Here is a 57,671-nt window from a genome sequence, read left to right as displayed (position 1 = left end):
GTCAAGGGATGACCGAAGTCGCTCCCCAAGGCCTCGCGCTTGGTGGACGATGGTCCGGAGCACCTGGGGAAGGGGGACCGCGATGGCCGAGACCGTGCCGGTGCGCTGTCCGGTCTGCAGCCGCGACCACCTGTACGCACCGACGCCCTACCCCTGCGCCTGCGGTGCCCCGCTCGCCCCGCCGATGCTGCGCGGCGCTGCCCCGGAACGGATCACTCACCGCACCTGGACGGACGACTGGGTGACGGTCAGATGCCAGGAGTGCGGTCGCCAGGACCAGTGGCCGCAGCCGGAACTCGGCTGCCCCTGCGGCACCGTGCTGCGCATCCCGGTCCGCCCGGTGAGCGCCCCGCTCCCCGCGTCGCCGGCCGCCACATCGGCCCGCGCGCTCATGCGCCCGGCGCCCGTCCCGCTCTCCCGTACGGTCACCGCGCCGCGCCCCACCTTCCGCCCGGTCACCATCCGCACGGCACGCGACGCGGTGACCGCGGCGGCGCGCTATCTGAAGTGGCTGGGATTCCGCGATGTCGTCCAGCCCGAGGTCAGGCCCTCGTCCGGGATAGATCTGCGGGGTCCCGGCCTGGTCGCGCAGGTCGACCCGTCCACCCGCCCCGCCACTCTGCGCGATGTCGAATGCCTCTGGCTGAACGGGCTGAACATTTCGGCCGCGAGCGTCTTCTTCTCACTCGCGGGATACGCCGAGGACGCCAGGTCCCGCGCCGACCGCCTCGGCATCCCGCTCTTCGTCATGGACCTCACGGGCAGCCCTCAGCCGGTCAACGGCCCGGCGGACGCACTGATCTCCACCGGCGCATGACGGCATGGAGGCGGCATGGAGTACGCCGCACCTCACTGAAGTACGCCGCACCTCACTGAAGTACGCCCAGCTCGAGCGACCCGGGCCTCGGCGTGCACCACAACCCGACGGGCGGCGGAGCGGGCTGCGGGGCCCGAAACCGCTTGGGCCATACTCCCCGTATGCGTATCCGACCGGCCGCACTCGCCGAACTCCCCCTGCTCCAGGACATCGAGAGGGCTGCCGGAGAGCCCTTCCGCAGCCTCGGCATGGCGGCGATCGCCGACGACGAGCCCCCGGCGCTCGACCTCCTGGACCGCTACCGGCGGCGGGGCCGCGCCTGGGTGTCGGCCGACGGAGAGGGCCGCCCGCTGGCGTATCTGATCTCCGACGAGGTCGACGGCGCGGCCCATATCGAGCAGGTCTCGGTCCACCCGGACGCCGCCCGTCGCGGGCTGGGCAGCGCCCTGATCGACCACCTCGCGACGTGCGCCGTCGCCGACGGGCTGACGGCGCTGACCCTGACGACGTTCACCGAGGTGCCGTGGAACGCGCCGTACTACGCCCGCCTGGGCTTCCGCACACTCGGCGAGGACGAACTGACCGAAGGGCTGCGGGAGATCAGACGCGCGGAGGCCCGGCACGGCCTGGACCTCTGGCCCCGGGTGTGCATGCGCCGGGATCTGGGCTAACTGCCCTGGGGGCCGTACCGCCGGCGCAGCTCCACCTTTCTGACCTTGCCACTCACCGTCATCGGGAAGTCCGCGAGGATCTCCAGCCTGCGCGGGATCTTGTAGTGCGCGAGCTGTTCGCGGCAGTACTCGGTGAGGTCCTCCGGCGTCGGCGGGTCCGCCGGATCACGCGGGATCACACAGGCCAGGATCTCCTCGCCGTACTTCTCGTCGGGGACACCGACGACCTGGACGTCCGCGATCTTGGGGTGGCCGTACAGGAACTCCTCGATCTCGCGCGGGTAGACGTTCTCTCCGCCTCTGATGATCATGTCCTTGATCCGGCCGACGATCTGGACATACCCGTCCTCGCGCATCACCGCCAGGTCGCCGGTGTGCATCCAGCGGGCCGCGTCGACCGACTCGGCTGTCTTCTCCGGATCGTGCCAGTAGCCGAGCATCACGCTGTAGCCGCGGGTGCACAGCTCGCCCGCAGCACCACGAGGCAGGGTCGCGCCGCCGACCGGGTCGACGACCTTGACCTCGATATGGGGCAGGACCCGCCCCACAGTGCCGGTGCGGCGCTCCAGATCGTCGTCGCGGCGAGTCTGGGTGGAGACCGGGGAGGTCTCCGTCATGCCGTAGCAGATCGACACCTCCGCCATGTTCATCTCGGCGACGACCCGTTTCATCACCTCCACCGGGCAGGGCGAGCCCGCCATGATTCCGGTGCGCAGCGAGGAGAGGTCGTACGTCGCGAAGTCGGGAAGATTGAGCTCGGCGATGAACATCGTCGGAACGCCGTAGAGCGAGGTACAGCGCTCCGCGGCAACCGCGCGGAGCGTTGCCGCCGCATCGAAGGACGGCGCCGGGATGATCATGCACGCGCCGTGCGAGGTGGCCGCGAGGTTGCCCATGACCATGCCGAAGCAGTGGTAGAAGGGTACGGGGATGCAGATCCGGTCCTGCTCGGTGTAGCCGACCGACTCCCCTACGAAATAGCCGTTGTTGAGGATGTTGTGGTGGGAGAGCGTGGCACCCTTCGGGAAGCCGGTGGTGCCGGAGGTGTACTGGATGTTGATCGGGTCGTCGCAGGACAACTCGGCATCCGGTGAGGCCGGTCCGGCGGCGGCGAGCAGTTCGTCCCAGGACGGGTCGCCGATGTAGTGGACGGCACGCAGCTCGGGGCAGTCGGCCCGCACCTGGTCCACCAGCGCCCGGTAGTCGCTGGTCTTGTGAGCGAGCGAGGCGACCAGGACCGAGATCCCGGCCTGCTTCAGGACGTACTCCAGCTCGTGCGCCCGGTACGCCGGATTGATGTTCACCATGATCGCGCCGATGCGGGCGGTGGCGTACTGCACGAGCACCCACTCGGGACAGTTGACCGCCCAGATCCCGACCCGGTCGCCCTTTCGCACACCGATCCCGAGGAGGCCGCGCGCCAGCTCATCGACCGCCAGGCCGAACTGGGCGTACGTCCAGCGCCGCCCGGACGGAACGTCGACGAGCGCCTCACGGTCCGGGTAGGCGGCGACCGCGCGGTCCAGGTTGCGGCCGATGGTGTCACCGAGCAGCGCCGTCGTGCCGGTGCCGTGCGCGTAGGAGAGCGTCACCGCAGGTCCCCCTCGTCGTACTCGGCGGCCGAGCCGTCCGCCGTACGCTCCCGCAGCTCGATCCGACGGATCTTCCCCGAGACGGTCTTGGGCAGCTCCGCGAACTCAAGACGGCGGATGCGCTTGTACGGTGCGAGGACGGAGCGCGAGTGCTCGAAGATCAGCTTCGCCGTGTCGGGCCCCGGCTCCCAGCCCTCCGCCAGCACGATGAACGCCTTGGGCACAGCGAGCCGCACCGGGTCCGGGGCCGGTACGACCGCCGCCTCGGCCACCGCCTCGTGCTCCAGGAGCGCGCTCTCCAGCTCGAACGGCGAGATCTTGTAGTCGGAGGCCTTGAAGACGTCGTCGGAGCGCCCGATGTAGGTGATGTATCCGTCGGCGTCACGGGCGCCGATATCACCTGTGCGGTAGAAGCCGCCCGCCATCGCCTCGGCCGTACGCTCCGGGTCGCCGTGGTATCCGGTCATCAGGCCGACCGGTCCGCCGGACAGGTCGAGCGAGATCTCGCCCTCCGTCGCGCCCGGCTCGCCCGTCACCGGGTCGAGCAGCTCCACCGTGAAGCCGGGACAGGGCCGGCCCATCGAGCCGGCCTTGAGCAACTGACCGGGGGAATTGGCGACTTGGACGGCCGTCTCCGTCTGGCCGAAGCCGTCCCTGATCACCACGCCCCACTCCCGGCGGACCGTCTCGATGACCTCCGGGTTGAGCGGTTCGCCCGCCGCGACGACCTCGCGCGGCGGCGTGCGCAGCCCGCTCAGATCGGACTGGATCAGCATCCGCCAGACGGTCGGCGGTGCGCAGAAGCTGGTGACGCCCACCCGGTCCATCTCGGACATCAGCCGGCCGGCGTCGAAGCGTGTGTAGTTGAGGATGAAGACGGTCGCCTCCGCGTTCCAGGGCGCGAAGAGGTTCGACCAGGCGTGCTTGGCCCAGCCGGGCGAGGAGATGTTGAGGTGGACGTCGCCGGGTTTGAGGCCGATCCAGTACATGGTCGACAGGTGGCCGACGGGGTACGAGACATGGGTGTGCTCGACCAGTTTGGGGCGGGCCGTGGTGCCCGAGGTGAAGTAGAGCATCAGCGGGTCGTCCGCATGCGTGACGCCGTCCGGCTCGAAGTCGCCGCGGCCCGGCTCGGAGAACGCCTGGTGGAAGTCGAGCCAGCCCGGCACGTCGGCCGCTCCCCGGTCCGCCACCGTGATCCGGGTGTAGTCCCCCGGCACCTCGGCGAACTTGGCGGTGTCCGCCTCGCGCACGATGACATGCCGTGCGCGTCCGCGGTCGATCCGGTCCCGGAGGTCCACCGGGCCGAGCAGCGGCGTGGCGGGAATGACGACCGCTCGCAGCTTCATCGCGGCCAGCGCGGTCATCCACAGTTCCTGCTGGTTGCCGAGCATCACGAGGATCCGGTCGCCGGCCCGTACGCCCTGCTCCCGCAGCCAGGTGGCGACCTGGTCCGAGCGCACGGACATCTCGCCGAACGAGACCTTGACCTCGCTGCCGTCCTCCTCGACGATGTGCAGCGCGGTCCTGCCGTTGCCGGTGGCGATCTCGTCGAACCAGTCGAGCGCCCAGTTGAAACGCTCGAGCCGTGGCCAGGCGAAGCCTTCGTACGCCGTCGCGTAATCGTCCCTGTGCTGCAGCAGGAAGTCCCGGGCGGCCCGGAACTTCTCCGTCGCGCTGCCTGACGTCATGTGTCCTCCTCATTGCGGGACCGGCTACTGACATCGTGTAATCAGTGACACAGGTCTCACTACCCCCGTACGGGGGTGTCCCCTACCGGAGAGAAGAGCCGTTGTCCGAGCCGGCCGACGCCGTGGACATACGAGCGGCGCTGCACCGGCTGCGCCGCTCCACCGGGCTGCCGGTCGCCTTCGGCGGACTGCTGCACGATGCCCGACAGCTGCGGATCGCCGAACTGAGCGGCGCGGCGACGGGCGCGCTGCGCGGTCTCGCGATCAGCGCGGGCAACGGCCTCGGCGGGAAATCCATCGCGCTGTCCCGGCCGTGCGCGGTGAGCGACTACCCCTCGGCACGGCAGATCAGCCATGAGTACGACGCGGCGGTGGCGACGGAGGGCCTGCGCTCGGTACTGGCGGTGCCCGTCGTCGTACGGCGCAAGGTGCGGGGTGTGCTGTACGGCGCGCTGCGTGAGCCGGTGGCGCTGGGCGAGCGGACCTTCGACGCGGCGGTGGCGGCGGCGCGCGATGTGGAGCAGGCCCTGGTCGTACGGGACGAGGTTCAGCGGCTGCTGGCAGAGGCCCGGGAGCCGGTGGCCGGCACCGGGGCGTGGGAAGAGGTCCGCGAGGTTCACGGCGAGCTGCGCGCGCTGGCGCCGCGGATCGGCGACCAGACGCTGCGGGACACGCTCCTGGCGGTCTGCGGCCGGCTGGCGGCCGCGGCGGGCGGCCCGCCGCGCAATCACACTCTCGCGCTGGCGCCGCGCGAACTGGATGTGCTCGCCTGCGTCGCGGCGGGCTCGACGAACGCGACGGCGGCGGAGCGTCTTGGCCTGAAACCCGAGACGGTGAAGGGGTATCTGCGAGCCGCCATGCGGAAGCTGGGAGCGCACACCCGACTTGAGGCGGTGGTGGCGGCGCGCCGCGCGGGGCTGCTGCCGTAGCTGGGGCCAAGCCCCCGGACAGTCGAGCCCCGGCCTGATCCCATCGCCATCTCCACGGCTGTGTCTACTCGCTGAAGGTCCCGAAGCGGATGTCGTGCGCGGTGGCCGAGGTCATGGTGGTGAGCATCCGCTCCCCCTCCTCGGCCAGCGCGTCGCACTGCGCGCGGGTCAGCTTCCCGAAGGCCTGCACGGTCAGGGTCGCGGTCTCCTTGGTCTCCGCCAGCCGCCAGATGCCGGCCAGGAAGCCGTCGACGAGGAAGGTGCGGTAGGCCTGATTGCCCTTCCAGGTACGCACCTTGTACTCCTCCGTCACCACCCGGCCGCGGTCGGCGTGCGAGAGCAGCAGATTGTCGAACTCGGGGAGGAAGCGGGGCGGCGCGGGGGTCCCGGCGTCGGGGCGGGGCGCGTCGGGGAGGTCGAAGAGCTCGACGCCCTTCTCGTCCTGGAAGACGGCCAGCCGCGGCCGGAGCCGCTCGAAGATCTCCCGCATCCGGGTCAGCCCGGACCACATCTGCATGTCCTTGACGGATGCGGGCCCGAAGGCCGCGAGATAGCGGAGCACCGTTCCGTCGGGCGCGGGCACCGGCTCGGTCGCCCTGCCGAACCAGTGCTCGGCGGTGGTCAGCGCGACCTGGCCGCTTCTGCCCCACAGCCCGCGCGGGGTGACCTGCACCAGCGGCAGTACACAGCGGGCGGCGACGGAGAGGGCGAACGGATCGGCGTCCGGCCACTCCTTCAGCAGAGCATCGCGCAGGTCCTTCATGGTCCGCGGCCGCTCCTCGACCAGCTCGCGCGCGAGGGCGCCGAGCCGGTCCAGGTCGACCCCGGCCAGGCCCTTGCGGAACTGCGTGAGCTCCCGGTCGCGCGCCGCCTGGACCAGCGGCCGCAGCGTGAGGCAGTCGTCGGCGGAGTGCGTGTGGATGGTGGAGCGCATGGTGACCAGGCGGGCGACCTCGCGGGAGGCCATCAGCGCGGAGAGCTCCTCGGGGTCGAAGCCGTCCAGGCGGGCGGCGAGCGCGTAGTACGGCGGCTTGACGTTCTGCGCCTGGAGGCCGACGAGGTGCTCGACGGCGCCCTTGACGGACATCGCGGACGTGGGGGCGCGGCGCAGCAGGAGCTGACGGTCCAGGGTGGCGCGGTTCAGCGCGCGGTTGCCGAGTACGGGGTTCGTCGTCTTCGAGGCCATGCGCCACACGCTATCCAGGCTTGCGGACAACTTCTGTCCGCAATTCCTGTCCGCAATACTGGTACGCGTGGACCGCCACCCCGTCATGCCAGGGCAATTCGACCCGGATATCCTGCTCCGAGGCCGTACCGGCGCAAAGCCACAGACGTTCGAGGTGGGAGGTGAGACCCGTGATGCCGCGCTCCTCGAAGAAACACCAGTGGCTCCGCCGCCCACTGCCGCCCGCGAGCCCGCCGCCACAGGCCCCCGCGGCCGCCGATCCGCCCGCCCCCTCCCCCGTACACAAGGACCAGGGCAGCGTGGTCCAGGCCGCGCTCTATCGCGACGGCCGCCGCGTCTCGACGCCCGACTCGCTCGCCGAGACCTTCCGTCAGCTGCGCGAGTACCCGGACGGCATGGCATGGATCGGGCTGCACCGCCCGTCCGAGGCCGAACTTCTCTCGCTGGCCGCGGAGTTCGACCTCCATGAACTGGCCGTCGAGGACGCTCTTGAGGCCCACCAGCGCCCGAAGCTGGAGCGGTACGGCGACACCTTGTTCGTGGTGCTGCGCGCCGCCCGCTATCTCGACGCCCAGGAGGAGGTCGACTTCGGCGAGCTGCATGCTTTCGTCGGCAAGGACTTCCTGATCACGGTCCGCCACGGCGCGGCCCCGGACCTGTCGGCCGTACGCCGTCGGATGGAGAAGACGCCCGAACTTCTCGCGCTCGGACCGGAGGCGGTGCTGTACGCGATCCTCGACGCGGTCGTCGACGGATACGCCCCGGTCGTCTCGGGCGTGCAGAACGACATCGACGAGATCGAGACCGAGGTGTTCGGCGGCGACCCTGCGGTGTCCCGCCGTATCTACGAACTCTCCCGCGAAATGGTCGAGTTCCAGCGCGCCACCCGTCCCCTGGTCGGCATGCTCCACGGTCTGATGGCGGGCTTCGCCAAGTACGGCACGGACGAGGAGCTCCAGCGCTATCTGCGCGATGTCGCCGACCATGTCACGCACACCAGCGAGCGCGTGGACGGCTTCCGCCAGGCGTTGGCGGACATCCTCACGGTCAACGCGACGCTGGTGACGCAGCAGCAGAACGAGGAGATGCGGGCGATGGCGGAGGCGGGTTTCGAGCAGAACGAAGAGATCAAGAAGATCTCCTCGTGGGCCGCCATTCTGTTCGCCCCGACGCTGGTCGGCACCATCTACGGCATGAACTTCGAGTCGATGCCGGAGCTGAAGTGGGCGGCGGGGTATCCGTTCGCGATCCTGCTGATGGCGGTCGTCTGCGTCAGTTTGTACTTCATCTTCAAGCGCCGCGACTGGCTCTAGGATCCTGCACTCGCTCCTGAAGCTACTCGCACTGTTTGCTCTCGCACCTGCCGAAAACAGAGCCACAACAGGCTCTGGGGAGCCCCTGGGGAGAAGTGATGCGGGTGATCTCCTCACCCTGCCTTTGACGGGCCCCTGACCAGGCCTTTTGGGTACCGACGAACGCTGGGGAGAATCCGGGGAGAAGTGAACGGCAGCCCACGCCTCGCGCTTCCCGCAGCGAGCTCGCCTGGCTTCCAGTTCGGCGCTACCCACGCGACGTCTCCGACCCTACGGCACATCACAGACAGTGAAGTCCACGCGATCCCCCCTGCTCTGAGCGATGAGCGTGTTCACGGCGCATGGGCACTGATCCGGACCTGGTTTCTCCAACTACCCCGTCACACGCCGGTCAAATTGCAGCCACCGCACCCAAGTCGAAGCCCGCGACGGAGGCTACGGCGTACACCCGCGGGTCTGCGGCCGCGGTCATCCGAGCGGCCAAGCCGCCCAGGCTGTGGCCGACAAGCGCCGCACTGTCCGGGTCCAGCCGGTGCTGGGCCGCCGTTTCGGGTTCGCGCAGCGGGGGGGACCGTCGGCCGGGTCAAAGCCCGCGTCCCCCGCCGCCCTCGGCGTTGCCGACCCAGAAGGCGTCCATGGGCTGCGGTGTGGCGGCGGCGATGAGTTGCCGGGCCGTTCGGTGCGCCTTATCCGCGGGCTCGTCGACGTTACCCAGGGAGTAGTTGGCGACCGCTCCTTCGTAGATCAGCAGCAGTTGGTCCACGAGGAGGCCGGGTTCGGGCGCGCCAGTCACCTCGGCAAGTTCGAGCATCCGGTCGCGCAGCGCTCGTTTGTGCTGGGTGATCACGGTGCGGCCAAGGTTTTCCGGCTTGGCCAGTTCAAAGTGGGCGTTGATGAACGCACTACTGCGGAAGCCGCCCGAAGGCGAATGCGCCCATGCGCGGAGCGCGTCGAAGACGGCCAGCAGCCGGGCGCGCGGGTCTCGGCCGGCCGCCTCGATGCATTCGTCGAGGGTGAGCCGCCAGCGCACCTGGCGCCCATCGAGGTAGGCGAGGAATGCTGCGGTGTCCAAGGTGTACTCCTTGCGAGATTCAAGCGGGAGTCGCTGCATGCGGCCTGGAGTTAGCTCATTGAGCTGAAGTCGGATGAAAAGCGGCTGGAGTCGGCGGTCTGCCGTAGCGTCGTCAGATCCACGGCCGGGGCGGACCGTGTGCCGCGAAGGTCGCGGGCTGCGCGACCTGTTCGTAGCGTGACCTCGTCGGTGCGTGGGAGTGGCCGGGCGTGGGCGGCTTCAGGCCGTGCCTGATCGCGTGCCCGGCGTTGATGCCGTAGGCCACGTCGTTGGTGACCAGGAGTGCGTAACGGAGGAGAGCACACATGAGCAGCGATTCCTTCCCAGACGATGGGTGCCGGGGTGGGCGGTGCTTCCGTCACTCGGTGCAGTCGCATCTCGCGCTCACACCACCCCCTCCAGAGCTAAGGGGTATAATCTGCTTTCTCTAATTACCGTAGCATGAAGTAAGGCCTGAAGATGCTTCTTTCCGATTACACATTGGGGGCGAACGTAGCCACCGACCTCGTCAACACCTCAGCCGCGGTACGCATCAGCACCGGCGAGGTCCTCACCGACCCGGCCGCCCTGGCGCAGTTCCTCCGCGAGCACGACCTCCACCTCGACGCCACACCCCAGGATGGCCAACCGACCGAGGACGACCTTGTCGATGTGCACACCCTCCGCCAGGAGACCCGCGCCCTGCTGGAGGCCACCACCGAGGATGAGGTCGCCGACGGCGCGAACACGCTTGTCAGGCGGGCGGCCACCGGCCCGGCCCTGCTCCGGGACGCCGACGGCCGCTGGCAGTGGCACGTCACCACCGCGCCGCGCTCCTCCGTCGCGGACGAACTCGGCGTCCTCGTGGGCACCGCACTGCTCGGCGTCCTGCACACCCTCAGCCATGACCGCTTCCGGCATTGCGCCTCTCCGGTGTGCGACGGCATGTTCGTCGATACCAGCAAGGCCGGCCGCCGCCGCTACTGCATGCCCGGCCTGTGCGGCAACCGCCTCAACGTCGCCAACCACCGCGCCCGTCAGCAGGGGGGCGGTGAGGGATCGACCGCCGGACGCCGGACACGCAAGCGCTGAACTACCGGCCAGCCGCCTCCCAAGCGGCGGTGCCTTGCGACCCCTGTCCAGGAATCCACGCCAGACGTGCACTTGCAGGAATGCGATGAGAGGGTTGCCCGCAGAGATCAATCGGGCGAGCAAATGCCGCCGTGCGGCTAAAGCCCTTGTGTGGCCATGTTGCTGCTTCTCTTACAGACAGCGAAGACTCGGACGATTTTCAGAGAAAATACTTGCTGGGGCTACCCGCACGCTGAAGGGGCTAGGGCATTGACCAATTGGCAGTTGAACGAGAGCTTCCGCAGCCCGTCCGGTACGGTCCGCTGGGACCGGCAGGGGCCGGAGAGCGGGGAGTCCGTCGTACTGCTGCACGGCACGCCCTTCTCATCGTTCGTCTGGCGGGAAATAGCCCAGGCGCTCGCGCAGCAGTACCAGGTATTCGTCTGGGACATGCCGGGCTACGGCTCCTCCGAGAAGTACCAGGGGCAGGACGTCTCACTGGCCGCGCAGGGCGAGGTATTCGCCCAACTACTGGAGCACTGGCAGCTGCCGGCCCCTTGCGTGATCGCGCACGACTTCGGCGGCGCCGTCGCCCTGAGGGCTCACCTGCTGCACAATGCCTCCTACCGCGGGCTGGCCCTCGTCGACCCCGTCGCCCTGGCCCCGTGGGGTTCTCCGTTCTTCCGTTTGGTGGGACAGAACACCGAAGTATTCGAACAGCTTCCGCCCCCTCTGCATCGTGCACTGGTACGTGAATACGTCAGCTCGGCGAGTTTCCCGGGACTACGTTCCGATGTGGCCGAACAATTGATTGCACCCTGGTCGGACGAAGACGGCCAGGCAGCTTTCTACCGGCAGATCGCGCAAGCTGATCAGCGATACACCGACGAAATCCAGACGCTGTACCCGCAGATCAACCTTCCGGTCACGGTGTGCTGGGGCGCGGAAGACACCTGGATTCCCGTGGCCAAAGCTCATGAACTGGCCTCGGCCATTCCCGAAGCGCGGCTCACCGTGATCCCGGACGCCGGACATCTCGTACCTGTGGACGCCCCCGCCACGCTGACCTCCGCTCTGCTGACCTTCCTTCGTGCTCTTCCGTAGAGCCTGTTTCATGACGCGAATCTCGTGACGCTTGTTCCGTGATGTCCGGGGGCTGGTGGCGCCACGGCTCACCGTGGGGTGGTGACGGGATCACCACCCCACAGCCGCCCTTCCCTCGTTCCGGGCCGGCTTCCGGTCCGCGAGCGGTGGTCCGGTCACCCCACGAACCCGGCGTGGTGTGCCCGGTACACCTCGCCGGAAGCGGCCGCCGAGGCAACTCTGGTGTGCGGGCGTAGAAATCCCGTACAACAGGAGGCGCTGCGATGGCCGACGACACATCCCTCAAGAAGCTCGCGCACCTTACGCGCATCACGCCCCCTCCCCTCGTTGGGTCCGAGGACATCGTCACCGAACTCTGCGCCGCTCTGTTCGCGGGGTTCCGCCGCTACGACCAGCGCGTCCGGGCGCGGCAGTACATGGACGGACTGCTCCGTGCCGAAGGGCGCAAGTCGATCGCGAACATCGCGGCCGCGGTCGGCGTGCCCGGCGACGAGCAGCGCCTTCACCACTTCGTCAGCAGTTCCCCCTGGGCCGTGAACCCGGTGCGCAAGGCGCTGGCAGCCTTTCTGGAGGAAGACGACTTACCCTCGGCCTGGGTGGCCCTGCCGGTGTCCATTCCCAAGGCCGGTGAGCACACCGTGGGTGTGTCCCGGCACTTCTCGCCCGACAGCGGACAGCTGGTGAACGGCCAGCGTGCGTACAGCATGTGGTACGCCTCGGAGCGGGTGGTCGCACCGGTCAGCTGGCGCCTCAACCTGCACAACGCCTGGCTCCGGGACAACCGGCGAAGGACCGAGGCGGAGGACCCCGACGAACTCAGCGCCGCCACCCCTGAGGACTGCGTCACGGGTCTCCTCGACGACGTCCGCCGGTGGGGGAACTCCACGCGTCTGGTCATGATGGATGCCCGAGGAGCCGACGAACAGCGGCATCTGGCCGGGCTGTTCGAGCGGGAATCCCCTGTCGCCGTACGGATCAGCGGGCAGACGCTGCTCGCACTCGGCGACCAGGGCCGGGGAGCCGGCCACGGCGAGCACCTGGCTCCGGCACGCACCGTGCTCGACCCCGCGCGTCGGCTGCGCAGCGTACTGCGCCGCAAGGAACGTCATGAACCGGCAGGGGAACTACCGCTGGCCACGGCGACGGCAGGTGTACGCCTCTCCGCCTCCGGCGAAGCGGAGCGCTCCGCCCGCGGTCGGCTCGGCCACCTCACCCTCCTGGGGGTGTGGCACGACCTCCGCCGTCCCCCGGCCGAGTTGTGGCTCACCAACATTGACCAACCATCAGCCGTCTCCCTGCTGCGTATGACACAGCTGATCCATACGGTCAGCAGCGGCTGGCGGACCCGGGGCGAGACCATCGGGCTGCGGGACTACGAAGGCCGCTCCTTCCAGGGCTGGCACCGCCACATGACGCTGGGGTCCTGTGCCTACGCCATGTTGGCGCTGCGATCGGCCGGCCCGGCAAATGGCTCCGGCCTGTCCGCCTGAGCGGGGCCGCCGTCACGTTTCTGCCGCAACACGTCATGTGTCCGGTGCAGCCGAAGTGCCACCTGGACCTCAAGCGCTCGTTCCGGCTTCAGCCAGTCGGCGCCGAGCAGTTCGGTGATCCGCTCCAGCCGACGGGACACGGTGTTGGGGTGGACGTGCAGGGCCTCCGCAGCGTACGTCGGGCTGCCGCCGGCGGCGAAGTACTCGTCGAGCGTCCTGGTGAGTTCGGTCGTCCGCTGTGCGTCGTAGTCAAGGATCGGCCCGATCGTGGCGCTGATGAAACTCGCGGCATCGTGGTTGTCGGACAACAGCACACCGAGAAAGCCCAGGTCCTCGGGGGAGGCATGGGCGCCGACGTTGTCGAGTGACACCAGCGCGTCAAGGCATCGCAGGGCCTCTTGATGGGCCTGCTGGATCAGATCGGGGCTGGAGACCGGACCGGCCGCGCCGACTGTCACAGGGTGCCCGAGCAACGGGGTGAGTTCAGCGGACACGGCCCCGGCCGAGGCGCTGGAGTCGGCAGCGGGCAACAGCAGTGCTATGCACCCGTTCTGGATGCTCCTGAGCCCGTCCATCCGCCGGGCGTACGCGGCCGCCCAGCTTGCCGCCCTGCCCTGCGCTCCGCCTTCCGGGCGGATGACCACGACCACATGGGGACGTTCGAGATCGATGCTCAGCCGGCGGGCGCGCTGAATGAACTGCTTGGCGGGACGGTGCGGAGCCACCAGCAGGTCCTCGAACAACTCGTCGCGAAACGGGCTCGCCGCGGCCGCTTCGCCGCGCTGCACCTGGAGCAGCACCGCGATGGACTGGGCAGCCAGCCGCAGGAGCGGTTCGCCGACGTCGTCCAGCGGCTCGTGCGGGTGCAGCAGCAGGACGGCGAGCTCCTCGTTCCCCGCCGTGACCGGCACGACCCAGGTGCCCGTGCCGAAGGCGATCGGCATGCGTCGCGCGGAGGCGGTTCGGCATGCGCCCAGCACCTCGGCATCGTCGGCGGCGGGTATCGTTCCGCTGCCCGAGAGCGGGCGGTGCTCCATGTCCCGTACCAGCACCGTGCCCCGAAGCGCCTCGGCCACCTCGGAGACGAGGGCGTTCAGGCTGCCTCCGGCGAGCGCGTGGTCCACCAGCCTGATGTGCAGTTCCGACAGCCTACGGAATCCGATCAGCTGTGACTCCGCCCGTGAGGAGCCAGACTTCAGGCTGGCGACATCGGCGTGGCTGCGTTCCAGCGTGCGCGTCTTCTCGATGGCTACGGCGGCCATGTCCCCCAGCGAGCTCATCAAGGAGACTTCGCCGATGGTGAAGTGCCGCACGTTCCGGTCCGCGGCGTACAGCACACCGAAGACGTCCTCGCCGAACTTCAGCGGGGTCGCGATGATCGCTCGCAGCCCCTCCGCGCGTACCACCTCGTCCAGCACCCCGGTGTGGCGCACCCGCTCGTCCGACAGGTAGTCAGGAGTCCATATCGGCACGGACTTGTTGATGGCCTCGTCACCGAGACCGTAGGAGTTCGGGACGCGGAATCCCACGGTGAGCGCCGACGCGTGGCCATCCGCGGTGCGCACGAAGCTGTCCCCGGCGTCGCGGAAGCTGATGTAGGACATGTCCAGACCGAGCAGCGTCCGGGTGCGCCGGGTGATGGTCTCCAGCAGGGCGTCCAGGTCGTACGGAAGGGTCAGGTCGCGGGCAGTGTCCACCAGCGCGGACAGCTCTGCCTCACGTTGCTGGCGGCGGGAGAACAGGGTGTGAACCTGTAAAGCCATGCGCTCCGCCCGTTCCAACTGCGGTATGACGCCGGCGCCCGCTCCGCCCGCACGGGCACGTCGGAGCAGGTCTTCGATCTCTGTCGGCGGAGCCTCTGCGGCGAGCAGTTCGAGAATGTCGAGCATTTCACTCATACCTGAGTATTCGGCCGAATTCATCTATTCCTTGCCTTCCCCGTAGGGCGAACGCGAGCTTCGCTCATACCCGTTGGCCACCCATCGTGCACTCGTGCAACCTCCCCAAACATTCACCGATGTTGCCAAATGTGATTGACGTCACAAGCAATGGGAGGTGTCCGCGCCACCATTCGCGCGGCCCGGCTTGTCACCGGATCACCTTCCGGGACGGCCACGAGCCGAGAAGAGTAGGAGTCAGAAATTCAGCGCTCGGCCTAGTCCCGGAGGTTCAATGTCCGACGTGCGAAGTCACCTCAAGTCACTGGAGCGCAGCAACCGGTCCATGACAAACCCGGACCGTCCCCGCACGTTCTCCATGGTGAACCGCGAGTGGGATCTGCTGGACGAGGTATTCGCACCGATCTACTCACCGTCGACCGGCATTGCGCTCGAATTTCTCGGGCTCACCGGAACCAACTCGCTGACCCCGTCGTCATCCCTGCTGGAGATCGGCTGCGGCGCCGGAGTGATTGCCATTCAGGCTGCGCTTGCCGGTTGTACGACCGTTGCGGCGGACATCAATGAAAATGCTGTGGAAAACACCCGGCTGAACGCCGAGCGGCACGGTGTCTCCGACCGCGTCACAGCGCTGCACAGCGATTTGTTCGACGCGCTCGACGACGGAGCCCGGTTCGACCGGATCTTCTGGAGCTCCAATTACGTACTGGCTCCCGCGGACTACACCTACAGGTCGGTTCATGAACGCGCGTACGTGGACGCCGGATACCGCACGCACCGCAGATATCTCGAGGAAGCAGTACACCACCTGACCGACACCGGGTCGGTGCTGCTGCATTTCTGCGAACGCGGAGACATCGCCGGCCTGGAGAGGATCGCCGAGGAGTGCGGCCGCGAACTGCGGGTCCTGCGGCGCCGCACGGTCCTCGAAGGACAAGACCTGATCGAGCACACCCTGCTCGAAGTCCTCCCGGGGCCGCTCGCCGAGGCCGAGCGAGGGAGCCGTACCAGCGAACGGATCGCCGCCTCGGGCGCCCGGCGCGGTGCGCGCCGCGACAGGGCGGGAGCGGCGCCCGACAGGAACCGGCCGGTGCTCGCCTGACGGTCATGCACCCCCACGCTCTGCGGCCCTGAGGGAGGACCGAACTCACCGATGCGTACGCTACTGGTCGACAATCACGACTCGTTCACCTACAACCTGTTCGACTATCTGGCCCAAATTTCCGGTCATGAGCCGACTGTCGTCCGGAATGACGAAGCGCACTGGCGCACCTGCCATCTTGCGGATTTCGATCGGGTGGTCATCTCACCAGGACCGGGAAACCCCGCACGCCCGGCGGACTTTGGAATCTGCCAGGACATCATCCGTTCCACGAAGGTCCCGCTGCTCGGCGTGTGTCTCGGCCATCAGGGAATTGCCCTGGCGAGCGGGGGCCATGTGACCTTGGCGCCCGAACCGTGCCATGGCCGTATCTCGCCCGTGCTGCACACGGGAACGGGCATTTTCGCGGGCCTCCCGTCCCCCTTCAAAGCCATTCGATACCACTCCCTGGCCGTCACCCGTCTTCCTGATGAACTGGAAGCGACAGCTTGGACCTACGACGGCGTCGTGATGGGAATACGGCACCGGAACCGCCCGCTGCACGGCGTGCAATTCCATCCGGAGTCGATCGGCACGGAATACGGCATGCAACTCCTCAGGAATTTCTTGGAGTTGCGCCAAGAAGCGCCGACGTGGGCGTCCGACGCCCGGGCCGATTCTCCGCGGCAGGCCGTCGGTCATCCCGGGAACAGCTCTGCGCCCATGCGACAACGACCTGCGGAGCAGCGTCGGTTGAAGGTCTGTGTGGAACGGTTGCGCACCCGCTGGAGCGATGAGATCGCCTTCGAGCGCCTGTACGGAGCGGGCTCGCACTCCTTCTGGCTCGACAGCAGCAGGACCGACGGCGTCCTCGGCCGCTTCTCCCTCATGGGTGACGCCTCCGGTCCCCTCGCCCGCGTCGCCACGGCGGACATGTTGAGCAGCACGATCCAGGTCAGGTCGCGCACAGGTACGGAGATCGTCACCGGCGAGTTCCTGGACTGGCTCGACGCGGACCTGCGAGGCACGGCCACTCAGGTACCGGAACTGCCCTTCGACTTCGCGCTCGGCTGGGTCGGCTATCTGGGGTACGAGTTGAAGCCGGCGCCCGGAGGGGGCCTGACACACCGCTCGGAGGAGCCGGATGCGGCGATGATTTTCGCCGACCGTGCCGTGGTCTTCGACCACCGGGAAGGAGTGACGTATCTCCTCGCCCTTGCGGACGAAGGCACGGGCCTTGCCGGGCACGAGGTAGCGGCCAAGGACACGGCGCGGTCCTGGCTGACCCGGACAGCGAGCCGGCTCGACGCCCTGGCGGGCTTGGTGCCGAACCCCGATCCCGCCCCGCCGGCCGTCGGTGCACGGGTGGAGCTGCGGCACGACCGTCAGGCGTATCTGAACCTCATCGACTCCTGCCAGGACGAGATCACGACCGGTGAGTCGTACGAGATCTGCCTCACCAACATGGCGGAGGCGCGGGTGGATCTGGATCCGTGGCAGAGCTACCGGTACCTGCGCCATGTCGCTCCGGCCCCGTTCGCGGCACTGCTGCGGTTCGACGAGCTGTCGGTGCTGAGCAGTTCGCCGGAGCGCTTCCTGCGGGTCGGTTCCGACGGCACCGCCGAGTCCCGGCCGATCAAGGGGACCAGGCCGCGCGGGGAGACACCCGCACACGACGCCGCTCTGGTGGAGGAACTTCGCACGGACGAGAAGGAGCGCGCGGAGAACCTGATGATCGTCGATCTGGTCCGCAACGATCTGGGCCGGTGCGCGGAGGTCGGGTCTGTCGTGGCCGACGACATCTTCCGCGTCGAGACGTTCACGACCGTCCACCAACTGGTCAGCACCGTCACCGCGACCCTGCGCCGCGACAGCGGTGCCGTCGGCTGCGTGCGCTCCGCGTTCCCGGGCGGCTCCATGACCGGAGCGCCCAAGGAGCGGACCATGCGGATCATCGACCGGCTCGAAGGAGGCCCCCGGGGTGTCTACTCGGGAGCGATCGGCTACTTCTCCCTCACCGGAGCCGCCGACCTGAGCATCGCCATCCGTACAGCCGTCATCACCCCCGGCCGCGTACGGTACGGAATCGGCGGAGCCATCACCGCGCTCTCGGACGCGGAGGCCGAGTTCGAGGAGACGGCCGTCAAGGCGGAACCGCTGCTCGCGCTGACCGGAGGCGCCTTCCCAGGGCGCAAGCCGGCCACGGCGGTCTCCAGGAGCACGCCCGGGCGCTGAACGGATGGGCGAAGGGCTGGAAAAGGGGCGCTCGCCGGCTGTGTGCTGGAAGGTCAGCACACAGCCGGCGAGCGCCCCTCAGCCGTGCGTGCGGCGCCATGTGTCCCGTACCGAGTCGGCGAGCTCCAGGCGATCGCGTACGCTCCCCCGGAGCTCCGAGCGAGCCAGCTCCACGGCGGTCCGGTCGACGCTGACATCCTGGAGCCGCAGGCCCGTCAACAGCTCGTCCGAAGCCCTGGACTCCCCCGAAAGCGTGTCACCCCGCAGTCGGCCCAGCCGGGCCACAGCGTCAAGGGTGGGCTGTGACATCGCGTGGACGGTGCTCCAGGCCACCAGTTCCTCGACCTGACGGACCGTCGTCGCGGGATCCGGCGCGTCGGCTCCGGGCCAGACCAGGCGCTGCGGGCGGGCCCCGGCGGCCCGCAGCTTCCGCCAGCGGCCGGAGCCGAGCCGTTCCTCGTAAAGGTGGTAGGCCGCTCGGGCGAGGGCTAGCGCCGACCGGCCGCGCAGCGGCGCGGCAACGGCGGGCTCCCTCCCGTTCAGGCACAGGTCCACCGCTGCTTCCATCCGGGCGGCCTCGAAGGAGGCCACCGAGGCAAAGGCGGTGACGGCACGTCCGGCGGTGAGCGCCCGTTCCAGGCCCTCGAAGTACGCCTCGATCACTTCTCCGTAGCACCGCACCGAATAGATGTGACGGGCGTTCACACCGATTCCCTCGGCCACGCAGTCGCTGATCACCGTCATGCCCGCGGGAGTGCTGGGCACGGCAATCAGCAGATTGGGCCGGTTTACGGCGAGTGCGACGGCGCGCGCCTCGGCGACCGAGGCGCGGGCATCGTCGGCGAACCGGGGATCCAGCTCCGCGCACACCCAGCCATCGGCGCCCTGTGTCGCCGTGAAGCTCGGCCGCAGCACGTCGCAGGCCCAGCGGGCATCGTAGAAAAGCAGTGCCCGCACGGCTTCGTCCGCGGTGACGCCCTGGGTGCCGAGCATGTCGATCTGCTCCCGGTACGCGGTGCCGTCGCGCACTTCGCGCCCCAGCTCGCGCAGGGACAGTACGGCTCCGGTGACATGTGCATCTGTCATCCGCTGGCTCAGGGTTCCGTCCGCGAGAGACCGGCGGCTCGCACCGTCCAGCCAGACGGACACTCCCTCATTGACCAGATCCGTCAGCATGGTGCTCCTACGAGGCGTCTCTTCTTCTCGCACTGCTCGCTCGCTGTTCCTTTGGTTGGGTAGGAGCGGACTGTTCCCCCTCGTCCGTCCCGGGGTCCGGAAACGCCCACGCGCCTGTGGTCATCGCCGACTGGTCCCAGTGGACGGTGCGGCCGCATACGAACGTGACGTACGTCCCACACCCCGCGGCAGAAAGGAGGATGGCGGCCTCCGCGATCACGGTGACAGCTCCAGATACGGGGCGAGCCGGGCACCCACCTGGCCGCCGTACGTGTCAGCGATGCGCGTCAGCAGGTCCGTCGGCGAAACGGTGTACTGCTGCGAACCCACGGTTTCCAACGCCCTGGTGGCCATGGCGCAGCCCAGCGGGATCGCCACGTCGACCGCGAGCCCCCAGCTCGTACCGGCGAGGAAGCCGGCTCTGAAGGCGTCGCCGACCCCGGTGGGGTCCGCAACGGCCGCCGACGGCACGGCGGGGAAGGACTCCTCCGTACCGTCGGCGGTCGCGAGGGTGACTCCGTCGGCGCCCCGCGTGGTGATCCACGCACCCACCCGGGAGAGAATCTCTTCCCGCGTCCAGCCGCTGAGTTCCGATAGGAGCGCGGCTTCGTAGTCGTTGGTGAACAACCACAGCGCGCCGGTGACGAGCAGTCGCACCTCGTCGCGGGTCAGCCGGGCGAGCTGCTGAGAGGGATCGGCCGCGAAGGGCACGCCCAACTCCTCGCACTGCCGCCTATGCCGGATCATGGCTTCAGGAGTGTTGGGGGCGACCAGCACAAGATCCACCCCACCCGTCCGCCCGGAGATGACGGAGAGATCGATCTGCGCAGCCTCTGCCATCGCCCCGGCGTAGAAAGAGGCGATCTGATTCTGGTCCTGATCAGTGGTGCACATGAAGCGCGCGGTCCGCGACCGGCTGGACACCCGCACGTGCTCGGTGTCGACACCGTGTTCCTTGAGCCAGATCCGATACTCGTCGAAGTCCGGTCCGACCGCACCGACCAGATACGGGGTCAGCCCCAGCAGGCCGAGTCCGAAAGCGATGTTCGCGGCGACTCCACCACGCCGGACCTCCAGGTCGTCGACGAGGAAGGAGAGAGAAATGTGGGAGAGCTGATCGGGTATCAGCTGGTCGGCGAACCTTCCGGGGAAGGTCGCCAGATGGTCGGTGGCAATGGAACCGGTGATGGCAAGACGCACGAACTCCCCCAGGAGTCACTCTCGGCGGTCGACGACGGCCGCTCCGCTGTTCTGCAGCGGCAGAGGCCGGCTTTTCAGGCGCACCCGGCGGTGACACCGGTGCGGATACCGGACATCTCATGCCCGGCGAGGTCGGTCGGTCCCCTTCCCGCCGGAAGACCGGCGACCCCGTAACCCATGAGCTCCGTGAGGTCAGTGGCCTACGGCGAGGGCATGTCGTGGACTCCTTGCATCGAGCACGTCGAGGACGTTGCGATGGATTTCGAAGGCCGCCGAGGAGCGGTTGAGCGTGATGTAGTGCAGTCCGGGGGCGCCTTCGGCCAACAGGCGGCGCCCCATGGTGGTCGCGTAGTCGACGCCGACGCGGTACGAGGCGTCCCGGTCTCCGCGGACGGCTTCGAGTCGGTGCGCGAGATCTTCCGGGAAGGCCGCGCCGCTGAGCTCGGCGAATCGGCTGATCTGGCGGACGTCGGTGGCCGGCATGATCTCGGGGATGATCGGGACGTCACAGCCCGCTGCGGCCACCCGGTCGCGCAACCTCAGATAGTCCTCGACATCGAAGAACATTTGTGTGATCGCATAGTCCGCGCCCGCCCGGCACTTGGCCACAAAGTGCCGGATCTCGCTGTCCCAGTCGGCCGAGCGCGGGTGCCGTTCGGGGAAGGCGGCGACGCCGACACTGAACTCGCCCAGCGAGCATACGAGTTCGACAAGCTCATACGCATAGGTCAGCCCCTGCGGGTGCGGGGCCCACGCACCTGTGGGGTCGCCCGGCGGATCACCGCGCAGCACAAGGATGTCCCGGATACCGGCGTCGGCGTACTGCCCGATGATCCGGCGCAGTTCGGCCACAGAGTGCCCGACCGCGGTGAGGTGGGCGACCGGACGGAGCGTCGTCTCGGCCGCGATGCGCCGAGTGGCCTCGACCGTACGGTCCCGGGAGGAGCCGCCGGCGCCGTAGGTGACCGAGATGAACGAGGGGGACAGTGCCTCGGCCCGGCGGATCACCTCCCAGAGCGCGCGATCTCCCGACTCGGTCTTCGCCGGAAAGAATTCGAAGGAGAAGGAGCCCCTGTGACTGCCGGTGGCGAAGGGCAAGGTGTCCTCGGCCTCGGTACGCCTTCCGTGGTGCTCCCGCACGGCTCACCGCCCCGTGGCCGTGCGGAGGGCGTCGACGCGGTCGGTGCGCTCCCAGGTGAAGTCCGGTAGTTCACGGCCGAAGTGGCCGTATGCGGCGGTCTGAGCATAGATCGGGCGGAGCAGGTCGAGATCGCGGATGATCGCGGCGGGGCGGAGATCGAAGACCTCGGCAACGGCCTTCTCGATCGCGGCGGTCGGCACCGCGGCGGTGCCGAAGGTCTCGATGAACAGACCGACCGGCTCGGCCTTGCCGATCGCGTACGCGACCTGCACCTCACAACGTGCCGCGAGACCCGCGGCCACCACGTTCTTGGCGACCCAGCGCATCGCGTACGCGGCCGAGCGGTCGACCTTCGACGGGTCCTTGCCCGAGAAGGCACCGCCGCCGTGGCGGGCCATGCCACCGTACGTGTCGATGATGATCTTGCGGCCGGTCAGGCCCGCGTCCCCCATCGGGCCGCCGATCTCGAAGCGTCCGGTCGGGTTCACCAGGAGGCGGTAGCCGTCCGTCTCCAGGTCGACGCCTTCCTCCGCCAACTCCTTGAGCACCGCCTCGACCACGAACTGCCGAAGGTCCGGAGTCAGCAGCCCCTCCAAGTCAATGCCCGGCGCGTGCTGCGAGGAGACCACGACCGTGTCGAGCCGGACCGCCCTGCTGCCCAGGTACTCGACGGTGACCTGAGTCTTGCCGTCAGGACGAAGGTAAGGGAGCGTGCCGTCCTTGCGTACCTCAGTCATCCGGCTGGAGAGGCGGTGGGCCAGATGGATGGGCAACGGCATCAGCTCGGGCGTCTCTTCACAGGCGTACCCGAACATCAGCCCCTGGTCACCGGCTCCCTGCACGTCCAGCAGGTCGCCCTCGTCACCGGCGGTGCCGCCCGCCACGCGCTTCTCGTACGAGGTTTCGACGCCCTGTGCGATGTCCGGGGACTGCGCGCCAATGGACACCGAGACGCCGCACGAGGCGCCGTCGAAGCCCTTCTTGGACGAGTCGTATCCAATTTCCAGGATCTTGCTGCGGACGAGCGTGGGGATGTCGGCCCACGCCTTGGTGGTCACTTCGCCGGCGACGTGCACGAGGCCGGTGGTGATCAGCGTCTCGACGGCCACTCGGGAGGAGGGGTCCTCCGTGAGGAGCGCGTCGAGGATCGTGTCGCTGATCTGGTCAGCGATCTTGTCGGGGTGCCCCTCGGTCACGGACTCCGAGGTGAACAGGCGGCGGGACATGGAACTCCTCATCACAGTTGTTCAGGGGGTGCCAGCGGGTGCTACGGGATTCGTGAGGGGCGCCCGGGCGGCTGACCTGCGCCAGTTCCAGACCTCTGGTCTCCCTGGCCCAGGCGACCGACACCAGCCGGAGAGAATGCGCAGCCGACAGCATGACCGCGCCGCTATCGGCTTGTCATGAGACCCAGCGAAAGGCTCATTCTGTCCGGCGCGGAGACATCAAGTTCCGTGCTTTCGGTCAGTACGGCCGTTTGCAGCCGTCTGACCCGATGGGACGGTTCGATGCCGAGTTCGTCGGTCAGTTTCTTGTGGAGCCGGTGGTACGCCTCGAGGGACTCCGCCGTACGGCCCGACCGGTAGAGCGCGATCATGTATTGAGCATGCAGATTCTCGTGCACCGGATGCCGGGATACGAGGGTGCTCAGTTCAGAGAGCAGCTGATGGTGCATACCCAGTCGCAATTCGGCATCGATGCATTGCTCCAGTGCAGTCATCCGAAGATCTTCTATACCCGTGACATACGCCTGGATGCATGGGCCCTGCTGCACGTCCAGCAGAGTGCGCCCACGCCAGAGGCCGAGCGCCGAGCGAAGCGCCGCAGAAACGAGAGGGTCGTCCTTGCGTGATTGCGCTCGCCGGAAGTCCGCCAAGTACTGGTCGAGGGAATGAAGATCGAGGGCTCCGTCCTCGACGCGTAGCGAATAGCCCTGGTGATGCGTCGCCAGAATGCGCTTGCTCTCGTCCGCCGTCCTTCCGGAAGAGCCGCCGCCCAGAGCCTGCCGAATCTGGAACACCCGGGTGTGCACGCTCTGCACGGCGCTGCGTGGTGCGGCTTCGCCCCACAGCTCCTGGACACAGGCGTCCAGCGTCACCAGGGAGTTCGCGCTGAGCAGCAGGAGAGCCAGGAGCTGACGCGTCTTGGGAGCGGACGGCAGCAGGGAATCACTTCCCTCCGTCAAGGACAGCGGGCCAAGGACTCCGAACTTCATTGAACTCCCTCTCGCACGGACACCTGATCAAGAATCCGACAACAAAGGTGATCGACATAGGCAGGGATGGCAATGCCTGAGACTTGGGTGATCAGCATGCGCCCCCGAGAAGAAGCTAGCTACACCCCAATGACAGGTCCAGGCAATGCCCGTGACTCTGTCATCCGTGCCCGAATTGAACACCTTTGCCCCCTCTCTTGGTTGCCAAGGTATCGAGCGATGAGCCAATCGATAGAATGCTTTGCTTTGCTGGGGACGTCCCGCCGCAGAGGGTGTCGGAAGCCTACTGCGGGGCATTCGCGAAGCAATGAAAGGGTTCCCCGTGACGAAACGTCTGGTTATATTTGACTGCGACGGGGTCCTTGTCGACAGTGAGACACTGAGCTCGCAAGTCATGCGAGAAATGGCAGGCGCAGCGGGACTCGACTTCTCTTCGGAGCAGGCGCTCGAATTCATACGGGGCCGAAAGGTCGCAGAGTGGGTCGGACAGCTTGAGGCGCGGCTGGGCCGGGCACTGCCAGCCAGTTTCATCCCGCAGTTCCGCAGCAGGTCCGCGGATCTATTCGCCACCGAACTGCGACCCGTTCCCCATGTGCGGCAGGTCGTCGAGAATCTTGGGCTGCCCTTCTGTACGGCGTCCAGCGCGCCGCGCGAGAAGATCCTCAACACCCTGAGCTTGACTGGCCTGTTGCCATATTTCCAGGACCGCATTTACAGCGCGTACGAGGTCGGCGCATGGAAGCCGGACCCCGGACTGTTCCTGCACGCAGCGGCCGATCTCGGAGTGCCCGCCGCGCACTGCGCAGTCGTCGAAGACAGCCTCGTCGGTGTCCGGGCGGGCCTCGCGGCCGGCATGTCGGTGTTCGCCTACGCACCGCAGGAGAGCGGGACGGCAGCGGACCTGAAGGCCGAAGGAGCGATCGCCTTCGACTCGATGAAGGAACTTCCCCGCTTGCTGGACGGGTGGAACACCTGGAATCCGGCCGTACGCGCGACCCAGTGACGACTGCCTGGCCTCCAGAGACACCGAGTTGGAAAGGGATGAATCGCATGCCGAGTGTTCTTGAAGAGCTTCAGCACGCCGGTAAGTCGGCGGAGATCTGGTGGGATTCCTCGCCGCTCGACTTTCCCCGGTGGTGCGATCACCATCTGGCCACCGCACCCGACAAGGACACCAGGGAACGCTGGCAGGAGCAGCTCAACCGCTTTCTGTGTCCGGCGACGCCCGAACGTTCCCTGGTACGTGGCATCACGACCAATCCCTCCCTGGTCGCGCAGAGTGTCCTGGCGTCCCCGGAGAGCTGGCGCAATGACATCCAGGAGCTCATCCGCTATCAGCTGACCCCTGATGTGGAAAGCACCTTCTCGCTCGTCTACGAGGAGGCGCTGCGCCGCGCGGCGCGCGAGATGCTGCCGATGTGGGAGGCCAGCGACGGCAAGTTCGGCTGGGTCTCCGGACAGCTCGATCCGCGCCACATGCTCAATGCCGACCTCATGCTGGAACAGGCACTGCGCATCGCCCGAATATCCCCCAATCTCATGGTGAAGGTGCCCGGCACCAAGCAGGGGTACGAGGTCGTACGGCAGCTGGTGGCCCGCGGAATCTCCATCAACTCCACGCTCTCCTATACGGTTCCGCAGTTCGCGGCCTGTGCCGAGGCAGTGGAATCCGGGCTGAAGCGGGCGCACGACCAGGGAATCGACACCGGGCGGTGGCGCGCGGTCTTCACGCACATGATCGGGCGCTTCGGGGCAAACAACGACCTCCGCTACGAAGCGGCGATCCGCGAGATCGAACTCTCCCAGACCGATCTGCGCTGGGCCGAAGTCGCCATTCTCAAACGCATCCACACGCTCATCCAGGAGAACGACCACCCCATCAAGCCGCTGCTCTCCAGCCTCGAGGTCGACGACCCGGCCCAGGGCAGCAGCACGCTGAGCATGCATCTGGAACAGAGCGCGGGCGGCGCGGTCGCCTATACCTGCAAGCCCCAGTTCATCGCCGACGTGATGCGCCGCGAGCATGAACTGCCGTCCTTCGACACGCGGGCCATCGAGCAGGAAGTTCCGGCGAACGTCCTGGAGAAACTGATGTGGCTTCCGTCGTTCCATCGCGCGTACGACCCGGCCGGCATGCATCCCGAGGAATTCGCCCACTACGGCTCATTCATCTCGACGTACGCCGAAGTCATGGCGAATACCCGGAAGTTGATCGACTTCGTCGCGCATCAGTTCCAGACCATCACCACCTCGGCGCAGCCCCTGCTGCTGACCTGAGCCGTCCACAGGCCGACATTCCCCCCATCATCGAGGAGGTGCCGAATGCAACAGTCCATTGCGCTCTGGAGCCATCCCAGGTCGATGTCGACCGCACTGGAGCGCTCGTTCATCGAGCGGGGCGACTTCAAGGTATTCCATGAAGCCTTCGCCTACGTCTTCTTCATGCACGAAGGGCGTGCCGCCATTCCACACAAGAACCCGGATCCGGATCATCCGCTGACCTATCTCGAGGTCAAGGAGATGATGGAGGCCGCGCGGCTCGAACGCCCGGTGTTCCACAAGGACTTCCCGTACCACTGTCTCGACCATCTGTTGAAGGACCCCACATACCTGCTCGGCCAGGTCAATACCTTCCTGATCCGTGATCCCGAGGAAGCCGTCCTCTCCCATGCCACCGTGCACCCTGAGCTCACCCGCGAGGTACTCGGGTACGAACAGCTGGCCAAGGCCTTCGACCTCGTGCGGGAGTTGACGGGCACCGCGCCGGTGGTCGTCAACGCAGCGGATCTCGCGGCCCGTCCCGAGGCCACCATCGCCGCCTACTGCGAAGCAGTCGGGATCCCCTTCCTCCCTGAAGCGCTGAAGTGGTCCGCGGGCGAGCAGCCCGAATGGACCACATGGAGCGGCTGGCACACGGACGTGGCGGCCAGCAGCGGCTTCAGCACGCCGCAGCGCGAATACCGCTTCACATACGAGACGCGGCCAGCTCTGCGCGAGTTCGAGCGCTACTGCCGCCCCTTCTACGAGCACCTGGACCGGTACCGGCTGCGGCCGGCAGAGGAGGCATCCACATGAGCGTGACCACTGTCATCGTCACCGGCGGAGCCAGCGGTGTCGGCCGGGCCCTGATCGGCCGGCTGCTGAACGCCGGCAAGACCGTCATCACCTGTGACATCGACGAACCGGGCTTGAAGTCGCTTGCCGAGGAACATCGCGGCCGGGCGCTGGAGACCCATGTCAGCGATGTCGCTTCGCACCAGGACTGCGATGCCTTCATGGACCGGGCCCTTGCCGCGCACCCGGAAGTGGACGGCCTGGTCAACAATGCCGGTCTGTACCTCGGGCAGCCGGTCTGGGAGTACGACGACGCCACGATCGAGCGGGTCATCGCCGTGAACGTCAAGGGCCCGGTGTGGCTGTCCCGCCGTTTCGCGGACCATCTGCTGCCGGCCAAGCGGCGCGGCGCCATCGTGAACCTGGCGTCGGTCGCGGGCGAGGTCGGCAGTTCGGACGCGCTGTATGGCACGGTCAAGGCCGGTGTCATCGGTCTCACGAAGTCCAACGCCATGAACTTCGCCCCTTACATCCGGGTCAACGTCGTGTCGCCGGGCCTCATTGTGAATACGGCCATCGCAGACCGGATCCCGGACTACCGCTATGCCGAGTACAAGCGCCAGGAGCAGCTCGACGGCGACATCCTCCCCGAGTACGTGGCTGATGTGTGCGCCTACCTGCTCAGCGACGAGTCCCGGACGCTGACCGGCGCCTTGCTGCGCGCCGACAACGGCTCCTACCCGCGCTGAGTCTCCGTCTCCGTACGTCCTGGAGGTAAAACCTTGACTTCCTCAACCGACGGTTCCGGCAAGCCGCTCATCATGCTGGTGGGCATGGGCGACCTGAGCGCCAAGGTGCTCAACATGCTCCTGAGCGACCCGGCGACCAACCGGGTCATGCTGGCCGGCCGTGACACCGAGACCATCCGCAGGCGCGGCAATCTGGCGCTTTTCACCTCCACCAATCTCGGCGAACACGGCACGGTCAAAACGGTCCATGTCGACCTCCGTGATGTCGACGCCACGGCGGAGACCCTCGCCAGGGTCCGGCCCGACATCATCTTCATGGGCGGATCGCTCCAGTCCTGGCGGATCATCACCGCCCTGCCCAAGGAGGTCTTCGAGGAGCTCGACGAGGCGCAGTTCGGGCCGTGGCTGCCGATGCACCTGACGCTCAATCATCTGTTGATGCAGGCGGTACGGGATGCGGGCATCGACGCCAAGGTCGTCAACGCCGCGTTCCCCGACGCGGTCGGCCCGGTCCTCGGCAAGGTCGGCCTGGCGCCGACGATCGGTGTGGGCAACGTCGCCAACATCGTCCCCGCGCTCACCCTGGGCGCCGCACACCTGCTGAACGCGCACCCTTCGAAGGTGGAGCTCCGGCTCACCGCCCAGCACTACTTCAGTCACTACGTACCGCGCTTCGGCGACGCCGGGCAGGGTGCGTACCACCTCGCGGTGACGGTGGCGGGCCAGCCCGGGACCGCGGAGGTTCACCACGGCGCGCTCTTCGCCCAGCTCGACAACCGGCTCAAGCGGCTCGGCGGCATCGACGGTCAGCTGCTGACCGCCTCCTCCGCCGTACGGGTGCTGAAGGGCCTGGCGACCGACAGCGGGGTGCTCGCCCACGCCCCCGCACCGGACGGCCTGCCCGGCGGCTATCCGGTCCGGGTCCACCGGGGCGGCGGCACGCTCGACCTGCCCGACGGCCTCGGACAGGACGAGGCGATCCGCATCAACGAGGAGTGCCAGCGCGCCGACGGCATCGACCGCATCGACGACGACGGAACGGTGCACTTCACCGAGCCGGAGATGGCGGTCATGAAGCGACTGCTCGGCTACGAGTGCCTGAGCATGAAGCTCGGCGATGCCTCTGAATGGGCCGATGAACTTGCCCTGAAGTACCGGGCGTTCGCAGCGAAGTTCAGCTGATCCGAACGCCGACCGGGGCACTGGGCCCTCGGACGGCCACCCGTCCCACGCCCGTATGTCTGCGGAGACTCACACCGCCAGAGAGAGCCGGAGGATCACAATGACCACACCCGCAACCCGGGTCGCAGGCACAGTTCCCGTCGCGGAAGCGGCCGTTCCGGACGACTTCGAGGGCCAGTACGTACGTACTCTCGTCGACCGCTGGGACGAGCTGATCGACTGGGACCGCCGCAAAGCGAGTGAGCAGGACTTCTTCGTGGAGCTCCTGAACGGGGCCGAGGCCCGCCGTGTGCTCGACGTCGCGGCGGGTACCGGCTACCACTCAGTCGCTCTGGCACAGCAGGGCTTCGACGTCACCGCGACGGACGGCAGCGCGGAGATGATCGACAAGACTCGGCGGAACGCCGAGCGGCGCGGACAGTCCTTCCGCGTCCTCCAGGCCGATTGGCGCAGTCTGCGAGAGCACATCGACGGGCGTTACGACGCGATCGTCTGCCTGGGCAGTTCGTTCCCGCACCTGTTCCAGGAGGCCGACCGGCGTGCCGTGCTCTCGGAGTTCTACGAGGCGCTGAATCCCGGCGGCATTCTCATCGTCGACCACCGGAATTTTGACGCGATCCGCCGGCACCGGTACCAGAGCACCGGCAACTACTACTACTGCGGGACCGGGGCAACAGTGACCGTCGCACATGTCGCTGAGCAACTGTGTCGCTTTCAGTACGACTTCCCGGACGGCAGCACACACCATCTGGAGGTCTACCCCATTCTCTCGGACGAGCTGTCGTCACTGCTCATCGACGCCGGATTCGACACCATCCAGAACTTCGGTGACTTCCAGGAGAGTTTCGACATCGACGAGGTGGACTTCGTCATCCACGTCGCCCGGAAGCCGTGAGCCACGAGTCATGAAGCAGTCAGAAAGGCCCACAACGGTGGTGAGTAAAGTGAACACCGACGACAACCGTCCCAAGGTAGTCGCCGGATTCGTCGCGACCGTACTGCTGACCAGTTTTGTAGCGGCGACCTACGGATTCGGCTTCTATCTCTTCGCGCAGCTCGTCACCGATATGCGCAAAGACCTCGGCTTCGACTACACGGTGGTCGGGACGATCACCGCGGCCGGGCAGCTCGGCTTCCTGCTGTTCGCCCTGCTCGGCACCTGGCTGTCGACGCGGATCGGCGGCGGCCAGGTCGTCATCGGCTCGGTGGCGCTGTGCGGACTCTGCCTCGTGCTGCTGCCGGTGAGCAACAGCATCCTCTTCATCGGGATCCTATTGACGATCATGGGAGGCACAGCGGCCTCCGTGTACGTGCCGCTGGTCGAAATCGTCGGCCGGGTCATCGACTACCGGCACCGCGGCAAGGTGCTGGGACTGGTGTCCAGCGGAACCAGCTACGGCGTCTTCGTCAACAGCCTCCTGGTCCCCAGCTTCGTCCAGAACGACAACTGGCGGGGGCTGTGGTACGCGGTCGGGTTCGGAACGCTGATGGTGACCGCGGTGGCCGCCTTCACCTTCCACCGACTCGGGCTCTTCCGCGGCGACAACGAGAGCACACCCGACACCGCGGACCCCGGCACCACGGACAACGAAGGCATGCCGCACAACACCAGTGCCCGCGCCGGCTGGCGCATGGTGCTGGTGCGCTGGGTGGTCATCGTCTGGACGATGAAGTTCCTGAACGGGTTCGCCTGTATGCCGTTCCAGAACTACCTCTCCCCCTATCTGCGCGAGGGCCTGGGATTTGACATCGACTTCGCGGCCCAGGTCTGGGGTGCCATCGGCGTCATCGGAATGTTCGCCGGATTCGCGGTCGGCTGGCTCTCCGACCGGATCGGCGTACGCGCCTCACTGGTGATGTGCTACGCACTCTTCTTCATCTCCGCCGTGCTCCTGGTGGTTGCCCCCGTCGGATTCCTCCCGATGGTCTCCGGTGTTCTCTTCGCGCTCGCCTTCTACCCGATTTACGGGCTTGTGCCGGCGTACGTATCAAAGTCGGCGTCGGGCGCCGCCGCGACGGTCATCTTCGGTGTCACCAATGTGACCCAGGGAATCGGCGGAATCGTCGGAAACTACACGGCGGGATTCCTGAAGAACATCACCGGCGATTTCATGTGGTACTACCTCGTGGTCGCAGTGACCGCCGTGATTCTCGGTGCCCTGACCCTCCAGCTGCCCCGCGAGGGGTCGGCGGAGAGCGCCATCGGAAGGAAACCCGCGGCACCCGAAATCGGCAAGGAAGCCGCACAATCCGTCGGCTGACACCCACGGGCGCACAACCGCGATGGACGCGGCCACAATCGGAAAGGACCGGATGAAACAGCAAGGAATATGCACCTGCTGGCCAGGTGCGACGGTGTGGCTGACCGGTTTGCCCAGCGCGGGCAAGACCACTCTTGCCTACGAACTGGCCGAGAGGCTGCGTGCCGACGGACATCGTGTCGAGGTACTGGACGGCGACGAGATCCGGTCGTTCCTCTCCGCGGGTCTGGGCTTCGGTCGCGCGGACCGGGACGCCAACGTCCAGCGCATCGGCCTGGTGGCGGAGGTATTGGCACGCAACGGCGTCACCACCCTTGTGCCGGTGATCGCCCCGTACGCCGACAGCCGGGAAGCGGTGCGCAAGCGCCACGAAAGCAGTGGCACTCCCTACCTGGAGGTACATGTCGCCACGCCGGTCGAGGTGTGCTCCGAACGCGACGTGAAGGGGCTGTACGCCCGGCAGGCGTCCGGGGAGATCACCGGTCTGACCGGAGTGGACGACCCGTACGAGGAGCCGGAGGTCCCAGACCTGCGGATCGAGGCACACACCCAGAGCGTGCAGGAATCCGCAGCGGTACTGCACGTGTTGCTGACGGAAAGGGGACTGGCATGACGACGGCAGCTGCCACCACCGGTTCGGCCCCGGAACAGGGGGGCGGCCCGCGGCAGGAGGGCGCTCGGAACCGGACCGACGACTCTCCCCGCGCCCTGAGCCACCTGGACTCGCTGGAGTCCGAGGCCGTGCACATCTTCCGCGAAGTGGCGGGTGAGTTCGAGCGGCCGGTGATCCTGTTCTCCGGCGGCAAAGACTCGATCGTCATGCTGCACCTGGCGCTGAAGGCGTTCGTTCCCGCCCCCATTCCCTTCTCCTTGCTGCACGTGGACACGGGGCACAACTTCCCCGAGGTCCTGGAGTACCGGGACCGGGCCGTCGAGCGGCACGGTCTGCGGCTGCACGTCGCCTCCGTGCAGGACTACATCGACCGGGGTGTGCTGCGTGAGCGGCCCGACGGGACCCGCAATCCGCTGCAGACTGTGCCGCTGACCGAGAAGATCCAAGCCGAGCGCTTCGACGCGGTGTTCGGCGGCGGGCGGCGCGACGAGGAGAAGGCGCGCGCCAAGGAGCGGGTGTTCAGCCTTCGGGACGAGTTCTCGCAGTGGGACCCCCGCCGCCAGCGACCCGAGCTGTGGCAGCTCTACAACGGGCGGCATTCGCCCGGCGAGCACGTCCGCGTCTTCCCGCTGTCCAACTGGACCGAACTGGACGTGTGGCAGTACATCGCCCGCGAGGAGATCGAACTCCCGGAGATCTACTTCGCACACGAGCGCGAGGTGTTCGCCCGGGGCGGCATGTGGCTGACGGTCGGTGAGTGGGGCGGGCCGAAGGAGTCGGAGACCATCGAGACCCGGCTGATCCGCTATCGCACGGTCGGCGACATGTCGTGCACCGGCGCCGTCGACTCGGACGCTGTGACGCTGGACGCCGTGATCGCCGAGATCGCCGCCTCCCGGCTCACCGAGCGGGGTGCGACCCGTGCCGACGACAAACTGTCCGAGGCCGCGATGGAAGACCGCAAGCGCGAGGGGTACTTCTAGAGATGGCAATCGACACACTGCGCTTCGCCACCGCCGGTTCCGTGGACGACGGCAAGTCCACGCTCGTCGGCCGGCTGTTGTTCGACTCCAAGTCCGTACTGGCCGACCAGCTGGAGGCCGTCGAGCACGCCTCCCGCAACCGCGGCCAGGAAGCCCCCGACCTGGCGCTGCTGACCGACGGCCTGCGGGCCGAGCGCGAGCAGGGCATCACCATCGACGTCGCCTACCGCTACTTCGCCACGCCCCGGCGCCGGTTCATCCTGGCCGACACCCCCGGGCACGTGCAGTACACGCGCAACATGGTGACCGGGGCGTCTACGGCCGAGCTGGCCGTCGTGCTGGTCGACGCCCGCAACGGGGTCGTCGAGCAGACCCGCCGCCATGCCGCCGTCGCCGCCCTGCTCCGCGTCCCGCACCTCGTCCTCGCCGTCAACAAGATGGACCTCGTGGAGTACGCGGAACCCGTCTTCGCCGCCATCGCGAAGGAATTCACCGCGTACGCCAACGAGTTGCGCGTCCCGGAGATCACCTCCATCCCAGTCTCCGCGCTCGCCGGCGACAACGTGGTGGAGCCCTCCCGGAACATGGACTGGTACGGCGGACCGACTGTCCTGGAGCACCTGGAATCCGTATCCGTCGGCCACCGTCCGGACGACGAACCCGCGCGGATCCCGGTGCAGTACGTCATCCGGCCCCAGACCGCTGAGCACCGTGACTACCGGGGCTACGCCGGGCAGATCGCCTCCGGCACATTGCACGTCGGTGACCCGGTGACCGTACTGCCCTCGGGCCGCACCACCACCGTCGAGGCAATCGACATGCTCGGCAAGGCCGTGGACACCGCCTGGGCGCCGCAGTCGGTGACCGTACGACTCTGCGACGGCATCGACATCTCGCGCGGCGACCTGATCGCCCACGCCCACTCGGCGCCCGCGGTCACCCGGGAGGTCAGTGCCATCGTCTGCCATGTCGCGGACCGTCCGCTCACCGTCGGCCAACGGGTGCTGCTCAAGCACACCACCCGTACCGTCAAGGCGATCGTCGAGGAGATACCCTCGCGGCTCACCCTGGAAGACCTCTCCCAGCACGCGGACCCGGGGCAGCTGACGGCCAATGACATCGGCCGGGTCCTGGTCCGTACCGCCGAGCCGCTCGCGCTCGACACGTACGCCGAGTCCCGCCGTACCGGGTCCTTCCTGCTCATCGACCCAATCGACGGCACCACGCTCGCGGCCGGCATGGCCGACGGCATCGGGTGAGCCATGAGTGAGGGGACTCTCCGTGTCGTGGTCGTCGGGGCGGGCGCGGCGGGCACGCTCGTCTCGGCCCGGCTACTTGACTCCGCCGTCCGTGCCGGGCGTGGTGTGGCGGTCGACCTGGTCGATCCCGCGCCGGAGACAGGGCGGGGTCTCGCCTATGCCACGTCTGACCCTCGGCACCTGCTGAACGTTACGGCCGGGCGGATGAGCGCGCTGCCGCACGACGGAGGCGATTTCGTCCGCTGGCTCTCCGCGCGGGAAGCCCGCCCGGTCGACCCGGGCGAGTACGTTCCACGCGCGAGGTACGGCTCGTATCTGGCTGATGCGCTGAACCGTTCCGAGGCGGCCGGTGGCAGTATCGCGACCGTCCGACGACGGCATGACCTTGTCGTCGCGATCGAGCGCAAGCCCTCGGCGGGCACCAACAACGGCGTCCGTCTCCAACTGCGCGGGGGCGGGGCGCTCGACGCGGACGCCGTGGTCCTGGCTCTGGGGAACCTCGCCCCCAGCGGCGAATGGATCCCGGCCGGTCTCCGGGAGTCGCCCCACTTCGTCGCCGATCCCTGGCGGCCGGGGGCGCTCTCGAACGCACCGACCGACCGCGATGTGCTGCTCGTGGGTACCGGCCTGACCATGTGTGACATCGCCCGTACGCTGGCTGTTCCCGGCCGCACGGTGCACGCCGTCTCCCGGCGTGGTCTGCTGCCGCTCCCTCATGCCGCCGTCCCGCCGTCGAGAACGACGTTCCAGCTTGGCCCGGTGACCGGACCGCTCGACCTCGCGCAGCTGAAGCGCAGGTTGCGACACCATGCCGCGCTGTACCGGCGGCATTACGGGGACTGGCGCCCCGCCGTCGACGAGCTGCGGCCGCACATCTCCCAGGTGTGGCAGCAGCTCTCTTTCGCGGACCGGGAGCGCTTCCTCACCGGTGAGCTGCGGAACTGGGAGGTGCACCGGCACCGGCTGCCGCCGGCGACCGACCGGGCGCTGGCGGACGCCCAGCGGGCCGGACTGCTGACCGTCCAGGCGGCTGAAGTGGTCAAGGCACGGACGAGCGACGACGGCTGCGGGGTGTCCGTACAGCTGTCCAACGGGTGGTCGGCAACGGTCGGTGCCCTCATCAACTGCACAGGAACCGAGAGCCGGATACAGGAGCTGGCCGATCCACTCGTCCGTTGCCTGCTCGACCTGGGGATCGCCGTACCCGGACCGCACGGCCTCGGCTTCGACACTGCAACCGACGGGAAGCTGACCGCAGCTGGCGCCCGCACCGCGGCGCCCGTGTGGACGCTCGGCCAGTTGCGACGCGGAAACCTGTGGGAGACCACCGCCATTCCGGAGATCCGCGTCCAGGCGGCGGAACTGGCAGCCCGGATCCTGGGCCGCAAGACTGCGCCAGCGCTCGCCTGACGGACGCGGCCAAGGGTCGGGGCCGGGGCCGGGGCCGGGGCCGGGGCCGGGGCCGGGGAGAGCTTGGTCATGCGCTGCTCCCCATGTCGGACCAACCAGGTGCTGCGAGCGACGGTTCCCGTACGCCGGGAGCCGCTGCAGCGCACCAGCACATGCACGAGCTCCGCGTCCGGGGGGAACTGGCAACGGCCAGCACGCGGCCCGAGGCCCCAACTCGCGCTCCGCGACTGTTCAGTGCTGCGACCTACCCTCTGCTTTCACTGCATACTGCTGGGGGATTTGATGGCGGAGTTGCCAACGGCGCCGAGGACTAGGCGGATGACGTTGCGGGGTACTGGCGCCTGCGCGTCCCGGAACGACTACGCGACTTCGAGATAGCTGCCCGCATACCCCCGGGCCACGACCCTGCCGAGTACCTGCTCGATCGGTGGCTGGGTGAGTTGCGGATCTACCGTGAGATACCTCCCGCCGCCTCCGAGTGGACCCTGCGACATTTGTTCCTGCGCACCTCCTTGCACCCGGTCAAGGAGCTGCGCGTCACGGGAGGCCCGGGTGACAAGGGCGCCGACGTTGTAGCGAAGACCTACGTCGACGGAGTCGGGCCACACAAGTACGTCATCCAGGCGAAGCGGTACGGCGCCAATTGGACTGCCGGCTTCCAAGACGTGTCGCAGTTCGCCGGCACCTGCGCGACCCGCGCCGCTGGGGAGAATCTGGGGAGAATGAAGCCGCCTGGGGAGCGCGTGGGGAGAATCGGCTGCGTAACACGGCATGAACTTCGAGTCGATGCCGGAGCTGAAGTGGGCGGCGGGGTATCCGTTCGCGATCCTGCTGATGGCGGTCGTCTGCGTCAGTTTGTACTTCATCTTCAAGCGCCGCGACTGGCTCTAGGATCAACCGAGTCTCAATCAGACGTCGAAAACAGGGTGCCGACCTCCGGGAAATGCCCCTGGGGAGAAGAGACCCCTGCGACCTCAGCGGGCCTTGATCTCGTCGACGTCCAGGCCGCGGTCGATGCCGTGGGGGACGACGTTCTGCCCGGGCTCGCGGTGCAGGCGCTTGCCGTCGAGATGGACCTCGACCTTGTCCGCTTCGAACGACACCAGGTCGGTGATCCGGTCGACCTCACGGTAGGCGTTGCGGTACGACCAGGCGGCGCGGTGCACGTCGCCGATGTCGTAGTAGTCGCACAGGCCCTTGTAGGGGCAGAAGGTCTGGCCTTTGACGGGGCGTAGCCGGGTCTCGTCGATGTCGGTGCGCGGGACGTACCAGCGGGGGGCGAATCCGAACTCGAAGAGCACGAGGGGGTGCTCGGAGCGGGAGATCACGATGTCGCCGAGGCGGACTTCCAGGGTGCGGGAGGCTTTTCGGATGTCGATGCGGTGGTAGGGATCCGCGGCGTGCCCAGGGGTTCGGGGGTGAGGAAGTGTCCGATCGCGCCGGCGGAGAGGGGGCCTTGCTGCCAGGACAGTCCCATGGCCGGTTCCTTCCGGTGCGGGGTGGGCGGGTAGCCGCACCCCGGGTTGGGGTGGCTGTTGTTGACGACCAGGGCGTGCAGGAGGGAGGGGCGCGTGGGCCCCCGGCTGCCGCAGTCGCCTCGACCCCTGCGCGTCAGGCGAGGACGCGGGCGAGGAATCCGCGGATGTGCTCGGTGATGGCCTCGAGGTGGCTTTCCAGGGCGAAGTGCCCGGACTCGAGGAGGTGGATCTCGGCATCGGCCAGGTCCTGGCTGAACGCCGTGGCGCCGCCAGGTCCGAAGATCTCGTCGTTGGCGCCCCAGACCGCCAGCAGCGGGACCTGGGAGTCGCGGAAGTACTGGTGGACCTGCGGGTAGAGGTCCACGTTGGTGGGGTAGTCGCGGAAGAGCTTGAGCTGGATCTCGTCGTTGCCGGGCCTGTCCAGCAGCGCCTGGTCGTGGACCCAGTTGTCGGGGCTGACCAGGCTCGGGTCGGCGACTCCATTCAGGTACTGCCAGCGGGTGACCTCAGGGGTCAGGGCACCGCGCATGGGCGCTTCGGTGTCCGGCCCCGGGGCCTTGGCATAGGCGAAGACGCCGTCCCAGAAGGGCTTGACGAAGCCCTCCTCGTAGGCGTTGCCGTTCTGAGTGATGACCGCGGTGACGCGTTCCGGGGCTTGGAGTGCGAGCCGCCAGCCGATAGGGGCGCCGTAGTCCTGTACGTACATCGCGAACCGGTCGATTCCCAGGTGCTGGAGCAGGCCGGAGGTGACCACGGTGAGGGCGTCGAAGGTGTACGGGAAGTCTCGCAGGACGCCTACCTGCCTCAAGCCTCCGTACGCGAATGGTCACCAGCCGGCGCAGCCACCCACCCTGAACCCGCCCAGACGGTCAATGCCCGTCCACCTGTCACGCGCCGCATCACGGGGGGTGATCGGGTTCGTGTAACCTGTCAAGCGAACCGATCTGGTTAGGAGGTGGCAGTGGTGGCCGACCGAGAGCAGCAGGACGCACTGCTGGAGCTCCTCAACACCACGCCGGTCGTCAACGGGGTGGTCCGGGACCAGTTGGCAGACCCGGAAGCGGCCAGGACCTGGCAGCAGGCACACGGCGGCAACGGCAGCACGGAGGAGCACCGACACCTCCTACAGGCGCGCGATGCCCTGCATGGCGTGGTGCGCGGCAGCCGGCCGACCGCGTCGCTGGCCCCGCTCCTCAAGGACGTCGTCTCGCGCCCGCGACTCTCTCCTGCGGGGGTGTCTTGGGAGCTGGACGCCCCCGCGGAGCGCCGGCTGGCGGTAGAGGCGGTCATGGCGTGGAGCGCGCTGCAGGAGACGATGCCTGGCCGGCTGCGGCCGTGCGCCAACCCGGAGTGCCGGCGGTTCCTCCTCGACCGCAGTAAGACCAACAAGGCCCGCTGGTGTTCCATGGCCGTCTGCGGCAACAGGATGAAGGCCAGGCGCCACTACCAGCGCACCCGCGACGGCGCAGCCGAGTAACACCCCGGCAGTCCTCTCGGTCAGTTACCTGCGGACGAAACGATCAGTTTGTTCACAGCAATGACCGACCACGCACCCGGCTGAGAGCGAACGATCGGGCGGGGAGGCCACCGGCGGTCATGTCCGACACCACGGTCATGCCGATGCTTCGCCTTGGTGACTCTCGCCCGCGATGGGAAGCCAGTAGTAGAGCCAGGCCAGTACGCACCGGTTCACGGTCAGGAGGCGCGAATGGGCATCGCCTTCCGTACCGGTCCCTCCGTTCGAAGAATCTCAGCGAATGCGCCATTCGATTCGTGATCACGGAATCGCGGCGGCACCGGTACAAAACTAGTATCGGCCCGAGCACACAGATCACAGCGCCATGAGGGGCTGCCCCGGCCGGCCACCCCGCAGGAGGTCCGCAATGGCGACGCTGCTGTCCGTCAACGTAGGAACGCCCCAGGACGTCTCCTGGCAGGGAAGGACCGTCCACACCGGAGCCTGGAAGTCCCCCGTGCACGGCCCCCGGATGGTGCGGCGGCTGAACATCGACGGAGACGGCCAAGGTGACCTGGCCGGGCACGGCGGCGAAATTCGTGCCGTCCTCGTCTACCAGCTGCAGGCCTACCAGTACTGGCAGAAGCAACTCGGTCGCGACGACCTGACCTTCGGGATCTTCGGGGAGAACTTCACCGTCGACGGCATGCCCGACGACGACGTGTGCATCGGCGACCGGTACCGCATCGGCGAAGCCGAATTCGAAGTCACCCAGCCGCGCGTCACCTGCTACCGCGTCGGCATGCGCCTGGGCGAACCCGCCATGGCCTCCCTTCTGGTCGCCCACCACCGCCCCGGCTTCTACCTGCGCGTCCTCGCCGAGGGACGCGTCCAGGCCGGCGACGAGATCACCCTGACCCGCAAGGGCGCCGAAGAACTCAGCGTCGCCGACACCGACGCACTGCTCTACCTCCCCGACCGCGACCCTGCGAAGCTGCGCAAAGCACTGAATATCCCCGCTCTCAGCCCCGGATGGCAGCAGTCCTTCCGTGAACTCGCCGCCGCTCAGCAGCCCAAACAGGAACCGGGATGGCCGGGCGAACTCACCAGCACCCAGCAGCCCGGAGAAGAGCCGGGATGGCCGGGCTTCAAGACCATGCGCGTCGCCCGCATCGTCCCCGAGACCCCGACCGTTTCGTCGGTCTATCTCGACACCACCGACACACCGCTACCCGAGGCCCGCCCGGGCCAGTACCTCTCCATCCGCCTCGCCATCGGCGATGCCGCCCCCGCGGTGCGCAGCTACTCACTGTCTTCCGCGCCCACAGCCGGCACCTACCGCATCAGCGTCAAGCACGAGCCCCACGGGAAAGTCAGCAGCTACATCCATGCCACGCTCCACCCCGGGGACCTCGTGGACATCGCCAGCCCCCGCGGAACGTTCGTACTCGAAGAAGGCACCCGCCCGATCGTCCTCATCTCCGCCGGAATCGGTGTCACTCCCGTGCTCGCCATGCTCCACCAACTCGCCGCCACACGAGACCAACGCCCCGTCTGGTGGATCCACACCGCCCACGACCGCGCCCACCATGCTTTCGCGGACGAGACCCGCACGCTCCTGGCGCAACTCCCCAACGCCCACGAGTACACCTACTACACCGCCGGAGCCGCCCCCCATCTCGGCGAGCCCCACATCACCCAGGGGCGTCCGAACGCCCAATCACTCGCGGCCATGGGCGTTCCCACCGACACCGACGCCTACCTCTGCGGACCGCCCGCCTTCATGGACGACCTCGGCGGTTACCTGCGCGATCACGGCCTGCGCCCCGAGCGCATCCATAGGGAACAGTTCAGCGCCCTCCCCGCCATCAATCCCGGCGTAACGCCCACGACCGCGATCCGGCCGCACCAACCACCCGGCGCACCGGGCACCGGCCCCCTCATCACCTTCGCCCGCAGCGGCATCACCACCCCATGGTCACCCGCTCACGCGTCACTCCTCGATCTCGCCGAAGCCTGCGACATCCCCACCCGCTGGTCCTGTCGCACCGGCGTCTGCCACACCTGCATCACCCACCTCGTGGCAGGCGACATCACCTACAGCACCCAGCCTCTCGAACTCCCCGAGGCGGGCACCATCCTCGTCTGCTGCAGCGAACCGGCCACCGAAATCGTCCTCGACCTCTAGTCGGCCGGCAACGGCACGGTCCAGGAGCCGGCACGGTCCGCCGCCGCCAACCGGCTGATCTCCGTATCTTCGTGGCGGGTCGAGGAGCCACCCTCCGGGTCGCTGGGACGATACGTCCATGGCACCCAGGTCAGGCTCTACCGAGAGTTCGGCATCGGCGCGACTCGTCCTGCTGACACTCGCGGCCGGTCAGTTCCTGATGGCGCTCGACAGCTCTGTCATGAACGTCTCGATCGCGACGGTGGCCGACGACGTGGGCACGACCGTGACCGGGATCCAGGGCGCGATCACCGCATACACGCTCGTGATGGCGATGTTCATGATCCCTGGCGGCAAGGTCGGCGCGCTCATCGGCCGCAAGCGCGCGTTCGTGATCGGCTGCGGCATCTACGGATGCGGATCCCTGACGACAGCGCTCGCCCCGAACCTGCCCGTGCTCCTGCTCGGCTGGTCGTTCCTCGAGGGGATCGGGGCGGCGCTCATCCTGCCCGCGATCGTGGCGCTCGTCGCCGGCAACTTCGGCGCTGAACGCCGGCCCGCCGCCTACGGCCTCGTCGCGGCCGCAGGGGCCGTGGCGATCGCGGTCGGGCCGCTCATCGGGGGTATCGCGACGACATACTTCTCCTGGCGCTGGGTGTTCGCCGGTGAGGTCGTGATCGTGCTCGGCATCCTGATGCTCGCCCGCCGCATCGCCGACGCGCCGAGCGACGGACGCCCGCGCATCGATCTCGTCGGCGCCGTGCTCTCCGCCCTCGGGCTCGGAATCTTCGTCTACGGCGTACTCCGCTCGTCCGAATGGGGCTGGTTCCGGCCGAAGCCCGACGCACCCTCCTGGCTCGGGATCTCACTGGTCATCTGGCTGATGCTGGCGGGTCTGCTCCTGATCTGGCTCTTCCTGCGCTGGGAGGCCCGCCTCGTGGAGCAGCGCAAGGAACCACTCGTGGACCCGGCGATGCTGCAGAACAAGCAGCTCACCGGCGGCTTGACGATGTTCTTCTTCCAGTACCTCGTGCAGATGGGCGTGTTCTTCGTCGTACCGCTCTACCTGTCGGTCGCACTCGGCCTGTCCGCGCTCGCGACCGGCGCACGCATCCTGCCGCTTTCACTGACTCTGCTGGCTGCCGCGATCCTGATCCCCCGTTTCTTCCCGGACGTCTCGCCGCGGCGGGTGGTGCGGCTCGGGACCCTCGCGCTGCTCGCGGGCGCGGTGGCCCTGATGGCCGCGCTCGACGCAGACGCGGGTGCGGAAATCGTCACCGTTCCCCTCCTGTTGATCGGGCTCGGCATGGGCGCGCTGGCGTCCCAGCTCGGGTCGGTCACCGTGTCCGCGGTGCCGGACCGGCAGAGCGCGGAGGTCGGCGGCATCCAGAACGCCGTTACCAACCTCGGCGCCTCGATCGGTACGGCACTCGCCGGGTCGATCCTGATCGCCGCGCTGACGGCTTCGTTTCTGACCAGCGTCGAGCAGAATCCGGCGGTCCCGGCCGAGGTCAAGAGTCAGGCGACCGTCCAACTCCAGAGCGGTGCGCCCTTTCTGTCGGACGCCCAGCTCAAGACCGCCCTCGACGAAGCGGGCACGAGCCCGGAGGTGACCCGGGCCGCGCTCGACGCGAACGCCGAAGCGAGGCTCGACGGCCTGCGCGCCGCACTCGCCATCCTCGCCCTCAACGCCCTTCTCGCACTGTTCTTCACCCATCGGATCCCGACGACCCAGCCCCGCTCGACAAAGCCGTAGCGGCGGGCAGCGCAGTCTTCGCTGCCGAGCCCGCGTCGTCCGCGTCACGCGGCAGGCTGCTGGGAGCCGGCTCTGCCGCTCATGAAGATGACCGCCACCAGAGCCGGTCCGAGTACGGCGCCGACGAGCCGCGCGCCGATGAAGCCGGGGACCGAGGCGGGGGCGATGCCCGCGAGCGTGCGTGGACCACTTCACCAGAGGCTCGCCGAACATCGCATCGGCGACGGCGCCCGCGATCGCCCCTGCTCTCTGCGCGGGCACGTACACGGCCGCCTCGCGGGCGGTGACTCCCGCGCCGCCACGGCGGGCCGATCACGTCGCGTGAGCAACGCCCTTGAATTGCAGGAACCTTGGGCGAGTCCGCCCCTATGACGCGAAGCGGTAGCGGCCTTCCTCAGCCGGTGGTCATGATGCCTGCATGACACGCGGCTCGGCAGGGCTTCGGCGTAGTTGAGTGGCCTCCGATTTGTGCTCAAGCGAGGCCGACTTCGACAAGATCAAGACGGTGCGCGTGAACGCCAGGCATGGGAGGGGACGACGGCATCCCGCCACAGTGCGAAACCGCCCCCCTCCGTCCCGACTCTTGCTCCATCTATCGAAACTCGATAGATTTCCATCGCAACTCGTTGGAAGGGTGGGTCATGGGAAAGCTGACAGTGGGTGCGCTGCGCGCCGTGCTCGTGGTGGTGCTCGCCGGCACCGTGTTCGTACAGGCATCGATGGTGTGGGCGTTGGCCACCGACCCGGAGGACGGGTCACTCCCGCTGACCCCGTTGCGCGTGATCACGATCCTGGGCATGGTGTCGGCCCAGGTCGCCCTGGTCTGCGTATGGCGACTGGTGACGATGGTGCGACGCGGAACCGTGTTCTCCCACGCCGCCTTCCGGTACGTGGACGGGATGATCGGCGCGATCGTGGCGGCTGCCCTCCTGTGGTTCGCGGTCACGGCCCTCAATGCGCCGGGCCAGCGGGCCGACCCAGGCGTCACCGTCATCATGGGCGGGGTCGGCGTGGCCGTCCTGGGGGTCGCACTCATCGTGCTCGTGCTGCGGATGCTGCTCGCCCAGGCCGTCGCACGCGACGTCGAAGCGGCGCAGATGCAGGCCGAGTTGGACGAGGTGATCTGATGCCGATCGCCGTCGACATCGACGTGATGCTGGCCAGACGCAAGATGTCCGTGGGCGAGCTCGCGGAACGCGTAGGGATCACGCCCGCCAACCTGGCGGTACTCAAGAACGGCCGCGCCAAGGCGGTGCGCTTCGCGACGCTCGCCGCGCTCTGCGAGGTGCTCAAGTGCCAGCCGGGCGACCTGCTGCGCTGGGAGGCCGAGGACGTCGCGGGCGAATGAACCGTGCCTGCCGACGCGCCATCGCCGATCCCGCCCGTCTTTGACCAATTCCGCGAGCATCCCGGGGCCGTACCCGAGGAGATCCCAGGCCTGCTGGAGCGGCTGGCCGAGGTGCCCGACCCACGAGATCCGCGCGGCGTACGGCACACCCCAGTCGTTGTGCTCGCGCTGACCGCGTGCGCGGTTCTGGCCGGAGAGACCTCTCTGCCGGCGGTGGGTGAGTGGATCGCCGACGCCCCGCAGTCCGTCCTGGAGCGCCTTGGCGTACAGCCCGATCCGCTGTCCCCAGAGCGGTGCCTGCCGGCGGAGGCGACGGTGCGGCGTTTGCTGGGCCGCATCGACGGCGACGCGTTGGACCGGGCGGTGGGCCGCTGGCCGGCCGACCGGCGCGCTGGGGCCGACGGGCAGCTGCGCGCAGTGGCGGTCGACGGCAAGACCCTGCGAGGTCCGCCGAGCGCTGCGTCCGGCGCTGGAGATGATCCGGCTCGACCGTGAAACGAGGTGATGAGGTGGGGGCTGCCCTCGTAGCCCGGCCACTCGCGCCGGAGCGCTACCTTGCATGAATACTGGTCATCCCCGGACCGAGCCTTCTTTCCAGATCACCAGAACCGGCGTCCCTCTGCCTCTGGCGTACCGGACGATGTCTGCCGTCCCCCCGAACCCTCTCGCCGGTTCTCCGTCCCAGACGGCCAGCAACAGGTTCACACGGTCCGCGATGTACACACCCGCTGCGTGGAATGCCTCCTCGGACGGCTGCGCATGGTCCAGCTGTACGCATTCCACCGCCTGCGCCTTCAGTTGTCTGTAGCGGGCCAGGTCTTGCGGCTGGGGGAAGGTTCCGTCGTATCCATGGCTGGGCGTGACGACTCTCAGCGGGATGCCGCGTGCAAGGGCGATCTGGGCAAACATCTGATCCGCTCCGACCGCAAGGCTGGTGAGCGCTGCGACGGGCTCGTCGTAGTCGCTCAAGGCGTTCTCGATCTCGCGGCGCAGGTACGGCTCCGCATCGGCCGGAATGTCCTGATGGCCGGTGATCCCTACGAGAATCACAGCAGATCCTGCAGGCTCATCTGTCGGTAGTGCCGTCCCAGCGCGGTCAACCTGCACCCCTTCGAGTTCATCGCGGCGAAGTACATGTGTTCCTCACCCACGGGCTCCACCAGTTTGGCCGCACGGCACTTCTGCAGCATCGAGAAGACTGCCTCGTTCTCGGCGTTCGCCGGTTCGGCATCGGGTTCAAAGGACGGATCAAGACTGTAGTGCGAGTCCGGGGTCGGGAACCACTCCATGAGCCGGCGCAGAACCGGCAGCGGTACCGACGGAGCGCACTTCCTTATCTCCTGCAGCCGGTCGATGTTCGCCTTGAACGTGGGGCGCTGCTGCCAGGCCCCGAACGACTCCGAGAGATAGGCGTAGAGTCCCGCCATCGTGATGTTCCCGAGTACGTCGGCGGCTCCACCTTCGAGAGCACCCTCCAAGTGGGTGGAGAACAGCCCCCTTCCGACGAGAGTCTCGCCCGATACCTGATCTCCCCGGCTGGCGGCGAGGATGGATAAACCGGGCCGGAGGAAGGAAAGCTTCGCTGAGACTGCCGGAACCGCACCAGCCCCACCGGAGAAGCAGCAATCCAGCAACAGGACCAGTTCCTGGACCTCGGACTTCTGCACCAGTTCGATCACTTCGGTCATCCGGACCCCGGGAGTGAAGCTCGTACCGTCGGAAACAGTGAGGGCGACATCACCCTCCGCAGGTGTTCCATGCCCGGCGAAGTAGAAAAGGGCGATGTCCGCTCCTGGCGACAGCAGAAGCCGCAGGGCTGACAGCAGACTTCCCCTGGTGATTTCTCCCTCGTCCGTACGGAGGCTCTGTACGGAGAAGTTGGGTGAATCGTCCTCATTGCGCTTGAGGAGGGGAGTCAGGGCGGTGACATCATTGACGCATCCGGAGAGATTACCGAAGTTCTCGTACCTATCAATTCCGACCAGCAACGCACGTTTCACCCTTTGCCCCCTCATGAAGAATGCGAGAAATCTCCCCAAACAAACGCTGGCACCGGCCTCTTCACCCTGTCCTGCGCGTCAGGATCGCTTCATCCGGCTCAGCGTTCCCGACGAGTGCCCCACCATGACGGTTCCGTCGCGCTGGACCAGCAGGGAGAGCAAGTCCGGGGCCGGCAGCGGCAGTCGGCGCAGCCGCCCGTCAGGCATGAGTACCGTCACCCGCTCCATACCCTGCACCGCGAGCCACGCACCGTTGCCCGAAACCCTGGCGTACTGACTCGACATCAGCAGACGAGGGGCCGGGCCGCCCGAAGTCCCGGAACCGATCCGCTGGAGCACATGGCCGACGGGCGAGTGCACCCACACCTGCCCGCCCTGCGTGAGGAGTTCGCGTGGACCGGCCGGGACATCCACTCGAGCCGACACCGTCATCTTCGCCGGGTCCAGTTCGACCACCTGATTGCTTCTGGCGAGGCCGACGAACAGTCGCTCGTTCGTCCGCGCGATGCCATACGGTGCGCCTGCGAGAGGCAGCCGGAACATGCGGCGGCCGTCCTGCCGTGCCAGGGCGACGACCGACTCATCGGCAGGAGAGGTGACGACGATCCGCGCGTCTGCCAGCACGAGGGCACGGGCGCCGGCGCCCGCGGGCTGCCTCCACACCGTGCGCCCACTGCGCAGGTCGACCCGGCCGACGCGGCCGGTGCCCGTGGACACGTAGTAGGCGTCGGAGCCGTGGATGACGAGGCTGTTCACATAGTCGTCGATGCGTGCCACCCGACTGCCGTTCAGGGCGCCGGGGTCGACGCGCATCAGGTGGTGACCGCCGAGGACCGCGTAGACGGTGTCCGAGGTCTCGTCCTGCACAAGGCCTGTCACGGCATCGGACGCCTGCACGGTCTCCAGGTCCGAACCCTGAGTGTTCAGGATGTACGGGAGGAACGTCGTGACGAAGGCGCTGAGGGCACATGCCAGCACCCACCAACGCCGCCACCACTGGCGGTAGACCGGCGCCTTGCCCGGTGCGTGGATCTCCACGCGTGGTGCCGGAGTTGCGCGGCGGCCCGCCGGCTCCAGGGGGTTGCCTGCCGTGGTCGCGTAGGACACGTACGCGCCGACTGCCTCCTTGAGCTCCGCCTCACCCTCGGCCTCGCCGCCGCGGCACGTCACAGCCAGTGCCGCGATCTCCACGGCGGCCTCGAAGCCGACGTCGTTCGGTGCGCGTCCGGTCACGACCACCGGGTGCCCGAACGGGACCGTGACCGCAAGGACGTCCGTGCCGGGACGTGTGCGGTCCAGGCAGCGCCACTCGACGCCCAGGGCGTGTCCGAGGAATGCCAGCCGCCGGCGCTGCTCGGACCGGCCGGTCGGCGGCAGCAGAAAGAGCGTACGGCCGAGCGCGCCTGCCGCCCGGATCTGACCGATCTCCCAGCGCAGCGATTCCGAGCGGCCCACGGTGACACAGATCAGCTGGGAGGCGGCGATGAGCTCGACCACCCCGTCCTTCCACTCCTCCATCGAGAAGCTCCGGCGCACGGCCCCGCGCGCCGGAGGCAGCTTCTCGCCCACCTGACTCAGCGCGACCACGGGCCCGTGCACCGAGAGGGCGGACGCCGCCACCTCTTCGAAGCGCTCGAACCGCCGCATGCAGAGCCGCTCCAGTACCGACGCCCGGTTCAGGCGCCGCGCACGCAGGGTGCGGCGGTCGTCGGCAAAGGACCGCAGCATGAGAATCGGACGGCGCTGGTCCCGCTCGATGCCGCGGCGCAGGTGACGCATGGCGATGCGCCGTACAAGGGTGAACGGGAGAAGGGCGATCAGCAGCACCACCACGCCGAGGCCGCGCAGCAGAACGCCGAAACGGGAGGCCACGTAGTCCGCCCCGCCGGGATTGACGCCGATGGCCTGAAGATTGGAGCCCAGCAGTACCAGCCACACGCCGCCGAGGGCGATCCCCACGGTGAGAACCACGCCGACAACGGCCCACAGTCTGCGGGGCCCGTCGAAGGCTGCTGGTCGCCAGCGGGCGGGACGCCGCCTGCGGAGCAGCCATTCCGTCACCAGAATGCCGGTGACGCCGCCCGCCGCGACGGCCAGGGTCGCCCACGTGCCCAGCCAGAGGATCTCGGAGATCCGGATCGCCCAGGCGTACACGCACAGTCGCACGAGCACCGCCGCCGTGCTCGCGGCGAGGCGCAGGTCGACCAGCCGGTCGACCGGGAACACCCCCGTCCGCAGGGGCCGTGCGCACCAGGACCGCAGGCGGCGCCAGCTGGACCGGTCACGGATCAGGACCACCAGACCGAGCAGCATCGGGATACCGACCGCCGTGCTCATCGCCGTGGAGTTGAGGGCGGTCCGTGTCGTGTCGAACCGCACCGGGCCATCGGCCAGATCGGGCGAGTGGGCCACGCGGGGCAATTGGCGCCCGTACGTGTCGGCGAGCAACCGCTCCACAGCCTGCGACGCCTTCGGTCTGCTGGACTCGACGGTGACCACGATCGCCGTGCGGCCGCGCGCCACCGTTGCGCAGCCTCGGGCGTAGCCCGGCTTCCGCACCTCGAGTCCGGAGGTGTCCGCCCCCGGCAGCCTCAGCCGGGACTGTGGCTCACAGGCGGGCTCCGTCTGTGACCGGGCGTAGGCGTGGCGGCGCATCTCGAAGAGCTGGACGACGATGTAGTCCTTGTCGTCCGTCGTCTCCCAGGACCGCTGCCACGCGCCCACGACGGTCATGTGGCGGAAGTCCGACCGCAGCCGGGCGGTGCCGGTGAACAGGACGGTGGTGGGCGGTCCGTCCTGGACGGGAAGCCAACCGCCCGTGGCGGCGCCGGGCAGATCCTCGGTCGACAGGACACTGTCCGCAACAGCCGGTACGGCGTACGGCGGGACGACCAACTCGACCGGTGGCGGCAGCCATTGGCGATCCCACACCACAGCGGTCATGGTGAGCAGAAGCGCGGCGCACGACAACAGCCGCCAACTGTTCACGCGCACACGGTACGACGCCACGTGGCACCCCCTCCGCCGCGGACCGACGGATCCGCGACAGGAGGACTCTGCCAGCAATATCCGTTTCGGGTAGGGGTTTTGATGCCTCTACAGCTATTACGGAACCGGACGTCCCCGGGTGCTGCCATAACGGCTCGCTCTCCCCGGTCGACCCCGTACGCTTGCCTGCCTGAATCGGCCCGGGCGGGCCGGTGGGGCCAGGGGGTGCCGGATGGACCAGGCGTGGGTGGAGACAGTACGGGTGGTGCGGGGCCATCTCAGGCGGCTCGTCGACGAGGAGACCGCGCGGCGACTCGACCCCCGGCTCGCTGCGCTGCTGGACCGCGCGGCCGCCGGCGAGGACGTGTCCGGGGAGATGGCGCGTGCCCTCACGGTGTCGCCCGCACTGCAGCGGTGGGCCGTGCAGGTCCATGCGGACCCCCTGCACCGTCACCCGGCGCTCCAGAGCCCCCTCCACCGCACCACCAACGGGCCTGCGGGACACGGCGAGGCTGTCGGTGCCGAGCGCTACAGCTGCCCCGTGGGCCACCCGCACGTCGTCTGGTGGCGGCTGAGCGTGGGGGAACCGGTCCCCGAATGCACCACCCACCAGCGGCCGCTGGCCCGGGACTGAGCGGGTCGCCGTGCTGAACGAGTTCTGGAAGTCCGTGGCGGGCAAACTGGCGGAACGCTGGGCGGCGGTCGCAGGTCCGGCTCTGGTCTTCTGGGTGGGCGGCCTGCTGGCGTGGATGTACTCCGAGGGCGGCACCTCGGCACTGGGGTCGCCGTCACGCTGGATGGGAACGCAGTCCGCCGTCGTGCAGGTCGTGGTCCTGGTGGCCGCTCTGTGCGGGGTCCTGGCGAGCGGCATGGTGGTCGGCCGGCTCACCGATCCCGTGCTGCGCCTTCTGGAGGGGTACTGGCCGTCACTGGCGGGGGGCCTTCGCCGCAGGCTCGTCCGTGCGGTGGGCAGCAGGGCGCAGCAACGTGCCGACCGCCTGCGCCGGCTCGCCGGCACAGTGGCGTCCGGCGGCGGAACGCCCGAAGAGAGGGCCGAGTTCATCCGGCTCGACCGCCTCCACCGACGGGTGCCGGCCACCCCCGACCGTCATATGCCGTCCCGGATCGGCAACACCCTGCGTGCGTCCGAGAGCCGGCCGGTGGACAAGTACGGGCTGAACATCGTCGCCATCTGGCCGCAGTTGTGGCTGGTCCTGCCGGACGGCACCCGCCAGGAGCTGATCAGCGCCCGGGGTGCGGTCAACAGCTCCGTTGGGGCAATCATCTGGGGCGTGGCGTTCATGGGTTTCGCGCCCCTGGCCTGGTGGGCGGTCCCCGTGGGTCTCGTCGTCGCATGCGCTGCCTGGTGGAGCTGGCTGCCACGCCATGTGGAAGCCTTCGCGGACCTGATGGAGGCGGCCGTGGACATTCACCGCTGGGCCCTGTACGAGCAGTTGCGCTGGCCGCTGCCGCAAACGCCCGCCGAAGAACGGGTGTTGGGCGACCGGCTGACGGTGTACCTGGTGCGGGGCTCGGACAGTGACAGCCCGCGGTTCACTCCCCCGGCGACGGCGGGAAGCTAGCCTCGGCACCATCTGCGGCAGGAACTTCGGGAGCACGCCGGACTGTAGTGGGCGGTGCGGTCCGTTCGGGAAGGCTCGCTTCCGCAGGTCCGCGTTCATCCGGGCGGTGCGTCCTTCGGACGCTGCCCGCCGCCGATGCCCTGACTGTCGCCCGTCCGCGCAGTGGCGCGGCGGAAGGGGTCGGTGAACTCCCGCTCGACCGATTCATCGAGGAGGCCGAGCTCCGCGCGGACCGCCGGCAGGTGCTCGGCCGGCAGGGTGTCGAGCAGTCCCTCCAGCAGCGCGCGGAGCCGCCGGCAGATCTGGGTGGACCCCGCCCCGTACTCACGGATCTCGGTGACGGCGAGCTGGAGGTAGTCCTCCCAGACCCGGCCCGGCACCACCAGTCGCGGCCGGCCGCGTTCGTCGCCGAGCACGTGGCGGCGAGAGAGCCCGGTCCTGCCGGCGTTGTGGAGAAACGCCTCGATGTGATTCAGCACCTGGACGGCGGTCGTGGGGTCGTTCACGGCCGGGGAGAGCGCGCGGATGGCGATGTCGACGAGCACACGCAGGGCGAAGGCGGGGTCCTGCTCGATGGTCCGCTCGGTGCCGAGGGCGATGAGGCCGGTCACCAGCCGCGGATCGGGTGCCGAGGTACCCCCGTGGACCTCGACGAGGGTCGCGCCGGGCGGTACGAAGTCCCCGACCTGGTGGGTCACGACGAACGTGCAGTCGTGGCGCGTCGCGGCCGCCGTCAGCCCGACTACGTTGATCGCCTGGATGACTCCGCCGTGTCGGGAGCGAACAGCTGCCACCGGGCGGCCCGGCGGTGCGGGTCCGTCGTCACGGGTCTCGGAGCCGCCGGTCCCGGCCGACCAGCGGGTGAGGACCTGCGTCCCCATGCGACCGACCAGGTCTGCGATGGCCACCGGGCGCAGATTGTGGGTGAACCGGTTGAGGTAGACCAGCAGAAGCAGCAGGCTGACGGATACGGCCACCCCGGCGAGGGTGACTCCCAGGTCGGGGACGGAGTCCGACTCGATCCTGCGCAGCAGGGAGAAGGCGAACGCGAACGTCCCGGTGAAGGTGGCCAGCACGGCCTTCTGCAGGCGGTCCCTGTACCACAGGCGCATGTATCGCGGGGACAGTGTTCCGGTGGCCTGCTGGACGACGAGAACGCCGATGGTCACGACGAATCCGAGCAGGGCGACCATGGCCCCGACGATGGCGGTGAGCACACCGCTGGCCGTGGTCGCGGAATACTGCCAGTTCACTGACAGCCGGCCCGTTCTCTCCGCGGCCATCGCACACTCGGCCAGAACCACCCCGAGTACGAGTCCGAACAGCGGGACGATCCACAGGCTGGCTTTGGCGTACTGCCGCAGCCGGAACGCGGACGCCCAGGACATCATCGTCGGCACCCGCGGACCGTTCCCCTCCCGGGCACCGGCGCAGGACTCCACAGCACGGGGCACCCTCCGAGTTGAGCGCTGGAATGCGGCCTTCGGATCCACGCTAACGCCGTACATCGGCGGGCGCAGGAAACGGGACTCTGTCCGGGCTTCCCGGTAGTGCGCACTTCCGGCTCCGCGCCGTGTTTCCGCCGCTCAAAGGCCCGGCCCCGCCCTGCTCGGCAGGCCCGTGGCGAGTTCCTTGCTTAAGCTGTCCGGGTGGCACCGGACCGGCGCGACGGCGTATGGCGGTTGATCTCCGTGATGCCGCCGAGCCGTACCTGGGGGGTCGTGCAGGCCGTGCGTTTTTCGGCCCGGGCAGGAAGGGGCTCACGATGGACGACTACCCGCTGATCGAGAATCACGGCCTGATCGGTGATCTGCAGACCGCGGCGCTGGTGACCACCGACGGGACGATCGACTGGTTCTGCTGTCCGCGCTTCGACTCGCCAAGTGTGTTCGGCGCTCTGCTGGACCGTGAGAAGGGCGGGCATTTCTCGGTCTCCCCGGCGCAGAAGACCTACGCGACCAAGCAGTTGTACTTTCCCGACACCGCGGTTCTGGTGACCCGGTTCATGACCGAGGCGGGCGCCGGCGAGGTGGTCGACTTCATGCCGGTGACCGGGCGGACGGCCACCCCTCGTCACCGTCTGGTCCGCATGCTCCGCTGCGTGCGCGGCAGCATGACCTTCGAGATCCGCATCGCCCCCCGCTTCGACTACGGCCGCAAGCCGCACAAGCTGCACATCACCGACCACGGAGCGGTGTTCGCCGCGGACGATATGGAGCTGACCGTGCACGCGGTCCGCGAGCCGGGGGACAAGCGACTGGTGAACCCCCTTACGGGCGAAGAGGATCTGCACTTCTCGCTGACCCTGCAGGCAGGTGAGCAGCGGGGCCTGGTCATGGAGTCGTCCGCCGGCGGACCGCCGCGCGAGATCCGCCTCACCGAGTTCGAGCAGCTCTTCGACGACACCGTCCAGTACTGGCGGTCCTGGCTCGGCCAGTCCCGGTACTCGGGCCGGTGGCGGGAGGCGGTCGGGCGCTCCGCCGTGACGCTGAAGCTGATGACGTACGCGCCCAGCGGCGCCCTGGTGGCGGCCCCGACGGCGGGGCTGCCGGAGCAACTCGGTGGCGAGCGCAACTGGGACTACCGGTTCACCTGGATCCGCGACGCCTCGTTCTCCGTGTACGCCCTGCTGGGGCTGGGGTTCAAGGAGGAGGCGACCGCGTTCATCGGCTGGCTGCGCGACCGGGTGAAGGAGAAGGCCGGCAGCGACGGTGACACGGGACCGCTGAACATCATGTACCGGGTCGACGGCTCATCCGACCTCGTCGAAGAGGTCCTGGAGCACTGGGAGGGGTACCAGCGCTCGGCCCCTGTACGCATCGGCAACGGCGCCGCGACCCAGCTGCAACTGGACATCTACGGCGAGGCGCTGGACAGCATCTTCTTCGCCCACCAGCGCGGAATCCAGCTGGACCACCGGGGCTGGACCTCGCTGCACACGATCCTCGACTGGCTCACCGATCACTGGGACCAGGCCGGGGAGGGCCTGTGGGAGACGCGGGGCGGCCGCAAGAACTTCACCTACGGCAGGGTGATGTCCTGGGTCGCCTTCGACCGCGCGCTGCGGCTCGCGGCCGCCAGCGGCCGGCCGGCCGCGATCGTCCGCTGGAGCAGTGAGCGCGACAAGATCTACGACCAGATCCTGGCCAAGGGCTGGGACCCGCAGCGCAAGGCATTCGTCCAGCACTACGGCAGCGATGTGCTCGACTCCTCGCTGCTGCGGATGCCGACGGTGGGCTTCATCACCCCCGACGACCCGATGTGGAAGTCCACGCTGGACGCGATGGACCGGGAGCTGGTCACCGACAGCCTGGTCTACCGGTACAACCCCGAGGCGTCGCCCGACGGGCTGCGCGGCTCCGAAGGGACCTTCTCCCTGTGCACGTTCATGTACGTCGACGCACTGGCGCGGGCCGGGCGGACCGATCAGGCCAGACTCGTGCTGGAGAAGATGCTGACGTACGCCAACCATCTCGGCCTGTACTCCGAGGAGATCGACCTGACGGGGCGACAACTGGGCAATTTCCCGCAGGCGTTCACCCATCTGGCGCTGATCGACGCGGCCATCACCCTGGACGCGACCTTGACCCGGACGTCTCAGGTGGGGACTTCGATCCCGCTCGGTACTGCGGCTCCGGTCACGGCGGTGCCGACCGGGGACCGGCCGATCGCCGGCGGCTGACGGTCAATGCCCGGCGCGGACGTCGCCGCCGGGGGCGGACGTCGCCGGGCCCGGCGGGAAAGGGCCGAGGAGTACGACGGTGTCGCCTCGCTGCAAGGTGACCGTCTGTGCCTCGGTGACCGGGTCCAGCCGGCCGTTGGCCCGTACGACGAACAGCGTGTCGTGCTCCGGCGGGAGCGGCTCGGAGGCGGGCTGTACGAGGAAGCGGACGCCCTGCTCGTACCTGGCCGCCAGGGTGTGCCGGACGAGTGACCTGCCGAAGAGGATGTCACCGCCGGTGTAGGGGGCGATGACGCCGTGGCTGTCGTGCGGCGGGCCGACCCGGTAGACCGGGCCCTCGACGCTGTCCTGCACCATGACCGAGGCGAGGGCGTTGAAATCGTCGTCGTCGGTGAGCAGGAAGACCGCCGTGACTCCCTCCAGCCGCGCCTTGGGGTCGGCGGCGGTGGCCAGCAGTTCCCCGGAGGCCAGCTCGATACCCGCCTCTCTGATCTGTTCCCGCTGTGCCTCGAGACCGGCCCACATCAGCACGTCGAGCCCGGCGGAGCGCAGCGACCGTCCCAGGCCGATCACCCAGGGGTCGCCGCCCACCAGCAGGGGTCTGGTGCGCGCGGACCTGATGACGCCCAGCCGCGCGGCCACCGGGGCGGCCGTCAGCGCGTACAGCAGGACAGTTCCCACGATCACCAGGAAGGTGATCGGAAGGATCTTGGAGGCCCCGTTCAGCCCCTCGTCGACGAGGGTGGCCGAGAACGCCGACGCCGTGGAGGCGGCCACGATGCCGCGGGGCGCCATCCAGCCGATGAAGGCCCGTTCTCCGGAGCTGAGGTCGGTCCTGACGGTGGAGAGGAAGGCGACCAGCGGTCGCACGACCAGGACGAGGGCGGCGACAAGGGCGAGGGACGGCAGCAGCACGGGGACGACGGACGCCGGGGTCACCGTCGCCGAGATGGAGATGAACAGCAGGCCGATGATCAGCTGGACGAGCGTTTCGAAGAAGGGCCGGCGTGCGGGCATGTCGAGACCGGGGAGGTTGGCGACCGTCAGCCCGGCGATGATCGCGGCGATGAGACCGGTGTCGTCACGCACCATGTCGCACCCGGCGGACACCGCGATGACCGTTGCCAGCTGCGCGAGCGTGCCGAGCGTCTCGCCGAGCCGGAGCGTACGCAGCGTCAGCCACAGCAGCGCCGCCCCGACCGCGCCGCCGATCAGCCCGACGGCCAGGCTGACGAGGAATTCGGTGATGGGGAATCCGCGGCCGGAGCTCAACCCGCCGGCGAGGATGGCGTGGAAGACGAGGGCGCCGAGAATGCCGCCGACCGGGTCGATCAGGGACCCTTCCCAGATCAGAATCCGCCGCGCCTTGTCCGTCGGTCGGACGTGGTCCAGCAGCGGGCCGACGACGGTCGGCCCGGACACGACGAGGATCACACCCGTCATCACGGCCACTGCGAGCGGGACGTCGAACAGCGCGGGGGCCATGGCCACGGTGGCTCCCCAGGTGATGAGCACGCCCAGCACGATCAACCGGGCCACGACCCGGCGGGTTTCGCCGGTGAGATGGCGCAACTCGAGGCCCAGGCCCGCGTCGTAGAGGATCACCGCCACCGAGAGGGACACCAGCGAGGAGAAGTCCGGCCCCACCAGCCGGTCGGGCTGGACGACATCGGTCAGGGCGCCGGCGGCGAAGCCGACGGGCAGCAGCACGATCAGCGCGGGAACCCGCAGCCGGCTCGCCAGGATCTGGGAGCCCACGGCGAGCGCCACGGTCAGGCCGATGCCCAGCAGAATCTCGTCTTCGGTCAGAGCGGCTTCACCCCTCGGAAGTACCGCGAGTTCCGCGCCGCACCGTGGTCAGACGCTGTCGGCCGCACCGTCGCCGCCCGTACCGCTTCGCCGCAGATCGGCTTCGGTGAGAGGTTCCAGTTCGCCGTGGGTGTCCAGCCAGTACAGGAGGACGACGGCCGGGCCGACGAGCACGACCGCCACCAGGGTGACCAACGCCAGCCAGCGCAGAGTGGTGGGAGCGCCGGCGCCGTCGGCCACGGTCAGCGAGGTGGGGAGGAGGTAGGGCCGCTGGGCCATGCCCCAGGCGATGATGACCGCCGCGACCGCCCCGACGGCCGTGACCCGCGACCAGGCAACGGATGTACGCAGCAGCAGCCACGCGGTGGCGAGCGTGGCCACCGCGGCGACGACGACGAGGGCGAGCCCGAGGCCGTGAGTGAGGCCGTGCCACACATAGGGGGCGTCGCCATAGGTGACGAACAGCGTGATCACGGCCAGTACGGCGAGCACGGCGAGGGCCCCGAGCGCTCGCAGCCGGAAGTAGCCGACCAGATCGGGCGCCTCGAAGCGCCGGGCGTCCCCGGCCAGGAACACGGCACCGAGGAAGGCCGTCGCCGCGATGGCGACCAGACCGAAGATGATGGAGGTGGGGTTGGACCAGGCGTCGGCCGAGGGCTCGGTCCCCGGTGCCACCCGGCCGGAAGCGACCCCGCCGACGGCCGCGCCGAGGAAGAACGGCGTGAGCAGCGAGGCGACGGCGAACACGGCCCCGAAGAGGCGTCGGCCTGCGATACGCCGGGCAGGCTTGCGCAGGGCGAAACCGGCACCCCGCAGGACCATGCCGACGGCGGCCAGCGCCAGCGGCAGCCACATCGCGGAGAACAGGGTCTGGAACAGGGTCGGGAACCCGGTCCACATGATGACGAAGATGAAGATCAGCCAGACATTGTTGACCTCCCACACCGGGGCCATGGCGTGGTCGATCAGCCATCGGGGGCGCTTGCCGCGTTCCGCGCCGCCGGCGGTCAGGTCCCAGAAGCCGGCCCCGTAGTCGGTCCCGCCGGCGCAGGCGTAAGCGGCCACCGCGAGCAGCATCACCACAGCGATGAGGTCCGCGGTCATGACGGGCCTTCCCCGGCCGGTGCCGACCCGCCGCTGCCGGAGGACGGGGCGTTGCCCGCCGGGACCGGGGCGCGCGGTCCGTAGGGGGTGTCCGCCTCCGGTACCTCGACCGGCTTCCCGGCCGCCTGCCGTTCGTCGGCGAGGCGCCAGCCGGTGCGCATCTTGAGCAGGATGGCGAGGAACGAGCCGAAGACGAAGACGTACACCACGATCACCAGGCCGAACATGATCCACAGGCTGGTGGAGCGGGTCGACGTCACCGCTTCGGCGACCCGCATGTTCTGGTAGACGATCCAGGGCTGGCGCCCCACCTCCGTGGTGACCCAGCCGCACTCGACCGCGGCAACGGAGGCGACGCCCGCGCACGCGGCGCCGCGGAAGAACCACTTCGAGTCGGGCAGCCTTCGGTTCCGCAGCCAGACCAGGCCGTACCAGAGGGCGAGCAGTACCAGCAGGGAGCCGATCACGACCATGAGGTCGAAGGCCCAGTGGGCGATGGTGGCCTGAGTGGCCGTCGGCCGGTCGCTCGCCGGCACGGAGCTCAGTCCGGTCACCTTGGTGCGGGGGCTGAAGCCGGCCAGGATGGAGTCGAGCTGCGGGATCTTGATGCCGCCGGAGATGCTTCCGTCCGGGTGCATTCGGCCGAACAGGTACTCCGGCACATGGGTGTCGGTCTTCCAGACGATCTCCGTGGCCGCGAACTTCACCGGCTGTTTGTGGAAGACCGACCGGGCGATGGAGTCGCCCAGCATGAGCTGCACCGGGGTGAGGACCGCGGCGATGGTGAAGGGGATGGTGAAACCGAGCCGGTGGTAGTGGTCCCGGCGGCCGCGCAGCAGGCCGACGGCGTAGACGCCGGCCACGACATAGCCGGCGGTCACCAGCATCGCCACGACGAAGTGCCAGTACTGCGGCCCGAACATCGGGG

At 68.4% G+C, this 57,671-nt stretch carries 51 protein-coding genes and 3 pseudogenes (1 of these 54 running past the window's edge); 31 read left to right on the top strand and 23 right to left on the bottom strand.

Features of this window, described 5'->3' with window-relative positions:
• Nucleotides 1-82: 82 nt before the first annotated feature.
• Nucleotides 83-817, top strand: a complete 735-nt coding sequence (locus OG966_RS32180) for a hypothetical protein (protein WP_326653518.1) — start codon at nt 83-85, stop codon at nt 815-817.
• A 161-nt stretch (nt 818-978) separates the two neighbouring features.
• Complete coding sequence (locus OG966_RS32175; RefSeq protein WP_326653517.1) at nt 979-1,488, top strand: GNAT family N-acetyltransferase; 510 nt, start codon at nt 979-981, stop codon at nt 1,486-1,488.
• On the opposite strand, the gene OG966_RS32170 is transcribed toward OG966_RS32175, so the two are convergent.
• The gene (locus tag OG966_RS32170) at nt 1,485-3,080 is read right to left on the bottom strand and encodes an AMP-binding protein (RefSeq protein WP_326653516.1); all 1,596 of its coding nucleotides are present in this window, start codon (nt 3,078-3,080) and stop codon (nt 1,485-1,487) included. The two genes, OG966_RS32175 and OG966_RS32170, sit on opposite strands and share 4 nt — an antisense overlap.
• Nucleotides 3,077-4,771 (bottom strand): AMP-binding protein, encoded by a 1,695-nt coding sequence (locus OG966_RS32165; protein ID WP_326653515.1) that lies wholly within the window; start codon nt 4,769-4,771, stop codon nt 3,077-3,079. Before OG966_RS32165 ends, OG966_RS32170 begins: the two co-directional genes overlap by 4 nt.
• Before the next feature lie 101 nt (nt 4,772-4,872).
• On the opposite strand from OG966_RS32165, the gene OG966_RS32160 reads away from it, so the two are divergent.
• Complete coding sequence (locus OG966_RS32160; RefSeq protein WP_326653514.1) at nt 4,873-5,700, top strand: helix-turn-helix transcriptional regulator; 828 nt, start codon at nt 4,873-4,875, stop codon at nt 5,698-5,700.
• A 64-nt stretch (nt 5,701-5,764) separates the two neighbouring features.
• Here OG966_RS32160 and OG966_RS32155 read toward each other — a convergent pair whose 3' ends face one another.
• The gene (locus OG966_RS32155) at nt 5,765-6,886 is read right to left on the bottom strand and encodes a winged helix DNA-binding domain-containing protein (RefSeq protein WP_326653513.1); all 1,122 of its coding nucleotides are present in this window, start codon (nt 6,884-6,886) and stop codon (nt 5,765-5,767) included.
• A gap of 173 nt (nt 6,887-7,059) precedes the next feature.
• Here OG966_RS32155 and OG966_RS32150 point away from each other — a divergent pair, with 173 nt between their 5' ends.
• Nucleotides 7,060-8,199 carry a magnesium and cobalt transport protein CorA gene (locus tag OG966_RS32150; protein ID WP_326653512.1) on the top strand — a complete coding sequence of 380 codons (1,140 nt, stop codon included), beginning with the start codon at nt 7,060-7,062 and terminating at the stop codon, nt 8,197-8,199.
• A gap of 391 nt (nt 8,200-8,590) precedes the next feature.
• Here the strand turns inward: OG966_RS32150 and OG966_RS32145 are convergent, their stop codons facing one another.
• From OG966_RS32145 to OG966_RS32135, 3 genes are all read right to left on the bottom strand, one after another.
• Nucleotides 8,591-8,728 carry an alpha/beta hydrolase-fold protein gene (locus tag OG966_RS32145; RefSeq protein ID WP_326655453.1) on the bottom strand — a complete coding sequence of 46 codons (138 nt, stop codon included), beginning with the start codon at nt 8,726-8,728 and terminating at the stop codon, nt 8,591-8,593.
• Nucleotides 8,729-8,782: 54 nt separating this feature from the next.
• Nucleotides 8,783-9,271 (bottom strand): hypothetical protein, encoded by a 489-nt coding sequence (locus OG966_RS32140; protein ID WP_326653511.1) that lies wholly within the window; start codon nt 9,269-9,271, stop codon nt 8,783-8,785.
• Between the two features lie 112 nt (nt 9,272-9,383).
• Nucleotides 9,384-9,578: a hypothetical protein gene (locus tag OG966_RS32135; RefSeq protein ID WP_326653510.1), complete on the bottom strand. Its 195-nt coding sequence runs from the start codon at nt 9,576-9,578 to the stop codon at nt 9,384-9,386.
• 152 nt (nt 9,579-9,730) lie between these two features.
• Here OG966_RS32135 and OG966_RS32130 point away from each other — a divergent pair, with 152 nt between their 5' ends.
• The 3 genes from OG966_RS32130 to OG966_RS32120 all read left to right on the top strand — a co-directional run bounded on the left by OG966_RS32130 (nt 9,731) and on the right by OG966_RS32120 (nt 12,915).
• A complete protein-coding gene (locus tag OG966_RS32130) occupies nt 9,731-10,342 on the top strand; it encodes a CGNR zinc finger domain-containing protein (protein WP_326653509.1) in 612 nt (203 codons plus the stop codon).
• Between the two features lie 249 nt (nt 10,343-10,591).
• Nucleotides 10,592-11,425, top strand: coding sequence for an alpha/beta fold hydrolase (locus tag OG966_RS32125; protein WP_326653508.1), 834 nt, complete (start codon nt 10,592-10,594; stop codon nt 11,423-11,425).
• 263 nt (nt 11,426-11,688) lie between these two features.
• On the top strand, nt 11,689-12,915 hold the full coding sequence (locus OG966_RS32120; RefSeq protein WP_326653507.1) for an IS701 family transposase: 1,227 nt from the start codon (nt 11,689-11,691) through the stop codon (nt 12,913-12,915).
• On the opposite strand, the gene OG966_RS32115 is transcribed toward OG966_RS32120, so the two are convergent.
• On the bottom strand, nt 12,855-14,813 hold the full coding sequence (locus tag OG966_RS32115) for a helix-turn-helix domain-containing protein (protein ID WP_326653505.1): 1,959 nt from the start codon (nt 14,811-14,813) through the stop codon (nt 12,855-12,857). The two genes, OG966_RS32120 and OG966_RS32115, sit on opposite strands and share 61 nt — an antisense overlap.
• Nucleotides 14,814-15,087: 274 nt before the next feature.
• Between OG966_RS32115 and OG966_RS32110 the strand changes: the two genes are divergently transcribed.
• Entirely contained in the window at nt 15,088-15,915 is an 828-nt protein-coding gene (locus OG966_RS32110) for a methyltransferase domain-containing protein (protein WP_326653504.1), read from the top strand.
• A gap of 51 nt (nt 15,916-15,966) precedes the next feature.
• Nucleotides 15,967-18,129: an aminodeoxychorismate synthase component I gene (pabB, locus tag OG966_RS32105; protein WP_326653502.1), complete on the top strand. Its 2,163-nt coding sequence runs from the start codon at nt 15,967-15,969 to the stop codon at nt 18,127-18,129.
• A 78-nt stretch (nt 18,130-18,207) separates the two neighbouring features.
• Here pabB and OG966_RS32100 read toward each other — a convergent pair whose 3' ends face one another.
• From OG966_RS32100 to OG966_RS32080, 5 genes are all read right to left on the bottom strand, one after another.
• Nucleotides 18,208-19,305 (bottom strand): transaldolase family protein, encoded by a 1,098-nt coding sequence (locus tag OG966_RS32100; RefSeq protein WP_326653501.1) that lies wholly within the window; start codon nt 19,303-19,305, stop codon nt 18,208-18,210.
• Nucleotides 19,306-19,521: 216 nt separating this feature from the next.
• Nucleotides 19,522-20,505, bottom strand: coding sequence for a carbohydrate kinase family protein (locus OG966_RS32095; protein WP_326653500.1), 984 nt, complete (start codon nt 20,503-20,505; stop codon nt 19,522-19,524).
• A gap of 192 nt (nt 20,506-20,697) precedes the next feature.
• The gene (gene metF / locus OG966_RS32090; protein ID WP_326655451.1) at nt 20,698-21,603 is read right to left on the bottom strand and encodes a methylenetetrahydrofolate reductase [NAD(P)H]; all 906 of its coding nucleotides are present in this window, start codon (nt 21,601-21,603) and stop codon (nt 20,698-20,700) included.
• A 45-nt stretch (nt 21,604-21,648) separates the two neighbouring features.
• Entirely contained in the window at nt 21,649-22,872 is a 1,224-nt protein-coding gene (gene metK / locus OG966_RS32085; protein WP_326653498.1) for a methionine adenosyltransferase, read from the bottom strand.
• A gap of 164 nt (nt 22,873-23,036) precedes the next feature.
• On the bottom strand, nt 23,037-23,861 hold the full coding sequence (locus tag OG966_RS32080) for an AfsR/SARP family transcriptional regulator (protein WP_326653497.1): 825 nt from the start codon (nt 23,859-23,861) through the stop codon (nt 23,037-23,039).
• Between the two features lie 322 nt (nt 23,862-24,183).
• Here OG966_RS32080 and OG966_RS32075 point away from each other — a divergent pair, with 322 nt between their 5' ends.
• The 11 genes from OG966_RS32075 to OG966_RS32025 all read left to right on the top strand — a co-directional run bounded on the left by OG966_RS32075 (nt 24,184) and on the right by OG966_RS32025 (nt 35,372).
• On the top strand, nt 24,184-24,864 hold the full coding sequence (locus tag OG966_RS32075; RefSeq protein ID WP_326653496.1) for an HAD family hydrolase: 681 nt from the start codon (nt 24,184-24,186) through the stop codon (nt 24,862-24,864).
• Between the two features lie 47 nt (nt 24,865-24,911).
• A complete protein-coding gene (locus OG966_RS32070; RefSeq protein ID WP_326653495.1) occupies nt 24,912-26,138 on the top strand; it encodes a transaldolase family protein in 1,227 nt (408 codons plus the stop codon).
• A 45-nt stretch (nt 26,139-26,183) separates the two neighbouring features.
• On the top strand, nt 26,184-26,936 hold the full coding sequence (locus OG966_RS32065; protein WP_326653494.1) for a hypothetical protein: 753 nt from the start codon (nt 26,184-26,186) through the stop codon (nt 26,934-26,936).
• Nucleotides 26,933-27,664: an SDR family NAD(P)-dependent oxidoreductase gene (locus tag OG966_RS32060; protein ID WP_326653493.1), complete on the top strand. Its 732-nt coding sequence runs from the start codon at nt 26,933-26,935 to the stop codon at nt 27,662-27,664. The genes OG966_RS32065 and OG966_RS32060 overlap by 4 nt, the downstream gene beginning before the upstream one ends.
• Before the next feature lie 33 nt (nt 27,665-27,697).
• Complete coding sequence (locus tag OG966_RS32055; RefSeq protein ID WP_326653492.1) at nt 27,698-28,846, top strand: hypothetical protein; 1,149 nt, start codon at nt 27,698-27,700, stop codon at nt 28,844-28,846.
• Nucleotides 28,847-28,946: 100 nt separating this feature from the next.
• A complete protein-coding gene (locus OG966_RS32050) occupies nt 28,947-29,741 on the top strand; it encodes a class I SAM-dependent methyltransferase (protein WP_326653491.1) in 795 nt (264 codons plus the stop codon).
• Between the two features lie 49 nt (nt 29,742-29,790).
• On the top strand, nt 29,791-31,107 hold the full coding sequence (locus OG966_RS32045; protein WP_326653490.1) for an MFS transporter: 1,317 nt from the start codon (nt 29,791-29,793) through the stop codon (nt 31,105-31,107).
• Between the two features lie 52 nt (nt 31,108-31,159).
• Nucleotides 31,160-31,720, top strand: coding sequence for an adenylyl-sulfate kinase (gene cysC, locus OG966_RS32040; RefSeq protein ID WP_326653489.1), 561 nt, complete (start codon nt 31,160-31,162; stop codon nt 31,718-31,720).
• Nucleotides 31,717-32,703, top strand: coding sequence for a sulfate adenylyltransferase subunit CysD (cysD, locus tag OG966_RS32035; RefSeq protein WP_326653488.1), 987 nt, complete (start codon nt 31,717-31,719; stop codon nt 32,701-32,703). The genes cysC and cysD overlap by 4 nt, the downstream gene beginning before the upstream one ends.
• 2 nt (nt 32,704-32,705) lie before the next feature.
• Nucleotides 32,706-33,962: a sulfate adenylyltransferase subunit 1 gene (locus OG966_RS32030; RefSeq protein ID WP_326653487.1), complete on the top strand. Its 1,257-nt coding sequence runs from the start codon at nt 32,706-32,708 to the stop codon at nt 33,960-33,962.
• Between the two features lie 3 nt (nt 33,963-33,965).
• On the top strand, nt 33,966-35,372 hold the full coding sequence (locus OG966_RS32025; protein WP_326653486.1) for an FAD/NAD(P)-binding protein: 1,407 nt from the start codon (nt 33,966-33,968) through the stop codon (nt 35,370-35,372).
• Between the two features lie 359 nt (nt 35,373-35,731).
• Here OG966_RS32025 and OG966_RS32020 read toward each other — a convergent pair whose 3' ends face one another.
• Complete coding sequence (locus OG966_RS32020) at nt 35,732-35,866, bottom strand: hypothetical protein (RefSeq protein WP_326653485.1); 135 nt, start codon at nt 35,864-35,866, stop codon at nt 35,732-35,734.
• Between OG966_RS32020 and OG966_RS40975 the strand changes: the two are divergent.
• Together OG966_RS40975 and OG966_RS32015 are read left to right on the top strand one after the other, a co-directional pair.
• A pseudogene (locus OG966_RS40975) lies at nt 35,813-36,064 on the top strand (restriction endonuclease); the annotation flags it as partial. The gene OG966_RS32020 and the pseudogene OG966_RS40975 sit on opposite strands and share 54 nt — an antisense overlap.
• Before the next feature lie 73 nt (nt 36,065-36,137).
• A pseudogene (locus OG966_RS32015) lies at nt 36,138-36,263 on the top strand (CorA family divalent cation transporter); the annotation flags it as partial.
• An 83-nt stretch (nt 36,264-36,346) separates the two neighbouring features.
• Here the strand turns inward: OG966_RS32015 and OG966_RS32010 are convergent.
• Both OG966_RS32010 and OG966_RS32005 read right to left on the bottom strand, forming a co-directional pair.
• On the bottom strand, nt 36,347-37,087 hold the full coding sequence (locus OG966_RS32010) for a DUF427 domain-containing protein (RefSeq protein ID WP_326653484.1): 741 nt from the start codon (nt 37,085-37,087) through the stop codon (nt 36,347-36,349).
• Nucleotides 36,984-37,658, bottom strand: a complete 675-nt coding sequence (locus OG966_RS32005; RefSeq protein WP_326653483.1) for an alpha/beta fold hydrolase — start codon at nt 37,656-37,658, stop codon at nt 36,984-36,986. Before OG966_RS32005 ends, OG966_RS32010 begins: the two co-directional genes overlap by 104 nt.
• Nucleotides 37,659-37,811: 153 nt before the next feature.
• Between OG966_RS32005 and OG966_RS32000 the strand changes: the two genes are divergently transcribed.
• The 3 genes from OG966_RS32000 to OG966_RS31990 all read left to right on the top strand — a co-directional run bounded on the left by OG966_RS32000 (nt 37,812) and on the right by OG966_RS31990 (nt 42,229).
• Nucleotides 37,812-38,327: a CGNR zinc finger domain-containing protein gene (locus tag OG966_RS32000; RefSeq protein ID WP_326653482.1), complete on the top strand. Its 516-nt coding sequence runs from the start codon at nt 37,812-37,814 to the stop codon at nt 38,325-38,327.
• 406 nt (nt 38,328-38,733) lie between these two features.
• The gene (locus tag OG966_RS31995) at nt 38,734-40,494 is read left to right on the top strand and encodes an MOSC and FAD-binding oxidoreductase domain-containing protein (RefSeq protein WP_326653481.1); all 1,761 of its coding nucleotides are present in this window, start codon (nt 38,734-38,736) and stop codon (nt 40,492-40,494) included.
• 118 nt (nt 40,495-40,612) lie between these two features.
• Nucleotides 40,613-42,229, top strand: a complete 1,617-nt coding sequence (locus OG966_RS31990; protein WP_326653480.1) for an MFS transporter — start codon at nt 40,613-40,615, stop codon at nt 42,227-42,229.
• 44 nt (nt 42,230-42,273) lie between these two features.
• Here OG966_RS31990 and OG966_RS31985 read toward each other — a convergent pair.
• Nucleotides 42,274-42,541, bottom strand: a pseudogene (locus tag OG966_RS31985) (aquaporin family protein); the annotation flags it as partial.
• 329 nt (nt 42,542-42,870) lie between these two features.
• Here OG966_RS31985 and OG966_RS31980 point away from each other — a divergent pair.
• The 3 genes from OG966_RS31980 to OG966_RS31970 are packed head-to-tail and all read left to right on the top strand — an operon-like array spanning nt 42,871 to nt 44,072.
• Nucleotides 42,871-43,356 carry a DUF2975 domain-containing protein gene (locus tag OG966_RS31980; RefSeq protein ID WP_326653478.1) on the top strand — a complete coding sequence of 162 codons (486 nt, stop codon included), beginning with the start codon at nt 42,871-42,873 and terminating at the stop codon, nt 43,354-43,356.
• Nucleotides 43,356-43,577 carry a helix-turn-helix domain-containing protein gene (locus tag OG966_RS31975; protein WP_326653477.1) on the top strand — a complete coding sequence of 74 codons (222 nt, stop codon included), beginning with the start codon at nt 43,356-43,358 and terminating at the stop codon, nt 43,575-43,577. The genes OG966_RS31980 and OG966_RS31975 overlap by 1 nt, the downstream gene beginning before the upstream one ends.
• A 3-nt stretch (nt 43,578-43,580) precedes the next feature.
• Nucleotides 43,581-44,072 (top strand): transposase family protein, encoded by a 492-nt coding sequence (locus OG966_RS31970; RefSeq protein WP_326653476.1) that lies wholly within the window; start codon nt 43,581-43,583, stop codon nt 44,070-44,072.
• A gap of 75 nt (nt 44,073-44,147) precedes the next feature.
• Here OG966_RS31970 and OG966_RS31965 read toward each other — a convergent pair whose 3' ends face one another.
• Genes OG966_RS31965 through OG966_RS31955 form a run of 3 tightly spaced genes read right to left on the bottom strand, consistent with a single transcriptional unit; the run spans nt 44,148 to nt 48,565 of the window.
• Nucleotides 44,148-44,627 (bottom strand): hypothetical protein, encoded by a 480-nt coding sequence (locus tag OG966_RS31965; RefSeq protein ID WP_326653475.1) that lies wholly within the window; start codon nt 44,625-44,627, stop codon nt 44,148-44,150.
• Nucleotides 44,624-45,616: a caspase family protein gene (locus OG966_RS31960; protein WP_326653474.1), complete on the bottom strand. Its 993-nt coding sequence runs from the start codon at nt 45,614-45,616 to the stop codon at nt 44,624-44,626. The genes OG966_RS31965 and OG966_RS31960 overlap by 4 nt, the downstream gene beginning before the upstream one ends.
• A gap of 39 nt (nt 45,617-45,655) precedes the next feature.
• Complete coding sequence (locus OG966_RS31955; RefSeq protein ID WP_326653473.1) at nt 45,656-48,565, bottom strand: outer membrane protein assembly factor BamB family protein; 2,910 nt, start codon at nt 48,563-48,565, stop codon at nt 45,656-45,658.
• Nucleotides 48,566-48,797: 232 nt separating this feature from the next.
• Between OG966_RS31955 and OG966_RS31950 the strand changes: the two genes are divergently transcribed.
• Nucleotides 48,798-49,199, top strand: a complete 402-nt coding sequence (locus OG966_RS31950) for a hypothetical protein (protein WP_326653472.1) — start codon at nt 48,798-48,800, stop codon at nt 49,197-49,199.
• A 10-nt stretch (nt 49,200-49,209) separates the two neighbouring features.
• Entirely contained in the window at nt 49,210-50,148 is a 939-nt protein-coding gene (locus OG966_RS31945) for a hypothetical protein (RefSeq protein ID WP_326653471.1), read from the top strand.
• A gap of 95 nt (nt 50,149-50,243) precedes the next feature.
• Here OG966_RS31945 and OG966_RS31940 read toward each other — a convergent pair whose 3' ends face one another.
• Nucleotides 50,244-51,539 (bottom strand): DUF2254 domain-containing protein, encoded by a 1,296-nt coding sequence (locus OG966_RS31940; RefSeq protein WP_326655450.1) that lies wholly within the window; start codon nt 51,537-51,539, stop codon nt 50,244-50,246.
• A 374-nt stretch (nt 51,540-51,913) separates the two neighbouring features.
• Here OG966_RS31940 and OG966_RS31935 point away from each other — a divergent pair, with 374 nt between their 5' ends.
• On the top strand, nt 51,914-53,830 hold the full coding sequence (locus tag OG966_RS31935; protein ID WP_326653470.1) for a glycoside hydrolase family 15 protein: 1,917 nt from the start codon (nt 51,914-51,916) through the stop codon (nt 53,828-53,830).
• A 3-nt stretch (nt 53,831-53,833) separates the two neighbouring features.
• Here OG966_RS31935 and OG966_RS31930 read toward each other — a convergent pair whose 3' ends face one another.
• The 3 genes in view from OG966_RS31930 to OG966_RS31920 are tightly spaced (at most 48 nt apart) and all read right to left on the bottom strand, a layout consistent with a single transcriptional unit that may run on beyond the window.
• On the bottom strand, nt 53,834-55,639 hold the full coding sequence (locus OG966_RS31930; protein WP_326655449.1) for a cation:proton antiporter: 1,806 nt from the start codon (nt 55,637-55,639) through the stop codon (nt 53,834-53,836).
• A 48-nt stretch (nt 55,640-55,687) separates the two neighbouring features.
• On the bottom strand, nt 55,688-56,743 hold the full coding sequence (locus tag OG966_RS31925; protein WP_326653469.1) for a cytochrome d ubiquinol oxidase subunit II: 1,056 nt from the start codon (nt 56,741-56,743) through the stop codon (nt 55,688-55,690).
• Nucleotides 56,740-57,671: the 3' portion of a cytochrome ubiquinol oxidase subunit I gene (locus tag OG966_RS31920; protein WP_326653468.1), read on the bottom strand. The gene runs 553 nt beyond the window's last position; 932 of the gene's 1,485 nt are visible here — the last part of the coding sequence; its start codon lies beyond the right edge, outside the window; the stop codon is at nt 56,740-56,742. The genes OG966_RS31925 and OG966_RS31920 overlap by 4 nt, the downstream gene beginning before the upstream one ends.

The organism is Streptomyces sp. NBC_01750 (assembly GCF_035918095.1).
Lineage (GTDB): Bacteria > Actinomycetota > Actinomycetes > Streptomycetales > Streptomycetaceae > Streptomyces.
Note: the sequence above shows the minus strand (reverse complement) of the source record. Positions and strands in the feature narration are given on the sequence as shown.

Coding starts and splice junctions, on each gene's coding strand:
- OG966_RS32080 (WP_326653497.1), bottom strand. CDS start 23,861: ATGAAGTTCGGAGTCCTTGGCCCGCTGTCCTTGACGGAGGGAAGTGAT.
- OG966_RS32150 (WP_326653512.1), top strand. CDS start 7,060: ATGCCGCGCTCCTCGAAGAAACACCAGTGGCTCCGCCGCCCACTGCCG.
- cysC (WP_326653489.1), top strand. CDS start 31,160: ATGAAACAGCAAGGAATATGCACCTGCTGGCCAGGTGCGACGGTGTGG.
- OG966_RS32130 (WP_326653509.1), top strand. CDS start 9,731: ATGCTTCTTTCCGATTACACATTGGGGGCGAACGTAGCCACCGACCTC.
- OG966_RS32050 (WP_326653491.1), top strand. CDS start 28,947: ATGACCACACCCGCAACCCGGGTCGCAGGCACAGTTCCCGTCGCGGAA.
- OG966_RS31980 (WP_326653478.1), top strand. CDS start 42,871: ATGGGAAAGCTGACAGTGGGTGCGCTGCGCGCCGTGCTCGTGGTGGTG.
- OG966_RS32135 (WP_326653510.1), bottom strand. CDS start 9,578: ATGTGTGCTCTCCTCCGTTACGCACTCCTGGTCACCAACGACGTGGCC.
- OG966_RS32025 (WP_326653486.1), top strand. CDS start 33,966: ATGAGTGAGGGGACTCTCCGTGTCGTGGTCGTCGGGGCGGGCGCGGCG.
- OG966_RS32115 (WP_326653505.1), bottom strand. CDS start 14,813: ATGAGTGAAATGCTCGACATTCTCGAACTGCTCGCCGCAGAGGCTCCG.
- pabB (WP_326653502.1), top strand. CDS start 15,967: ATGCGTACGCTACTGGTCGACAATCACGACTCGTTCACCTACAACCTG.
- OG966_RS32010 (WP_326653484.1), bottom strand. CDS start 37,087: ATGCCGAGATCCACCTCCTCGAGTCCGGGCACTTCGCCCTGGAAAGCC.
- OG966_RS32060 (WP_326653493.1), top strand. CDS start 26,933: ATGAGCGTGACCACTGTCATCGTCACCGGCGGAGCCAGCGGTGTCGGC.
- OG966_RS32120 (WP_326653507.1), top strand. CDS start 11,689: ATGGCCGACGACACATCCCTCAAGAAGCTCGCGCACCTTACGCGCATC.
- OG966_RS32100 (WP_326653501.1), bottom strand. CDS start 19,305: ATGCTGACGGATCTGGTCAATGAGGGAGTGTCCGTCTGGCTGGACGGT.
- OG966_RS32020 (WP_326653485.1), bottom strand. CDS start 35,866: ATGTCGCAGGGTCCACTCGGAGGCGGCGGGAGGTATCTCACGGTAGAT.
- OG966_RS32070 (WP_326653495.1), top strand. CDS start 24,912: ATGCCGAGTGTTCTTGAAGAGCTTCAGCACGCCGGTAAGTCGGCGGAG.
- OG966_RS31950 (WP_326653472.1), top strand. CDS start 48,798: ATGGACCAGGCGTGGGTGGAGACAGTACGGGTGGTGCGGGGCCATCTC.
- metK (WP_326653498.1), bottom strand. CDS start 22,872: ATGTCCCGCCGCCTGTTCACCTCGGAGTCCGTGACCGAGGGGCACCCC.
- cysD (WP_326653488.1), top strand. CDS start 31,717: ATGACGACGGCAGCTGCCACCACCGGTTCGGCCCCGGAACAGGGGGGC.
- OG966_RS31990 (WP_326653480.1), top strand. CDS start 40,613: ATGGCACCCAGGTCAGGCTCTACCGAGAGTTCGGCATCGGCGCGACTC.
- OG966_RS31925 (WP_326653469.1), bottom strand. CDS start 56,743: ATGACCGCGGACCTCATCGCTGTGGTGATGCTGCTCGCGGTGGCCGCT.
- OG966_RS32065 (WP_326653494.1), top strand. CDS start 26,184: ATGCAACAGTCCATTGCGCTCTGGAGCCATCCCAGGTCGATGTCGACC.
- OG966_RS32110 (WP_326653504.1), top strand. CDS start 15,088: ATGTCCGACGTGCGAAGTCACCTCAAGTCACTGGAGCGCAGCAACCGG.
- OG966_RS31940 (WP_326655450.1), bottom strand. CDS start 51,539: ATGATGTCCTGGGCGTCCGCGTTCCGGCTGCGGCAGTACGCCAAAGCC.
- OG966_RS31995 (WP_326653481.1), top strand. CDS start 38,734: ATGGCGACGCTGCTGTCCGTCAACGTAGGAACGCCCCAGGACGTCTCC.
- OG966_RS31935 (WP_326653470.1), top strand. CDS start 51,914: ATGGACGACTACCCGCTGATCGAGAATCACGGCCTGATCGGTGATCTG.
- OG966_RS32030 (WP_326653487.1), top strand. CDS start 32,706: ATGGCAATCGACACACTGCGCTTCGCCACCGCCGGTTCCGTGGACGAC.
- OG966_RS32180 (WP_326653518.1), top strand. CDS start 83: ATGGCCGAGACCGTGCCGGTGCGCTGTCCGGTCTGCAGCCGCGACCAC.
- OG966_RS31975 (WP_326653477.1), top strand. CDS start 43,356: ATGCCGATCGCCGTCGACATCGACGTGATGCTGGCCAGACGCAAGATG.
- OG966_RS32165 (WP_326653515.1), bottom strand. CDS start 4,771: ATGACGTCAGGCAGCGCGACGGAGAAGTTCCGGGCCGCCCGGGACTTC.
- OG966_RS32155 (WP_326653513.1), bottom strand. CDS start 6,886: ATGGCCTCGAAGACGACGAACCCCGTACTCGGCAACCGCGCGCTGAAC.
- OG966_RS32175 (WP_326653517.1), top strand. CDS start 979: ATGCGTATCCGACCGGCCGCACTCGCCGAACTCCCCCTGCTCCAGGAC.